The sequence below is a fragment of the Salipiger sp. D13 genome (genome assembly GCF_003703915.1).
In the GTDB taxonomy this organism is placed as follows: domain Bacteria; phylum Pseudomonadota; class Alphaproteobacteria; order Rhodobacterales; family Rhodobacteraceae; genus Salipiger; species Salipiger profundus.
Genome location: NZ_ML112593.1, coordinates 111,400 through 167,676, shown reverse-complemented (window position 1 = coordinate 167,676; position 56,277 = coordinate 111,400). Strand labels below are relative to the sequence as shown.

Sequence of the window (56,277 nt, the reverse complement as noted above, 5' to 3'; positions counted from 1 at the left end):
CCACGGCGATATGGGTGGAACTCACCGGCAGCCCCAGCCAGGACGCGGCGATCACGGTCACCGCCGCCGAGAGCGCGACGCAATAGGCGCGCATCGGGTTCAGCTTGGTGATCTGGCCGCCGACCATGCCGATCAGCTTCGGTCCGAACAGCACGAGCCCGACCGAGATTCCCAGCGCGCCGATGATCATCACCCAGAGCGGGATCGAGACCTCGCCCGCGACCCCGGCGGACTGCTGCGCGTAGACCACCGCCGCCAGAGGGCCGACCGCGTTGGCCACGTCGTTGGCGCCATGGGCGAAGGACAGCAGCCCCGCAGAAACCACGAGCGGCAGGCGGAAGAGGATCTTGAGCGAGCGGTTGCGGTTCTCGAGCCCCTCTGACTGGCGCCGAATGAACGGCGTGGAGACTGCCCAGAACAGCACGCCGGCCGCGGCGCCGATCAGCAGCGCCGTGCCGATGTCGATATCGACGATCTTCTTCAGGCCCTTGAGTGCGAGGTAGGCGGCAAAGGCCGCGGCCATGATCCCGATCAGCACCGGCACCCAACGGCGTGCGGCGGCGATCTTGTCCTCGACGTAGATGACGCGCCACTTGATGAAGGCGAGCATCCCGGCGGCGATGATGCCGCCCAGCAGGGGCGAGATCACCCAGCTTGCGGCGATGGCGCTCATGGTGGGCCAGCTCACCGTGCCGAGACCGGCGGCGGCGATGCCCGCGCCCATGACGCCGCCGACGACCGCATGGGTGGTCGAGACCGGCGCGCCGACCCAAGTGGCGATGTTCACCCAGATCGACGCGGCCAGCAGCGCCGCCATCATCGCCCGGATGAAGACCAGCGTATCCGACAGCCCGGCCGGGTCGACGATCCCCTTCGAGATGGTCGACACCACGTCGCCGCCCGCGAGCAGCGCGCCGAGGCTCTCGCAGATCGCGGCGATGGCGATGGCGCCGAGCATCGACAGCGCCCGCGCGCCCACCGCCGGGCCCATGTTGTTGGCCACGTCGTTGGCGCCGATGTTGAGAGCCATGTAGGCGCCGAAGGCCGCCGCCACCACCACCGCAAGACCCTGCGGCTCGCCGCCGGTAAAGATCGCCGCGGCCAGTGCCGCCAGCGTGACGAAGACGAGCGAGATCCCAACGCCGACGAGCGGCCGGGCGCTGTGCATGCTCGCCGCTTCCAGGCGCGACAGGCGGTTGAGGTCCTGGTCGAGCGTCTTCCACCTGCGGGTGGAGTTGTCGTCGGTCACTTGATCATTCCTTGCATTCGGCCTGGCATTCGACCCGGGGCGCCGGGGCTGAGACTGGCGCGCTCGGCGCGCGCCGCCGTCTCACCGGCGGCGGCTGTCCGGCAGGTCGGGGAGGTCGCGCAGCAGCGCCTTGAGATCGTCCTCGAGCACCGCGTCCGCGGCGTCGTCGGGGCTCATCCAGCGGCGTTCGCGCTCGTCGACCTCGGGAAACTGGTCGTAGAGCTTCTCGACCTCGATGGCATAGACGTCGACGTCGGTCGCCATCGGCAGTCCGCCGTCGAGCACCTTGTCGTAACGGTAGCGCCCGATGCGCCGGGGCGCGGCGCCGCGCGGCTTCACGCCGGCTTCCTCCCAGGCCTCCTCGAGCGCGGTGCCGCCCGCGTCGGTGCCCTGCATCGGCCAGCCCTTTGGCAGCACCCAGCGCTTCGTCTCGCGGGATGTGATCAGCAGGATCTCGAGCCCGGCCTCGCCGTGGCGATAGCACAGGGCCGCGACCTGGAACCGCGGCGGGCGCTTCAGGATGGGCGCGATATAGCTTTTCCAGATGCTGCGAAGCATGGAGGGTCACCGGTCGGGGTTTGGAGCAATCGGGGCCATGTAAAGAAATTGCGGTCGACTCTCAAGATTTTTCCGCGCGTTCGCCCCCGGGGCCGATCCCGGCCATTGCCCGGCGGCCACGGCTTCGGTATGGGCCGGGTATGCCCAGATACGCTCTTCTCGTGGAATATGACGGCGCGCCCTTCGCGGGCTGGCAGCGCCAGGCCGACCAGCCATCGGTTCAGGGCGCGATCGAGGCGGCGCTGTCTAAGCTCGAGAGGCGCGAGCACACCATCGCCGCCGCCGGGCGCACCGACGCCGGCGTTCACGCGCGGGGGCAGGTGGCGCAGTGCGACATGGAACGCGATTGGGATCCGTTCCGCCTGTCCGAGGCACTGAACTACCACCTGAAGCCCGCACCGGTGGCGATCCGCGCCTGCGCACGGGTGGACGACGAGTGGCACGCGCGCTTCTCCGCGGTCGAGCGGCGCTACCTCTTCCGGGTGCTGGAACGCCGCGCCCCGGCAACGCTCGAGAAGCGCCAGGTCTGGCGGGTGATGGCGCCGCTCGATCTCGAAGCGATGCGCGCCGGTGCGGCACATCTGGTCGGTCACCACGACTTCACCACCTTCCGCTCGACCATGTGCCAGGCGAAATCTCCGTTGAAGACGATGGACGAGATCCGCGTCGAACGGGTCGAGACCTGGGCGGGCCCCGAGTATCAGTTCCACCTGCGCGCACGCAGCTTCCTGCACAACCAGGTCCGCTCGATCGTCGGCACGCTCGAACGGGTGGGGGCAGGGGCCTGGGCACCCGATGACGTGAAGACCGCGCTCGAGGCGCGCGCGCGGTCCGCATGTGGACCGGTGTGCCCGCCGGACGGGCTCTACCTGGTGGGGGTGGGCTACCCGCGCGATCCCTTCGCCTGAGCGCCGCGCGGCAGAAACCGCTTTGCCTCTGCGTCAATCCCGGCTATCAGCGCTTCCATGACGTACGCGATCCGAATCCGACGAGCCTGAGCTCCCCCGATTCCGCGCCCCTGACCGGGGTCGCGCCGCCTTCGCACGTCCATCACCCCCTGAAAACTTGACTTGGCCCCATGCCCTTGGCACCTATCGGGCTTCCAACCACGAGGATATGGCTATGATCCCGTCCGTCCTGCCCACCTATACCCGCGCGCCCCTGCACTTCGTGAAGGGCGAAGGCACCTGGCTGGTGGAGGAAGACGGTCGCCGATTCCTCGACCTCGGCTCCGGCATCGCCGTGAACGCGCTGGGCCACGCCCATCCCGCGCTCGTCGCCGCGCTGACCGAGCAGGCGGGCAACCTCTGGCATGTCTCGAACCTCTACGAGATCCCGCAGCAGCAGGCGCTCGCCGACAAGCTGGTGGCCGCCACCTTTGCCGACACCGTCTTCTTCACCAACTCCGGCACCGAGAGCTGCGAGCTCGCGGTGAAGATGGCCCGCAAGTACTGGTACGACAAAGGCCAGCCCGAAAAGACCGACATCATCGCCTTCGAGGGCGCCTTCCACGGCCGCTCTTCCGCCGGCATCGCCGCCGCCGGCTCCGAGAAGATGATCAAGGGCTTCGGCCCGGTGCTGCCGGGCTTCAAGCACGTGCCCTGGGGCGACCACGACGCGCTGCACGCCGCCATCGACGAGGCCACCGGCGCCATCCTGATCGAGCCGGTGCAGGGCGAGGGCGGCATCCGCCCGCTGCCCGATCACTGCCTCAAGGGCCTGCGCGAGCTCTGCGACGAAAAGGGCATCCTGCTGATCCTCGACGAGGTGCAATGCGGCATGGGCCGCACCGGCCGCCTCTTCGCCCACGAGTGGGCGGGCATCTCCCCCGACATCATGATGGTCGCCAAGGGCATCGGCGGGGGCTTCCCGCTGGGCGCCGTGCTCGCCACCGAAGAAGCCGCCTCCGGCATGACCGCGGGCACCCATGGCTCCACCTACGGCGGCAACCCCCTCGGCTGCGCGGTGGGCTGCGCGGTGATGGACCACGTCGCCGACGAGGCTTTCCTCTCCGACGTGAACCGCAAGGCCGGCCTGCTGCGCCAGAAGCTCGAAAGCCTCGTCGCCGCGCACCCGGAGGTCTTCGAGGGGAACCGGGGCATGGGTCTCATGCTCGGCCTCAAGTGCAAGCTGCCGCCGGCCGACCTGGTCCGGGCCGGCTACGACGCGCTGGTCATCACCGTGCCGGCCGCCGACAACGTGCTGCGCCTGCTGCCCCCGCTCACCATCACCGAGGACGAGATCGGCGAGGCCGTCGCCCGCCTCGATACCGCAGCGGGCGCCGTGACGCCGTCTGCATCTTCTCCGGTTTGACAAATACCCTCGGGGTGAATGCGGCGCAGCCGCAGAGGGGCAGCGCCCCTCGCCCCGGCCAGCCAAAAAGACCAGTGCCATGAATCATTTCCTCGACATCCACAAGACCGACAAGGCCGACCTGCGGTCGATCATCGACACCGCGAAGGCGATCAAGACGGCCCGCAACGGCGCACCCAAGGCCGCCCCCGACACCGATCTTCCGCTCAAGGACCGCATGGTCGCGCTGATCTTCGAGAAGCCCTCGACCCGGACCCGCGTCTCCTTCGACGTCGGCGTGCGGCAGATGGGCGGCCAGACCATGGTGCTCTCGGGCTCCGACATGCAGCTCGGACATGGCGAGACCATCGCCGACACCGCCCGCGTGCTGTCGCGCTTCGTCGACATGATCATGATCCGCACCTTCGACGAGGCGGTGCTGACCGAGATGGCCGAATACGCCACCGTGCCGGTCATCAACGGCCTCACCGACCGCACCCACCCCTGCCAGATCATGGCCGATGTGTTGACGTTCGAGGAACACCGCGGGCCGATCGCCGGCAAGAAGGTCGTCTGGTGCGGCGACGGCAACAACGTCTGCGCCTCCTTCCTGCACGCGGCCGGGCAGTTCGGCTTCGACCTGACCTTCACCGGCCCGGTGCAGCTCGACCCCGAGATGGAGTTCGTCGGCCTCGCCCGCAACGCGGGCAGCACCATCACCATCGAGCGTGACCCCTTCAAGGCGGTCGAGGGCGCCGACCTGATCGTCGCCGATACGTGGGTGTCGATGCACGATGCCCAGTCCGCCAAGGAGCGGCGCCACAACATGCTGCGGCCCTACCAGGTCAACCGCGACCTGATGGCCGCCGCCGGCCCCGACGCGCTCTTCATGCACTGCCTGCCCGCGCACCGCGGCGAAGAGGTCACCTCCGAGGTCATGGACGGCCCGCAGTCGGTGATCTGGGACGAGGCCGAGAACCGGCTGCACGCCCAGAAAGCCATCATGCGCTGGTGCCTCGAAGGCTGATCCGACCCGCCCGCTGTCCTGCCTCCTCCGCGCGTCGCCGGGTCGCGCGCGCGAGGGGCTCGGCACAGGCGGGCAAGCGGGGCCGGGTGACGGCCCCCTCCGCGGCTTGCGCGATGGCGCCGCTCTCCTGTGCGTGAGGGCGCATTGTTCCGCGCGCCGCTTCACCTAGCTAGACCCGGTAGCACGACGAAGGAGAGGCAAATGGCAGACCCGAAGATCGGCGTCTACGGGCTGGGCACGATGGGCTCGGCGCTGGCGCTCAACATGGCCGATCACGGCATTCCCGTGGCCGTGTCGAACGTCACCGCGGATCTCATCGCGACATTTGAACGCCGGGCCACGCCCTTCGCGGAGCGCATCACCACGGCCCCGGACCTGCCGGCGCTGGTGGCAGCGCTGCCGAAGCCGCGGCTGCTGCTCGCGATGATCCCCTCGACCGGTCCGGTCGACGAGATGCTCGACACGGTGATACCGCTGCTCGAGCCGGGCGACACGGTGATCGACGCCGGGAACGCCGATTTCCACGCCACCCGCCGCCGGGCCGAGCGGCTGGCCGAGAGCGGCCTGCATTTCGTCGGCCTCGGCGTCTCCGGCGGCGAGGCAGGCGCGCGGCATGGCCCCTCGATGATGTTCGGCGGCTCCGCGCAGAGCTGGGCCGACCTCCAGCCGATCCTCGAGCCCATCGCCGCCCGCTTCGAGGGCACACCCTGCGTCGACCGCATGGGTCCCGACGGCGCCGGCCATTTCGTCAAGACAGTGCACAACGGCATCGAATACGCCGACATGCAGATGATCGCCGAGGTCTACGACCTGCTGCGCAACGGTCTCGAACATTCCGCCGAGGCGGTTGCCGACCGGCTCGAGGCCTGGAATGACGGCCCGCTCGGCAGCTACCTCTTCGAGATCACCGCGAAGATCCTGCGCTATGACGACCCGCTGGGCGAGGGCCCGATGGTCGACGCCATCCGCGACGCCGCCGGCCAGAAGGGCACCGGCCGCTGGACGGTGATCGAGGCGGTGCAACTCGGCCAGTCCGCGACGATGATCGAGGCGGCGGTGGCGGCCCGCTCCTGGTCCTCGGAAACCGGCCTGCGCGAGGCCGCCGGCAGCACCTTCGGCACCGCCCGTGACCGTCCCGCGATCGACGAGGGCGACCTCGAGGCGGCGCTGCTCGCCGCCCGCATCCTCGAGTACGCACAGGGCTTCCGCATCCTTGCCGCCGCCTCCGACCGCTACGGCTGGGGGCTCGACTATGCCGCCATCGCCCGCGTCTGGCGCGCCGGCTGCATCATCCGTGCGAAGCTGCTCGATGACATCTCCGAGGCCTTCACCGAGGGCACCCCACAGGGCCAACTCTTCCTCGCGCCGCGCTTCGCCGACATCTTCGCGACCGGCATTCCCGCGCTGCGCCGGGTCGTCGGTGCCGCCACGGCCGCGGGCTACCCGCTGCCGGTGCTGGGCGCCGCGCTCACCTTCTGGGACATGATGCGCCAGCCGCACGGCACCGCGAACCTGATCCAGGCGCAGCGCGACTTCTTCGGCAACCACGGCTACGACCGGCTCGACGGACAGGACAGTCACCACGGCCCCTGGTGGGACGACTGACGACTGACCGCGCCCCCGTCCTCGGAAATGCCAGAACCGTCTTAGGCCCCGCTCCCGCCTTCTTCTCTTTACAAATACCCTCGGGGGTGAGGCCGCAGGCCGAGGGGGCAGCGCCCCCTTACCGCCCGCGCGGCTTGGCGCGCAACGTCGGGTCGGCCTGGCGCGGATCCTCGGGCCAGGGGTGCCTGGGATACTGCGCCTTCATGTCCTTGCGCACGTCGGCGTAGGAGCCGTCCCAGAACCCCGGCAGGTCCATGGTGGTCTGCACCGGCCGTTGCGCCGGCGACAGCAGCGTGACCCGCAGCGGCGTCCGGCCCACCATCGGATGGTTGCGCTGGCCGAACATCTCCTGCAGCCGCAGCGCGATCTCCGGGTGCTCGCCGGAATAGTCGATCGGGATCTCGCGCCCGAGCGGCGTGGTGAAGCGCGCCGGCACCGCCGCGTCGAGTGCCTGCATCTGCCCCCAGTCGAGCCGGGCGCGCAGCGCCGGCAGCGGGTCGAAGCGCTTCCACTCCTCCGCCGTCTTCACGCCGCCGAGGAACGGCAGCAGCCAGTCCTCGAGCGTCTCCATCAGCGCGGGCTCCGACAGGTCGGGCAGGTCGAGCCCGGCTTCCCGCCCGAGCGCCACGCGGGCGCAGAAGCGGCGCGAGGCGTTCGGAAGCGCTAGCCCCAGTTCGCGCACGCCGTCGAGCATGGCGCGGGCGACGACCTCCTCCGGGGCGTCCTTCCAGATCCGGTCGTCGAGCGCGATGGCCCCGAAGCGTTCCTGCTGGCGCGCCACCACGCGGCGCTCGCGCTTCGACCAGGCGCAGCTGTCGTGCCAGCCGATCCGGTCGGCGTAGAGCGCGCGCAGTTCGCCCTCGGTGATCTGCGTCGCCTGCCGGATGCGGGCCTCGCGCGGGTTGCCGTCGGTGTCGGTGACGACGATCAGCCGCGCGCCGGCGAGCGGATCGCCCGCGTCCATCACCGCGCCCTTGCCGCCCGACAGCTGGAAGCGCGGCGCGTCGCCGTTGCGGTGCAGCCCCACGCGGTCGGGGTAGGCGAGCGCGGCCTGCGCGGCGGCACCGAGGACCTCGCCGTCGCCGGGCCCGGCCCGTTTCGCCAGCCGTTTCGCCTCGGTACGGATGCGTTCGAGCGCGCCGCGGTTCACCCCGTGCGGGCGCCTCTCGGCGAAGCGGCGCGGATCGGCGATGGCCTCGAGCCGCAGCGCGATGTCCGAGGGCGCGCCGGTCAGCGGGTCGCGGTCCGACAGCAGCGCCGCGAGCGGCGCCGCCTGTGGCCCCGCAAGGCTCAGCATGTGCGCCAGCCGCGGGTGCAGCGGCAGCTTCGCCAGCATCTTGCCATGCGGCGTGACGAGGTTGGCCTCGTCGAGCGCGCCGAGCATCCGCAACAGCGCCTGCGCCTCGGCGTAGGCACCGGGGTTGGGCGGGCTCGGGAACGGCAGGTCGTCGGGCGTGGCACCCCAGAGCGCCAGTTCCAGCGCCAGTCCCGAAAGGTCGGCGCTCTCGATCTCGGCCGGCGGATAGGCCTGCAGTGCGCCTTCCTCGCCCTTGGTCCAGAGCCGGTAGGCGGTGCCCTCGGCGACACGGCCCGCGCGGCCGGCGCGCTGGGTGGCCTCGGCGCGGGTGACGCGCTCGGTGACCAGCCGCGACATGCCGGAGCCGGGATCGAAGCGGGCGCGACGGGCGCGGCCGCCGTCGACCACCACGCGGATGTCCTCGATGGTGAGCGAGGTCTCGGCGATGGCGGTGGCGAGCACCAGCTTGCGTCCCTCTGGCTCGGGCCGGATCGCCGCGCGCTGCGCCGCGAACTCCATCGCGCCGAACAGCGGCCGGATCGTCACGTCGGCGGGCAGGCGCTTTCTCAGCAGCGCCTCGGTGCGGCGGATCTCGCCCTCGCCGGGCAGGAAGGCGAGGATGCCGCCCTTGGTCTCGCCTGCCGCCTTCGCGATCAGATCGGCCATCGATTCCTCGAAGCGCTGCCGCTTCGGCAGTGGCGCGTCGAGCCAGCGGGTCTCGACCGGGAAGGCGCGGCCCTCGGAGGTGATCACCGGCGCCTCCATCAGCTCGGCCACGGGGCCCGCGTCGAGGGTCGCCGACATCGCCAGCAGGATCAGGTCGTCGCGCAGCGCGCCGGCGATCTCGAGGCAGAGCGCGAGGCCGAGGTCGGCGTTGAGCGAGCGTTCGTGGAACTCGTCGAAGAGCACCGCGCCGACGCCCGAGAGCTCGGGATCGGACTGGATCATCCGGGTCAGGATGCCCTCGGTCACCACCTCGATGCGGGTGCGCTTCGAAACCTTCGCCTCGCCGCGGATGCGGTAGCCCACGGTCTCGCCCACGTTTTCGCCGAGGCTCTCGGCCATGCGTGCGGCGGCGGCGCGCGCGGCGAGGCGTCGCGGCTCCAGCATGACGATGCGGCCGCCGGTGAGGCCGGCGTCGAGCATGGCGAGCGGCACGCGGGTGGTCTTGCCGGCCCCGGGCGGGGCCTGCAGCACGGCGCGCCCACGGTTGCGAAGGGCCGAGATGAGCGCGGGCAGGGCGTCGTCGATGGGCAGGCAGATCATGCCGGGCGTTATGCGGGATGCGGGGCGTGGCGTCGAGAGGGGCGCTGCCCCTCTTGGCGCGCGGGGCGCGCCAATTCACCCCGAGGGTATTTGGAAAACCGGAGAAGGGCCGGGGCGAGGGGGTAGACATCCCGGGCTTGCGGGGGTCATTTCGGGGAGAAGCAGGACAAGGGGCAGGGCATGGACATCGACGATCTGGCGGAGCGTATCCTGAAGGGGGAACGCCGGGCGCTGGCGCGGGCGATCACGCTGGTGGAAAGCGGGCGGGCGGATCACCGGGCGGAGGCGCGGGCGCTGATCGAGCGGCTGCGCGGGCACGGGCGCGAGGCGCTGCGGATCGGGCTTTCGGGCACGCCGGGGGTCGGCAAGTCGACCTTCATCGAGAGCTTCGGCATGATGCTCATCGCGCAGGGGCTGAAGGTCGCGGTGCTGGCAGTGGACCCGTCCTCGGCGCGGTCGGGCGGCTCGATCCTCGGCGACAAGACGCGGATGGAGCAGCTGAGCCGCGAGCGTGACGCCTTCATCCGGCCGTCGCCGTCGCAGTCGCACCTCGGCGGCGTGGCGCGGCGCACGCGCGAGGCGATCGACCTCTGCGAGGCGGCGGGATTCGACGTGATCCTCATCGAGACGGTGGGCGTGGGTCAGTCCGAGACGGTGGTGGCCGAGATGTCGGACCTGTTCATGCTGCTGCTGGCGCCCGCCGGGGGCGACGAGTTGCAGGGGGTGAAGCGCGGGATCATGGAGACCGCCGACATCATCCTCGTCAACAAGGCCGACGGCGAGCTGAAGGCCACGGCGACGCGCACCTGCGCCGACTATGCCGGCGCGCTGCGGCTGCTGCGCAAGCGGCCGCAGGACCCCGAGGGCTTCCCCAAGGCGCTGACCGTCTCGGCGGTCGAGCAGAGCGGGCTGGAACATGCCTGGGAGGAGATGCAGGCGCTGACCGACTGGCGGCGCGAGACCGGCCATTTTGCCGGGCGGAGGGCCGAGCAGGCGCGCTACTGGTTCGAGGCGGAGGTGCGCGAGGGGCTGCTGGCGCGGCTCAGGCGCGAGCCGGTCAGGGGCGCGATGCAGGCGCTGGCGCGGCAGGTCGAGGCGGGCGAGATCAGCGCCGCCGTCGCCGCCGAGGAACTGCTCGAGACCTACCTGGGGGAGAGCCAGCCCGCATGAGGGCCGAGCGCGTCTTCGACGGCGCGCTGCTGCGGGCCGATCTGTTCAAGGGCGACCGACGACGGCTTTTCGTGAGCTTCCGGCAACGGGTCGGCGCGCCGGGCACCTTCGAGGATGCGCGGCCGGTGCGGGCCTATACCGCGAAGGGCTACGCGCATCTGCATATCCAGAGCCGCTGGAACGACTGGTTCGTCAACGCCGAGACCCCGGCGCTGGAGGCGGCGCTGCGGGCGCTTGCGCCGCGCTACCTTCGGGCGGTGGCGCTGGGGTTCTCGATGGGCGGCTACGGTGCGCTGCGATTCTCCGGCGTGCTGGGGCTCGCGCAGGTGATCGCGGTGGCGCCGCAGGTCTCGATCGCGCCCGAGGTGGTGCCCTGGGACCCGCGCTACCGGGTCGAGGCCGGCGGCTTCGATGCCGTGGCGGGGGATCTGCGCCTGCACGGCAACCGCGACCTGCGCGGCGTGGTGCTCTGCGATCCCTTCCTCGGCATGGACCTGCGGCACGCGGCTCTGGCGCAGGCGCAGGCGTTGTTTCCGCGCCTGCGGATCTGCCGGCTTGCGGGCGGGGGCCATCCTCCGACGCGGGTGCTGCGGCAGGGCGGGGCATTCCCAGCGCTGCAGGCGCAGCTCTTTCACGGCGGTGTCGACGCGGCGGCGCTGATCGGCACGCACCGGCTGGCGCGGCGCTGCTCGCCGAGCTATTTCGCGCACATGAGCCGGGTCGCGAAACGGCGCGGGAGGCCCGTGCTGGCGGCGCGGCTGGAGGCCCTCGGAGCGGCGGCGGAGCCGGTCGTGAACAAGGGGTGAAAGGCTGCTTGCGAAGGGCTTGACGCGCAGGGGGCTTGAGGCTAGAGAAGCCCGACCAGATTCCGGGCGCCCCTGGCGGCGCCCTTTCATATTGGCGGAAAGATCGGCAGACACTGCCTGACAGCCGGATTTTCGCCCCGAGACGATGAGGATGGACCCATGTCGCGCGTATGCGAACTGACCGGCAAAGGCCCGATGACGGGTCACAATGTGAGCCACGCCAACAACAAGACCAAGCGGCGCTTCCTGCCGAACCTGAACGATGTCACCCTGCAGTCCGAGACCCTCGGACGCGGCGTCAAGCTGCGCATCTCGGCCTCGGCCCTGCGCTCGGTGGACCATCGCGGCGGTCTTGACAAGTTCCTTGCCAAGGCAAAGGACACCGACCTCAGCACCAATGCGCTGAAGGTGAAGAAAGAGATCGCGAAGGCCCAGGCCGCCCAGGCCTGATTCGCCGACTCCACAGGATTATCCACAGGCCCGGTGCGCGATGCGCCGGGCCTGTTTCCTTTTGTCGCGTTACATTTGGGCGAGTCTTGCCTACAGATTGCGCGATGCAACGGAAAAGATATCCCTTCGCTGCTTATCTGCTTGCGCTGGCGGTCGCGCTGACCGGTTACCAGATGGCGGTGGCGCGGGCGCAGCCGGCGCCGGCGGGCGAAGTGGTGATCTGCTCCGGGCTCGGCCTGGTCACCGTTCTGGTGGACGAGACCGGGGCACCGGTCAGCCGGGCGCATGTCTGTCCCGATGGGCTGCTCACGCTTTTCACCTCGGTCGGAGGTGGCTGGGAGCCGCCGGTTCATGCCTCTGTCTGGCACGACGTCGCGCAGGGCGACGCGATCTGGCGCGCCGAAGGGCGCCGCGCGCCGGGGCCGCAGGCCCGCGACCCGCCGCCGGGTGTCTGAACTCCATCTTCAAGGAAACAGACAGACCCAGAGGACGAACAGCATGAAATCCCTGATTCTCGCAGGTGCCGCGGCGCTTGCCTTCTCCGCTCCCGCCCTTGCCGACATCGTGGTCAAGGACGCCTACGCCCGCAGCGCCATGGCCACCGCCAAGACCGGCGCCGCCTTCATGGTGATCGAGAACACCGGCGCCGGGGACGACCGGCTGGTCTCGGTCAGTTCGGACGCGGCGGCCAAGGTGGAGCTTCACACCCATATCGCCGACGACAACGGCGTGATGCGGATGACCGAAGTCGAGGAAGGCTTCGTGATTCCCGCGAATGGCAGCCACGCTCTGAAGCGCGGTGGCGATCACGTCATGTTCATGGGGCTGACCGCGCCGTTCGAGCAGGACAAGACCGTGACCGTCACGCTGACGTTCGAGGCCGCCGGCGAGAAGGTGGTCGAGATCCCCGTCGATCTCGAGCGCCAGCCGACGCACGGCATGAAGCACGGCAACTGAGCCTAGTCCAGATTGCATGAGCGGCGCGCACTGGGCTCCGGTGCGCGCCGGTTTCATGCCTTCGGGGCGTCAGCAATCTATGCGCAGGACGGTATGCCGCGCAGCAGCGCTGCCACCCACTCGGGCACGATCCGGCTGGCCGGGCCGACGCGGTGCTCCTGGAAGATCCGGCTGACATCGCTGTCGCTGAGGTTCAGCTCGACCGTGCGTGCGCCGGCGAAGGTGGCTTCCTCCACGAAGCCGGCGGCGGGGTAGACCTTGCCCGAGGTGCCGACGGCAGCGAAGAGATCGCAGGTCAGCAGGTGCTCCTCGATGCGGTCCATGTGATAGGGCATCTCTCCGAACCACACGACATCGGGCCGGCCAGCCCCGGCGCCGCAGGCGGGGCAGGGCTCGCCCACGACCATCTCGGGCGGCGCCGGCCAGCGGTGCCCGCAGGCATGGCAGAGCGCGCTGTCGAGGGCGCCGTGCATGTGGATGACCTCGGCGCCGGCCTTCTCGTGCAGCCCGTCGACGTTCTGCGTGACGATCACCACCTCGCCGGGCCAGTCGCGCTGGAGCCGCGCAAGCGCCTCGTGGGCAGGGTTCGGCGTCGCCTCGGCGGCCTGCGCGCGCCGGGCGTTATAGAAGCCGTGCACCAGCGCCGGATCATGCGCGAAGCCCTCGGGCGTGGCCACGTCCTGGATGCGGTGTTTCGCCCAGAGGCCGCCCTCGTCGCGGAACGTGCCCAGCCCGCTTTCCGCCGAGATGCCGGCGCCGGTCAGAATGACGATCTTGTCGGCCATGCCGCTTTTCCCCCTGTGTCGAACCGTTTAGGGTCGGGCGCGAAAGGAAGCGCCCATGGTCCAGAGTATTCTCTTCGTCTGTCTCGGCAACATCTGCCGGTCGCCCTCGGCCGAGGGCGTGCTGCGTGCCATGGCCGAGGCGCGCGGGCTCGCGCTCGAGATCGACAGCGCCGGAACCGACGCCTTCCACGTCGGCGAACAGCCCTATCCGCCGATGCAGCGCGTGGCGCGGACGCGGGGGTACGATCTCTCGGGGCAGCGGGCGCGGCGCTTCACCCCGGATGATTTCGACCGGTTCGACCTGATCCTTGCGATGGACGAGGCCAACTTCGCCCATCTTGAGCGGGCCCGTCCGGAGAATAGCCGCGCCGGGCTTGGTCTGTTCATGGATTACGCGCCCGGGGCCGGCACACACGAGGTGCCAGACCCCTATTACACGCGCGATTTCGAGGGCACGCTGGACCTGATCGAAGCCGCGGCCGAGGGGCTGCTGGCTCAGTTGGCGGAATAGATCGACCGCGCCACGAGCCATGTGACCGGCAGCGCGACGACCGCGCCCACGAAGGCGCCGGTCACGATGGGCACGAGCGTGTCGTAGCCGGTCACCAGCGCGACGACGACGAGGCTGCCTGCCAGGGTCGTGCCGATCAGCGAATAGAGAATGCCTGCGAGTCTGAGCATGTCGGGTCTCCGGATGTGGCGCGTTCAGGCGACATGTCATTCGAAACAGCAGTTGGTTTCCTTGATTCGCATCAACTGTCGAGGCGGGAATCCGGCACCTTGTGCGGGCGGGGAAGCTGCCGCTAACCTCGCGGAAGGTGTTTTCAGAACCAGAGGTATTTCCCCCATGCACAGAGTGTGGCTGCCCGGTGCGCTTCTCGCAGGCCTCGCCGCCTGCGCGCCGACGACGCAGGACGTGGACGGCGTCCGCGTGCTCTATGAAGCCAATTGCGCGGTGCGGCCCGGCAATTGCGGCTACGAGAACACGCCGGTCCGGGTGGTCGACAGGCCGGTGACGCTGCCGAAGCGGGCCTATACCTTCTTTCCGCTGGCCGAGCCGCTGCGCTTCGTGGATGCCAACCGCAGGGTCTGGCACGCGCCGGCGGGCACGCTCACCGACGGCGCCTCGATTCCGAAGATCTTCGTGTCGATCCTCGGTCGGCCTACCGCGCCGGAATACGTCGACGCCGCCGCCATGCACGATGCCTATTGCGGGGTCGGGAACGAAGGCGGCGCCTTCTACCACCAGGCGCGCTGGGAAGACGTGCACCGGATGTTCTTCGACGCGCTGGTGGTGTCGGGTACGCCCGAGCGCCGCGCCAAGGTGATGTTCGCGGCGGTGTGGCTCGGCGGGCCCCGCTGGAAGGTCTACTACACGCTGGACGCGCTGCCGGTGGCCACGAAGCAGCAGGCCATGGCGCAGGCGATGGCCTATATCGAGGCAAACGACCCGAGCCTGTCTCAGCTCGTCCGGTATCTCGAGAGACTGGAAAAGCGGATGATCCGGCAGCATCCGGACCTCTACCCGCATCTCAACCCGGGCGATGACGACCGGATGGGATACGAGGAAGAGCCCTACGAACCCTCTGAGCCAGAAGGGCCCTACGAGCCACCGGTTCAGGACGATGTCTTTGACGAGGGGGCCGGGGAGGGCACCGCGCTCTGAGCGCGGTGGCCGTCGCAGGGAGCGGTCCGGACTGCCGGGCGCCCCGCTGGACCAAGAGGGGCGGCGCCCGTCCTCGGGCGCCGCGTCCGGAGCGGCCGGTTCAGACCAGCCGCGAGCTTTCCTTGGCCGCGCGGACGAAGTCCTTGAAAAGCGGGTGCGGATCGAAGGGCTTCGACTTCAGCTCAGGGTGGAACTGCACGCCGATGAACCACGGGTGATCCGGCCATTCCACGATTTCCGGCAGGCGACCGTCGGGCGACATGCCCGAGAAGCACAAGCCACCCTTCTCGAGCGCCTCGCGATACTTGATGTCGACCTCGTAGCGGTGGCGGTGACGCTCGTCGATGGCGGTGGTGCCGTAGACCTGCGCGACCTTCGAGCCTTCCTTGAGGACGGCGTCATAGGCGCCGAGACGCATGGTGCCGCCCTTGTCGTCGGCAACCGAGCGGTTGACCTTCTCGTTGCCCTGCACCCACTCCTTGAGGTGGTAGACGACCGGCTCGAAGCGCTTCTCGCCCTTCTCGTGGTCGAATTCCTCGGAGCCGGCCTTGGACACGCCGGCCACGTTGCGGGCCGCCTCGATCACCGCCATCTGCATCCCGAGGCAGATCCCGAGATAGGGGATCTCGTGTTCGCGGGCGAACTTGGCCGCCTTTATCTTGCCCTCGGTGCCGCGCTCGCCGAAGCCGCCGGGAACGAGGATCGCGTCGTAGCCCTCGAGGTAGGGCGAGGGGTCTTCGCGTTCGAAGAGCTCGGCATCGACCCAGTTCAGCTTGACCTTGACCCGGTTGGCGATGCCGCCATGGGTCAACGCCTCGGCGATGGATTTGTAGGCATCCTCGAGCTGCGTGTACTTGCCGACGATGGCGACGTTTACCTCGCCCTCGGGGTTGTGGATGCGCTCGGAGACGTCATCCCATTTCGAGAGATTCGGCTGCGGGGCAGGGGTGATCTGGAAGGCGTCGAGCACCGCCTGGTCGAGCCCTTCGCGATGGTAGGCGAGCGGCGCGTCGTAGATCGACGGCAGATCCTGCGCGGCGATGACGCTCTCGGGGCGGACGTTGCAGAACAGCGCCAGCTTCTCGCGCTCCTTCTGCGGGATCGGCCCCTCGGAGCGGCAGACGAGGATGTCCGGCGCGATGCCGATCGAGCGCAGTTCCTTGACCGAGTGCTGCGTCGGCTTGGTCTTCAGCTCGCCCGACGCCTTGATCCACGGCAGCAGCGTCAGGTGCATGAAGATGCACTGGCCGCGCGGCTTGTCCTGACCGAACTGGCGGATCGCCTCGAAGAATGGCAGGCCCTCGATGTCGCCGACGGTGCCGCCGATCTCGCAGAGCATGAAGTCGACCTCGTCCTCGCCGACCGACAGCCAGTCCTTGATCTCGTTGGTGACGTGCGGAATGACCTGGATGGTCTTGCCGAGGTAGTCGCCGCGGCGCTCCTTCTCGAGCACGTTGGTGTAGATGCGCCCCGAAGAGACCGAGTCGGTCTTGCGGGCGGGCACGCCGGTGAAGCGCTCGTAGTGACCGAGGTCGAGGTCGGTCTCGGCGCCGTCATCGGTGACGAAGACCTCGCCGTGCTCGAACGGCGACATCGTGCCCGGATCGACGTTCAGGTAGGGATCGAGCTTGCGCAGCCGGACGGAAAAGCCGCGCGCCTGAAGAAGCGCGCCGAGCGCGGCCGACGCAAGGCCCTTGCCAAGCGAAGATACCACACCGCCGGTGATGAAGATGTAACGTGCCATGGTGGCGCGACCCCGTGATTTTTCTCAAGTTCAGGACACCCGCAGTCCTTCAGGACCGCAGCATCACGGGAGTCCATCTTATAGAGATTCGCGCATCACTGTCCAGACGACCGCAAGATGCTGTTGCGGTGCCGGGCGCGGCCCTCAATCTATGGTGGTTTGTCTGCTGCGCTTAGTCCGCGCGCGGAACCAGAGGAGCGTCGGGCGACGTGTTGCCGTCTTCCGCCGAGGGCGGGGGCAGCAGTGCGTCGGTGTCAATCCCGTCGGTGCCGGTCGCGGAACCGCCTGTCTCGGCCGCCGGAGCGTTGCCGGTCAGCCGGTCCATGACCGAAACGCCCGAGGCATCCTGCGCCGCGATGACGGTCAGCGTCAGCGAGGTGACGATGAACCCGATGGCAAGCGCCCAGGTGACCTTTCCGAGGGCCGTCGCGGCCGCGCGCTGGCTCATTGCGCCGCCGCCGCCGCCCATGCCGAGCCCGCCCCCTTCGGAGCGCTGCAGCAGCACCACGCCGATCAGCGAGAGCGCGAGGAGAAGATGCACGATGAGAATGACGTTCTGCATGGAAGGTCCCGAAGCCTGCGGTCTTGGCGCGCTATGTAGGGGAAGCAGCCGAGGGGCGCAACCCGCGACATGACCCCTGTGCGCGGCTGTCCGCATAACGTCGGGACGCTGCCGTGCAGCGTTAGCGCCTATCATTCAGAGGTTGTTTGATCGTTCGGTCAAAATGACCACAGGTAGTGCTTGCCGGATGAAAATGCCGCAGATAGGCTTTTTGCATGAGTCAGGACAAACCCCTTCTGGGCATCATGCTGATGCTCGGCTTCTGCATCGTTGCGCCGCTCGCCGATGCGGTTGCCAAGATCCTCGGGCCGCATGTGCCCCTCGCGGAGCTTGTCTTCGTCCGGTTCGCGATACAGGCGGCGGTTCTGATCCCGCTCATGGTTCTGACCGGGCGCGCCTGGCGGTTCCGCCGCAAGGTCATGGCGATCACCTTCCTGCGCACGCTGCTGCATATCCTCGGTATCGGAATGATGGTGTCCGCGCTGCGCTACCTGCCGCTCGCCGACGCGGTTGCGATCGCCTTCATCATGCCGTTCCTGATGCTTCTCCTGGGCCACTTCGCACTGGGAGAAGAGGTCGGCTGGCGCCGGCTCGCGGCCTGTGCGGTCGGCTTCGTCGGCACGCTGATGGTCGTGCAGCCCGCCTTCCGTGATGTGGGCTGGCCGGCGCTCCTGCCGCTCGGGGTCGCGGTGAATTTCTCGGTCTTCATGCTCACCACCCGCATCATCTCGCGCGAGATCGACGCGATCTCGCTTCAGGCGATTTCCGGCATCATGGCGGTTGTGGTGATCGGCCTGCTCCTGCTTGTGATCCCCGAGGGCCGCGTGCCCGACATCGCCTGGCGCTCGGTCGGGCTGGACCTCTGGGGGCTGCTGCTCGCCATCGGCCTGCTCGGCACGCTGGGTCACCTGCTGATGACCTGGTCCCTGCGCTACGCACCGGGGGCAACCCTCGCGCCGATGCAGTATCTCGAGATCCCCTTCGCCACGATCTTCGGGTTCCTGATCTTCGGAGACCTGCCGAACCCGCTTGCCACTCTCGGCATCAGCATCACGATGGCAGCCGGACTCTACATATTCATGCGCGAGCGGGCCACGCTTCGGGCGCAGAAAGAAGCCCCTGCGCCAGTGCCGGAAGTTGTTCCACCGGCAGAATGACCAGCATCAGGGGCGCGTCGAAGCTTAGCTCGAGGCATTCCGCGTTGGTCTCGTTCGAAGTGCCGACGCGCAGCCCGGGGGCGAAATCGAGCCCCGAAAGCGGCCAGCGCAGGCCGGTGCTGTCTCCGCGCACATCCCCCATCGGAAACAGCGAGACTCGCGTGCGCGGTGGCAGTGCGAGCCCCAGCCGCGGCGGCGCCAGCGCGATGATGTCGGACTGGCCGATCAGGATGCAGCGCTTCTCGGCTCGGCGGGCAAGCACCGTGAGGCCCGCAAGCTGGTGATCGATGCGCGGATCCAGAAAGCCCGTGCCGTAGATGAGCGGTGCCGCGATGTTCCTCAGGCACTTGTCGAAATCGGTGCTGTCCTGTTCGGGAATGTGGTGAATCCGCTCCGGCGGGATCTGCGCCCGCGCCTCGTCGGGCAGGGAGTCGAGGTCGCCGATGACCGCCTCGGGCGTTATGCCGTGCCGCAGCAGCGTGTCCGCACCGCTGTCTGCCGCGACATGCCGGCGGCAGTCGGCCAGCAGCGCATTCAGCACGTCTGGGTTGCTCGTGCCGCCGCCGACAAGAAGGATCGGCTCGGAGCTTTGGACAATTGATCGATTCATGGTGAATTAATGGCTTTTCGCGAAACAGGACACAATGTGGACACGAAATGATACGCTCCATTCCCAAGATTCGTTCGGCTTTCGTCTCGGATGTCATGGTAAATGCTTTGTTGCATAGCGAATGAAAGTGAGCAGCAATGGTGAGTTCGAGCAAGATTCTGACGGTCTCCTACGGCACCTTCTCCTGCACGGCGGAAGGCTTCGAGGATCCGCTCGGGGTGGTCAAGGACACCACCCATTTCTTTCGTGGCATCGTTCACGAGGACCGTTTCTTCGGTGCCGAGCCGCCGCAGTTCGACCCCGAACTCGCTGCCCAGCTCCTGCAGGCGCAACTCGCGTCCGAGCCAGGCGAGGGTGCGCTGACGCTGCAAAACCCCTATCGCGGGGGCGGCGCGTCGCCGGGTGCGCTGAGCGCCGCGCTTTCAGCCGGCCCGGTGACGGTGCGCAAGGCGCCGCAGGCCGAGCAGGCGCCGGTCGAGGAGGCAGAGATCGCAGCAGAGCGTGGCGACGAGCCCGCGAGTGTCGAGCCCGAAGCAAAGCCGACTGCGACTCCGCATCAGGAGACCATTGCCGGCGCACCGGAAGCGTCCGCCCCGGTCGAGACGCCGACGCCGCAGCCTTCCGAGGAACCCCGGGGCGCGGCAGATGCCGCCCCCGAGTCGATCGACGCCGACCTGATCGAGCCGGAAGAAGAGAGCCGCGGGCTCGCAGACAGCATCGCCGCGGCGCTTGCCGAGAGCGATGTCGTGCCGTCTGAGGGCGCGCCGGGCGCCGACAGTCTCGAAGCGGAGGCCGAGTATTTCGAGGATATCGAGGAAGTCGAGACGCCTCCGGCACGTCCGCGCCCCGCTGCGGCCTCGACCGATCCCGAGAGTGTCGCGGCCAAGCTGCGCCGTATCCGCGAGGTCGTCTCGGCCGGCAAGCCCGCAGCGCGCCGGCTCTCGCTGGAAGACGAGAACGGAGACGCGACCGCGCGGCAGGAGGACCTCGCTGTCGACAAGCTGCCGGAAGCCGAGTTCGATGAGGAGCCCGATGACGCTTCCGCCGCGCCGGCAGCGTCCGCCGCGCAGCGCCGGTCGCCGGCAGAAGCGCCTCTGCCCCCCGTTCGTCGCGCCCGTGCGCGTGTCGTTAAAGTGAAGCGGGCGCAATTCGACACTGCCGTGGCCAAGGGGGCGCTCGAAGAAGTGCAGGAGGCCGCAGAACCCGCGCGTCAGGATACGGTAAGCAGCCTCAGCCGCGAGGACGAAGACGATCTCGTCCGCGAACTTGCCGCCGTGAAAGCCGAGCTCGAGGCGGACTTTGGCAACGCATGGAACGATGAGGATACGCAGGATGTGCGCCCGTCGGCCGGTGTCGATGATGTCGACGAAGCGGTTTCTTCGGTTGTGGCCGAAGACGAGGGGGGCGACTGGGATTTCGGCGACGAGTGGGGCGAGGAGGACGATGCCTTCGGCGCGCCCGAGCGCTCGGAGGACGAGGTCGATGACGAGCGTGCGCTGCTCGATGACGACGCCTGGGGCGACGAGGACGAGGATACTTCGGAACCGGTCGTGCGGTTCCTCGACGAGACCGAAGGCGAGGGAGATCAGCTGTCGGAGGAGGCTGCGGAAGAAATCCAGCGCGCTGCGGCCGAAAGCGCCCGCAAGGCCGTTAAAATGTCGAGCCCTGCGCGAGCCATGCTCACGGAGAAGAGCGTACGCGACAACGACGCGTCGCGCATTCTCGACGAAACCAACACCCAGCTCGAGGAGCCCGAGGGCAACCGGCGGCGCAGCGCCATCGCGCATCTGCGCGCCGCCGTGGCCGCAACCCGGGCCGACAAGCTGCTGGGCCGCAAGGCCGACAGCGAGGAGGTCATCGAGCCCTACCGCGAGGATCTTGCCAACGCGGTGCGCCCGCGTCGCCCGCGGGCGCCCGAGAGCCACACCGAACGCCCCGTCGAGCCCGGCCGCCAGGCGCCGCTCAAGCTCGTGGCCGAACAGCGTGTCGATGCGTCCATGGCGCCGGCCCGCCCGCGCCGGGTCCGCCTGAGCGATTTCGAGGATGAGATCGGTTCCGGCGAAGAGGTCGGGGATTTCGCCGAATACGCGCAGAGCGTCGGTGCCAGTGACCTGCCCGAGCTGCTCGAGGCGGCGGCGGCCTACATGTCCTTCGTCGAGGGGCGCGAGCAGTTCTCGCGGCCGCAGCTCATGACCAAGGTGCGGCAGGCGGAGGCCAGCGAATCCAGCCGCGAGGACCGGCTGCGCTCGTTCGGCCAGCTCCTGCGCGAGGGCAAGATCGAGAAGACCCGCGGTGGGCGCTTCACCGCCTCGGAGCGGATCAGCTTCAAGCCCGACGCCCGCGCGGCCGGCTGACACGGGTTTCGATCCGACGAGATGGACGGCGGGTGCGTGAGCGCCCGCCGTTTCGCTTGTTTGGGTCGTGGGGCAGGGGGCGCTGCCCCCTCTGCGGCTGCGCCGCATTCACTCCCGAGGGTATTTGGAAAGAGAAGAAGGGACCGGCGTCAGCCGCGGCGGTCGATCTTGGTGCTCAGGTGGATGAGGCTTTCCGAGCTGCGCACGCCCCGGGCCTCGGCGATGCGGTCGAGGGTGGCGTCGAGTTCCTCGGTCGAGGCGGCGCAGACGATGACCATGAGATCGACCCGCCCCGAGGCGGTGTGCACGGTCTCGACCGCGGGCAGCTGGCGGAGGCGAGAGAGCACTTCGGCCTGCGCGCGCGGCTCGATGCAGACGAGCACCGTGGCGCGGATCGCCTCCTTCAGCGCGGCGCCACGGCGGATGGTGAAGCCGGCGATGGCGCCCCGGGCGACGAGCCGCTCGATCCGGGCCTGCACGGTGGTGCGGGCGAGGCCGAGACGGCGCGCGAGATCGGAGACGGGCATGCGCGCATCGGCGGAGAGCAGCGCTACGAGCGCCCGGTCGGTTTCGTCGATTTTGGTCATGGTCTCGTCAAATTGCCCTCTCTTGCGTGCAGTTTGCCAAATCCGCCGGACGAAATCGAGCGTTTCCGCATGCACACTGGACAGAAACAGCGTGAACAGGAAGGACATGTCATGGGGATCGAGCAGACCCTCTTGCCCACACCCGAGCGATGGCTGGCGCGGAGCTGTCCTGACGACCCGGTCTTCTTCTTCTGTCCGGTCCGGCTGCAGCAGGTCGCCCGGCGGTTTCGCGAGGGGTTTCCCGGTCTGGTGACCTACGCGGTGAAGGCGAACCCGGCGCCGGAGGTGCTCGACGGGCTGGTCGCGGCGGGCGTGCGCGCCTTCGACGTGGCCTCGCCGGCGGAGATGGCGCTTGTCCGCCGACACTGTCCGGATGCGGTGCTGCATTATCACAACCCGGTGCGCTCGGAAGCCGAGATCGAGGCTGGGATCGAGCAGGGCTGCGTCTCGTGGTCGGTCGACCGGATGCGCGAGCTCGACAAGCTGGCGCGGCTGCCGCGCGGCACCGAGGTCGCGGTGCGGCTGAAGCTGCCGGTGACGGGCGCGGCCTATGATTTCGGCGCCAAGTTCGGCGCCGAGCCCGGGCTCGCGGTGGCCCTGTTGCGGCGGGTGGCGGAGATGGGGTTCACGCCCTCTCTGACCTTTCACCCGGGAACGCAGTGCCGGACCGCGGCCCCTTGGGCGCGTTATATCCACACGGCCGCGGAGATCGCCCGCGAGGCTGGCGTCGCGCTCTGTCGGCTGAATGTCGGGGGCGGCTTTCCCTCGGACCGTGGCGAGGGGCGACCGGAGCTCGAGACCATCTTCGACACCATCTCCGGGGCGGCCCGTGCGGCCTTTGAGAGCCCGCCGCAGCTGGTCTGCGAGCCGGGGCGGGGGCTCTGTGCCGAGGCGCTGATGCTGGCGCTTCGGGTGAAGACGGTCGAGGAGGAGGCGGTCTTCGTCAACGATGGCATCTACGGTGGCATGGCGGAATGGCGTGACCTCGGGCCGATGGGGCGGTTGCGGGTGGTGCGGCCGGACGGGCTGCCGCGCGGCGGGGCTCTGCGTGCGCGCATCGTCTTCGGTCCGACCTGTGACAGCCTCGACCGGCTGCCCGAGCCGGTGGTGCTGCCGGAGGCGATCCGAGAGGATGACTATATCGTCTTCGAGGGAATGGGGGCCTATTCCCGTGCGCTCGTGACAGGCTTCAACGGCTACGGTGCGCGCAGGATCGTGCGGATGACGGCAGGCTGCTGAGATTTCCGCCTCGCGGCGCTGGACATGGGCCGGGGCCTGCTTACAGTCGCGCGAAACGGACAAGCGACGCGCGAGGGATCCCCGATGGAGAAGTTCGGCAAGAGCCAGTCATTCAAGCGCAGCGAGGACGTGCGCTTTCTCACCGGCCACGGGCGCTACGTCGACGACATCGCGCCGGATGGAGCCCTGCACGCGATCCTGCTGCGCTCGCCCGTGGCACATGCGACGATCACCACGCTTGACGTGTCCGAGGCGCGCGAGGCGCCGGGTGTGCATCTCGTGCTGACGGTGGACGACCTGCTGGCGGCGGGGATGGACGTGCGCATGGATGGCGCGGTGCTGACCAACCGCGACGGCTCGAAGGCGGCCGATCCCGAGCGGCCGATGCTCGCGCGGGGCAAGCTGCGCCACGTGGGCGAGCCCGTGGCACTGGTGGTGGCCGAGACCATCGACCAGGCCCGCGACGCGGCCGAGCTGATCGAGCTCGACTACGACGAACTGCCGGCGCATGTCGAGCTGGCGCCGGGGGGCGAGACGATCCATCCCGAGGCGCCGGACAACCGGGCCTTCGACTGGGGCATGGGCGACGAGGCCGCCACCGCCGCGGCGTTCGAGGCGGCGGCGCGAACCGTGCGGCTTGAGGTCGGTGACAACAGGGTCATCGTCAACGCCATGGAGGGGCGCGGCTGCTACGCCGAGTGGGACGGTGCCCGCATCCACGTGGCCTTCAACGGGCAGGGCGTGTGGGACATGAAGTCCGAGCTGGCGCATGCCATGGGGCTGGACGAGGGCGCGGTGCGCATCACCAACCCCGACGTGGGCGGCGGCTTCGGGATGAAGGCGGCCTCCTATCCGGAATATTTCTGCGTCGCGCAGGCGGCCCGCGTGCTGGGCCGCCCGGTGCGCTGGATGTCGGAGCGTACCGAGGGCATGCTGTCGGACCACGCGGGGCGCGATCTCGTGACCATGGCCGAGCTTGCCTTCGACGCCGACAACCGGATCACCGGGTATCGCATCCACACGATCTGCAACCTCGGGGCCTACAACTCGGGGTTCGGTCAGCCGATCCAGACCCAGCTCTTCTCGAAGGTGCTGACCGGCACCTACGACATCCCCGCCGCCTGCATGCGGGTCGAGGGGATCTACACCAACACCACGCAGGTCGACGCCTACCGCGGCGCCGGCCGCCCCGAGGCGATCTACGTGCTCGAGCGGGTGATGGACCGGGCGGCGCGCGAGCTGGGGCTCGACCCGAGCGAGCTGCGCAGGATCAACTTCATCAAGGACTTCCCCTACACGACGCCCACGGGCGAGACTTACGACGTGGGCGATTTTCCCCGCGTGCTCGACCATGCCATCGCCGACGCGGATGTCGCGGGCTTTGCCGCCCGCCGCGCCGAGAGCGAGGCACAGGGAAAGCTGCGGGGGCTCGGGCTCTGCTTCTACATCGAGTCGATCCTCGGCGACCCCGCCGAGGACGTGAAGGTCGCCTTCACCGAGGATGGCGGCGCGACGATCTACGTCGGCACCCAGTCGAACGGCCAGGGCCACGAGACCGTGTTCGCGAAGTTCCTCAGCGACCAGACCGGCATCCCCTTCGAGAAGATCGGTTTCGTGCAGGGCGACAGCGACCTGATCGCGCGCGGTGGCGGCACCGGCGGCTCGCGCTCGGTGACCACGCAGGCGAACGTGACGCTGGCCTGCGTGAACCAGATGGTCGAGGGCTTCTCGACGTTTCTCGCCGAGGAGATGGGTGTCGATGCGGGGGCGGTGGCCTTCGACGACGAACGCTTCCGGGCCGAGGGATCGAACCTCACACCGACCATGCTCGAGGTGGCGGACATGGCCCGCGCGAAGGGACGCGAGGACCTGCTGACCTGGGCCGCCCGCGATCGGATCGAGGCGCGCTCCTACCCCAACGGCGCGCATTTCGCCGAGGTCGAGATCGACCGGGAGACCGGCGTCGCAGAGGTGGTGAAATACACCGTGGTCGACGATTTCGGCAACCTGATCAACCCGATGCTGGCCGAGGGGCAGGTGCACGGCGGCGTGGCTCAAGGACTTGGTCAGGCCCTCTGCGAGCGGGTCGTCTTCGACGAGGACGGGCAGTTGCTCTCCGCGACCTTCATGGACTACGCGATGCCGCGCGCCGACGATGTGCCGTTCATCCGTTTCGATGTCGAGCCTGTGCCTTCGACGGGCAACCCGATGGGGATGAAGGGTTGTGGCGAGGCGGGCACGGTGGGCGCGCTGGCCGCCGTCTCGAACGCGGTGCAGGATGCGCTCTGGCCGTTGGGCGTGAAGCAGGTCGACATGCCGTTCACGCCGATGCGGCTCTGGAACCTGATGCAGGGCGCGCCGATGGCTGCCGAGTAAGGGTCGCCGGATGCAGGGCAGACTTTTTGGAAACGTCAAGTTTTTTGGTCACGCTTCGTTGAACGGACTTCCATTTGTGGCTTTCGCGCCCATATCGAGTGCAGGATCGCGGAGCCGGAACCTCCGCGACGCCTTCACTGTCCCTCGTTCCGCACTGGCGCCCAAGGCTTTCCTTGGGCGCTTTTTCTTTGTCGAGGCGCAGGCTAGGGTGCCCGCATGAGCTATTCCGACGCTTTCCTGAAAGAGATTCTCGCGCGCACCAAGGTGGTCGCGGTGGTGGGGGTATCGCTCAACCCGATCCGACCGAGCTATTACGTGGCGCGCTACCTGAGCCTCAAGGGCTATCGCGTCATCGGCGTGAACCCCGGTCACGTGGGCGCGACGCTCTTCGGTGAAGAGGTGAGGGGCGCCATCGAGGACCTGCCGGCCGAGGTGGACATGGTCGACATCTTCCGTCGGCCCGAGGCCGTGCCGCCCATCGTCGCGGCGGCGCTTGACCACCTGCCGAACCTGCGGACCGTCTGGATGCAGATCGGCGTCGAGCACGCGGAGGCCGCCGCGGCGGCCGAGGCGCGTGGCATCGAGGTGGTGATGAACCGCTGCCCGAAGATCGAGTACCAGCGCCTGCACGGCGAACTGCGCATGGGTGGCTTCAACACCGGCGTCATCTCGTCGAAACTCTGACGCCGGTCGACGCTCGTTGCCGGAGGCAACATCGCCCCGCCCACCGTCCCGCAGGCCGACGCAAGGGTCTTCTCCGGTTTTCAAATACCCTCGGGGGAGTCGCGCGTAGCGCGGCGGGGGCCGAGCCCCCAGGCAACGTCAGCCGCCCCGCGATGCCTTCTCGGCCAGGCCGGACCGCCCCTGCCGACGGGCGAGCTCCTCCATCACATCCGCCAACGGAAGATCGCGCGCCTTCAGCATCACCAGAAAGTGGAATAGAACGTCCGCCGCTTCGCCGGTGAGCTTCTCGCGGTCGCCCTTCACTGCCTCGATGATTGCCTCGATCGCTTCCTCGCCGAATTTCTCGGCGCATTTCTCGGGGCCCTTGGCCAGGAGCTTGGCCGTCCAGCTTTCGTCGGGCGAGGCTTCGGCGCGGGCGGCGACGATGGCTTCGAGGTCTTCGAGCGTCATCAGAACCTCACGGGAATGCCCGCGTCGGCCATGTGCTGCTTGGCCTCCGCGATGGTGTATGTGCCGAAGTGGAAGATCGACGCCGCGAGCACCGCCGAGGCGTGGCCCTCGGTCACGCCCTCGACGAGGTGATCGAGCGTGCCGACCCCGCCCGATGCGATGACCGGCACATCCACCGCGTCGGAGATCGCGCGGGTCAGGGGGATGTTGAAGCCCTGTTTCGTGCCGTCCCGGTCCATCGAGGTCAGTAGGATTTCCCCGGCGCCCTTCGCGGTGACGGTGCGCGCGAAGTCCAACGCGTCGATGCCGGTGGGTCGACGGCCGCCGTGGGTGAAGATCTCCCACTTGCCGGGGGCGACGGTCTTGGCGTCGATCGCCACGACGATGCATTGCGAGCCGAAGTGATCGGCGGCCTCGGCCACCACGTCGGGGTTGGCGACGGCGGCGGAGTTGAAGCTGACCTTGTCGGCGCCGGCGAGCAGCAGGGCACGGACATCGGCGACGGTGCGCACGCCACCGCCCACGGTGAGCGGGATGAAGCATTGCTCGGCGGTGCGGGTGACCACGTCGAACATGGTGCCGCGGTTCTCGTGGGTGGCGTGGATGTCGAGGAAGGTGATCTCGTCGGCGCCCGCGGCGTCATAGGCACGGGCGGCATCGACGGGATCGCCCGCATCGCGCAGGTCGACGAAATTGACGCCCTTGACCACGCGGCCGTCGGCGACATCGAGACAGGGAATGATGCGGGTCTTCAGCATGGGCGCCTTATGCCGTGGATCGCACGCGGTGGGAAGGGGGGATCGGGGGCTCTGCCCCCGTCCCGGACGGGGTCCGGGACTCCCCCGAGGGTATTTGTGAAACCGGAGAAGAGCAGGGGCTCGTCGCGGGGCGGCAAAGGCTGTATGCGAACGGAATGGACACGACATTCGAGATCTTCCTGGCCTGCGCGCCGGGGCTGGAGGCGGCGCTTGCCGGCGAGGCGAAGGCGGCGGGTTTCGGCCCCTTGCGGCCGGAGGCGGGGGGCGTTGCTTTCGACGGGGACTGGGTAGACGTGTGGCGGGCGAACCTGACCTTGCGCGGCGCGGCACGGGTGCTGGCGCGGATCGGCGGGTTTCCGGCTGTGCATCTTGCGCAGCTCGACAAGCGGGCGCGGAAGTTTCCCTGGGGCGAGGTGCTGCGTGCCGATGTTCCGGTCAAGGTCGAGGCGGTGAGCCGTCGGTCTAAGATCTACCACGGCGGTGCCGCGAAGCAGCGGGTGGAGCGTGCGATTTCCGAGACCTTGGGCGCGCCGATCGGCGACGAGGGCGTGCGGCTGCTCGTGCGGATCGAGGAGAACATGGTGACCTTCTCGGTCGATACCTCGGGCGAGCCGTTGCATCGGCGCGGGCACAAGGAGGCGGTCGGCAAGGCGCCGATGCGCGAGACGCTGGCAGCGCTGTTCCTGCGGGAGTGCGGATACCGGGGCGAAGAGCCGGTGATCGATCCGATGTGCGGATCGGGCACTTTCGTCCTCGAGGCGGCCGAGATCGCGACCGGGCGGCTTCCGGGGCGCAGCCGGCCTTTCGATTTCGAGCGGCTCGCGGGGTTCGATACTGCGGCCTGGCAGGCGATGAAGGCCGAGGCCCCCGACCGACCGACCGGGCTGCGGTTCCGCGGGTTCGACCGCGATGCCGGCGCCGTCCGCATGGCCGGCGCCAACGCCGAGCGGGCAGGTGTCGCCGACGTCACCGATTTTGCCTGCCAGCCTCTGAGCGCGCTCGAGCGGCCTGAGGGTCCGGCGGGGCTGGTGATGGTGAACCCGCCCTACGGGGCGCGGATCGGCAAGCCCGGGCCGCTGCATGCCTTGCACCGGAGCCTTGGCGAGGTGCTGATGCAGCGCTTCGGGGGCTGGCGCGTGGGAATCGTGACCTCGGAGCCGGGGCTCGCGCGGGCCACCGGGTTGCCGTTCCTGCCGCCGGGGCCGCCGGTGGCGCACGGGCCTCTCAAGATCCGGCTCTACCGCACCGAGCCTCTCTGACGTCTCGGCCCCTTATCCGGGGCGCGGATCGTGCTATATTGATGAGCATGAGACGCATTGCCGCCCTGTTCCTGACCCTGTCCCTGACCGCCGCGCCACTTGCCGCGCAGGAGGCTGAGTCCGACGACAATGGCGGACTCATGAAGCGTGGCGCCGAGATGTTCATGCAGGGGCTGATGGACGAGCTCGATCCCGCGCTCCGCGAGCTCGAGGGGATGGCACGGGACATGGAGCCGGCGCTGCGCAGCTTCCGCGACGAGATGGGTCCGGCCTTGGTGCAGCTGATGGAGAAGGTCGAGGACTGGTCGAAATACGACCCGCCCGAAATGCTGCCCAATGGCGACATCATCCTGCGGCGCAAGGCCCCGCTTGCGCCCGAACCCGAGGACGATCCGCCGCTGCGGGATGTTCCGCGCGGCGAGGGGCCCGAGATCGAGCTCTGAGCGCGGCGCCGAGCCTCACTCCCCGGCGATATCGACCTCGACCGTGTCGGCGGACAGCGCCCGCGCGAGCGAGTTGAACCGCGACTCGGCGACCTCGCCGTAGAGAGACGCCGCCTCGGGCGCGAGATGCAGCACCAGTTTCCGTGTTTCGGCGTCCCAGTCGAGACTGGCGCCGCCTTCCTGGCTGGCGTCCGACATCCACAGCATCGAGCCGAAGCGCATCGCCTTGCCGAGCACCTCGGCCTTGCGCTGTTCGTTCTCGTCGATGAGGGCGTAGAAATCCTCGAAGCCGGTGCCATCGCGCTTGTTCTTGTAGCGATGCAGCAGGGCGAGGCCGAGAAACACCCGCTCGGCGTGGTCGAGCCCGCCGAGATTGGCGCGGGTGACGTTGTCGAAACAGGTCTGCGCGCGGTAATCGGGGTGGGCGCGCCAGCTGACGTCGTGCAGCAGGCAGGCCGCCTTGACGATGCGCAGGCGGGCCGCGTCGGCATCGGCGAAGAGCGGAAGGATGAACCGGTAGAGCTTCTTGCCGAAGCCGGGCAGGCGCGCGTCCTTGGCTTCGGAGAAGCGGCAGGATTCCACCAGCGGATCGCGGTCGCGCAGCTTCTGCGGCATCTGTTCATAGAGCAGGCCTTCGCGGATGCCGTAGGACGAGATCGCGATCTCGGCCGGGCCGAAGCTGTCGATCAGCTCGGCGAGAACCTCGCCGGCGAAGGGCACGAGGCTCATCCGCGCATTCGAGATCGAACACTTGGAACGCAGCGCTTCCAAGTCCGATTTCTCGATGAACTTCAGTGTCTCGGCCACGCTTTCGCAGGTCATGCGGTATTCGTGCAGGACGTGCAGCGGGTAGTTGCGCCGCTCCATGTCGATGCGGGCGATGGCGCGCCACGAGCCGCCGACCAGGAACAGCCGGGCGCCACGCATCTCGATCTTTTCACCGAGCCGCTTCATCGCCTTGCGTATGTGCTTCTCGCGCGCCTTCTTGCCGCCTTCGAGGTCCTTGAACCTGAGCGGGCCGAGCGGTGAGGTCACGCGGCGGCCGATCTGACCGCCGGAAAGCTCGGCCAGTTCCATCGACGAACCGCCGATGTCGCAAATCAGACCGTCGGCGCCGGGCCAGCCCAGCAGCACGCCCTGTGCGGAAAGGCGGGCCTCTTCCTCGCCGTCGATGACCCAGATCTTGAGGCCGGTCTTCTGCTCGATCTCGGCACGGAAGGCGGGGCCGTCCTCGGCCTCGCGCATGGCGGCGGTGGCGACGACAGTGAGCGGCGGCAGATCCATGCCGCGCGCCAGTGTCTGGAACCGGGCAAGCGCCGACAGGGCGCGCTCTTTGCCCTCGGGGTTCAGGCGGCCGGTCTCGGGCATGCCGGCGCCGAGGCCGCACATGATCTTCTCGTTGTAGAAATACGCCGGGCTGCGGGCCGCGCCGTCGAAGACCACAAGTCGGACCGAGTTCGATCCGATGTCCACGACACCGACGCGTGACAGGCGCCGCGCCTGCGGATCCTCGAAGATCGGGCGCCCGAAAGGCCCCCAGTCGCCCTGGGCGGAGTCGGTCTGTCCGTCCATCTGCTTCCCCGGCTGTTCTGTCTTCCTCCCCTATCACGCGAATGCGACCGGACGGAAGAGCTTCGGGAGAGCAACGCCCGGAGCCCGGTGGTGTTCCGAACGGGGCGCCCCTGTCAGCGGAAGAGGCCGAGAAGCGATTGCGGTGCACTGTTGGCGATCGACAGCGCCTGCGTGGCGAGCTGCTGCTGCACCTGAAGCGCCTGCAGCCGGGCCGAGCTTTCCTCGAGGTCGGCATCGACGAGCGTGCCGATGCCCGCCCTCATCGAATCGCTGAGGCGGTCGTTGAAGGCCGCCTGAGTCTGCAGCCGGTTCTGATCCGAGCCGAATCCCGCCGCCGCGTCGGTCGCGATGGTCAGCAGCGATTCGATCCGGCCTAGCGCGTCGACCGCGCCGGTGCCGGTGCTGACGTCGAGATCATCCAGCAGCGCGAGCCCGCCGCCGATGGTGTTGCCCGCGTCCGCCCCGAGGGTGTTGAGGCTGACCGTTATGGAATCGCTGCCGTCGGTCACCGATGACGTGAGGGCGAGGCCGCTTCCCGAGGCGGTCATCGACAGCGTGCCGGCGTCGATGCCGTTGCGCGCGGCATAGCTGTCGTAGCGCCGGGCGAGGGCGGTGAGCACGCTGTGCGCGGTATCGCCGTCGCGCGCCACGTAGGCGATCTCGGACCCGGCCATCTCGGCCTGCGTTTCCGAGGCGCCGGCGGTGGTGCGCAGTGTGTCCTGATCGAAGCTCGAATTGTCGGCATCAGTACCGTAGAGCGACAGGGAAAAGGCCATGCCTGCCTCGATGGTGATACTGCTGGCGTCGAGCGTCACGCTGCGGGTCGCATCCAGCGTGGCGGTGGCGGCGTCGGCGCTGTAGGTGCCGCCGCTGGCGGAGATGGAATGTGTGCCGGTGCCGAGGTCGCGTTTCGAGATCGCGATATCGACCCCGGTCACACCGTTTTCCCCCCGCTGCAGGAAGCCGAGCACGGCGGCGCTGCCGGTGCCGGCATCGGTCCCGGTGTTCTTCAGGAGGTTCATGCCATTGAACTGCGCGGTCTCGACCACCGCGCCGATCTGGTCGCGCAGCGCGGCAATGCCGGACTGGATCTTGGCGCGATCGACGTTCTCACCCTGCGCGCTGACGACCCGGCCCTTCATGTCGGTGAGCAGGTCGGTGATCGTCTCGGCGCCGCGCCGCGCGACGGAGAGCGTGGCATCGCCGAGCGCGAGACTGTCGGAAATCCTGCGGTAGCCGACGACGTCGGCCTCCATCGTCTTGGAGATGGCCCAGACGGCGGCGTTGTCCCCGGCGCTAGCGACACGGCGGCCGGTCGCGATCTCCCTCTGGGTGTCGGCGATACTGCCGTTGATGCCTTGGAGCGTCGCCAGCGCGATGCGGGCGCTGTCGTTGGTCAGGATGCTGGACATGGTCGGGCCTTTGCGGGGGCTGTCGGAACGATCCGCCATTCTCGCGGAGCGGCCCCGGATCGGGGACGCGAGGTCCGGTCATTCAGCCGGAAACGGAGCCGCTTTGGCGCATTGCTCCGTGCCACTTGCCCCCAAGCGCATCGCCCACCATGCGGGGCAGATCTTAACCGGCGCCTTTGATCGCAAGGCACCGGAGCGGCAATTTCATGGCTTTTTCATGGCCCCGGGCGGAGGGCGCGCGGCGCTGAGGCTCAGTCGCCGTGCGTCAGCCGCGGCACATCGCCGGCGCCCGCCGAGCCACGGCCCGAAAGCGAGGGGTTCTCCATGAAGAACCGATGGCAATTGAAGGGCGCTTCGCCCTCTGGCACCGGGTGGCGCGTGAACTTCCCCGACGGCTCCATGACCCAGCTCTGCGTCGTGTCGGCGAGGTTCGCCGCCATGATCTGGCTGACGATCTGCGCCTTGACGGTGGCGTTCTCGATCTCGACCCCGGTTTCGACCCGGCGGTTGAGGTTGCGCCCCATCCAGTCCGCCGAAGAGATGAACACCCGCGCCTTGTCGTGCGGCAGGCCGTGGCCGTTGCCGAAGCAAACGATCCGCGAATGCTCGAGGAAGCGTCCGACGATGGATTTCACCCGGATGGTCTCGGACAGGCCCTTGATGCCCGGCTTCAGCCCGCAGATGCCCCGGATCACGCAGTCGATCTCGACGCCCGCCTGACTGGCGGCATAGAGCGCGTCGATCATGTTGGGTTCGATCAGCGAGTTCATCTTGAGCCAGATGCGCCCGGGGCGCCCGGCACGGGCGTGCTCGGCCTCGGCCTCGATCAGCTCGATCATCTTCGGCTTGAGCGAATGCGGCGAGATCACGAGGTTCTCGAGCCCCACCGGCTCGGCGTAGCCCGACAGGTAGTTGAAGATCTTCGCCGCATCGCGCCCGAGGGCGGGGTTGCAGGTGAAGAACGACAGGTCGGTGTAGATCTTGGCGGTGATCGGGTGGTAGTTGCCGGTCCCCCAGTGGGTGTAGGTCACCAGCTTGTCGCCCTCGCGGCGCACCACCTGACTGATCTTGGCGTGGGTCTTCCAGTCGAGGAAGCCGTAGACCACATGCGCGCCCGAGCGTTCCAGCCGGCGCGACTGGCGGATGTTGGCGGCCTCGTCGAAGCGGGCCTTGAGCTCGACCAGCGCGGTTACCGACTTGCCGTCCTCGGCCGCCTCGCAGAGCGCGGCCACGATGGGCGAGTTCTTCGAGGTCCGGTAGAGCGTCTGCTTGATCGCCACCACGTTCGGGTCGAGCGCCGCCTGATTGAGGAAGCGCACCACCATGTCGAATGTCTCGTAGGGGTGGTGCAGGAGCATGTCCTTCTGGGCGATGGCCGCGAACATGTCGCCGTCATGGTCCTGCACCCGCTCGGGCACACGCGGGGTGAAGGTCGGCCAGAGCAGGTCGGGCCGGCTGTCGAGCACCAGCTCCTTGAGGTCGGCGATGCCGATCATGCCGTCGAGCTCGATGACCTCGTCGTCCTGCACGTGCAACTCGTCCTGCAGGATGCGGCGCAGGTCGCCGGGTGCGCCGGAACTGATGGTAAGCCGCACCACCTCGCCGCGGCGGCGCCGCTTCAGCGCCACCTCGAACTCGCGCACGAGATCCTCGGCCTCTTCCTCGACCTCGAGGTCGCTGTCGCGCAGCACGCGGAAGCCGAAGTGATCCTTGACCCGGTAGCCGGGGAACATGCTCTCGATGTGCAGCAGCAGCACGTCCTCGAGGTAGATGAACCGGTTCTGGCCCTCGGCCGAGGGCAGGGCGATGAAGCGGTCGATCTGATGCGGGATCGGCAGCAGCGCGTTGCGGGTGCGCCGGTCGCGCTTGCGCTCGAGCGACATCGCAAGGCAGTAGCCCATGTTGGCGATGAAGGGGAACGGGTGCGCCGGGTCGATGGCCAGCGGCGACAGCACCGGGAAGATCTGCGTGAGGAACGCGGTTTCAAGATGCGCGCGGTCGGCCTCGGTCAGCTCGTCGCGCAGCACGATGTCGATGCCGGCGGCGGCGAGCTGCTCCTCGAGCTGGTGCAGCACCTTCTGCTGGTGCGCCATGAGCGCGCGTGCGTCCTCGTTGATCTTCACGAGCTGCTCGGCCGGGGTCAGCCCGTCGGCGGCCGGGTTGGTGTTGCCCGCGTGGGCAAGCTCGCGCAGGCCGGCAACGCGCACGGTGTAGAACTCGTCGAGGTTGGTGGCCGAGATCGACAGGAAGCGCAGCCGCTCCAGCAGCGGCACGTTGGGGTTCTCGGCCTCTTCCAGTACGCGCCAGTTGAAGCCGAGCCAGCTCAGCTCGCGGTTGAAGAAGCGGTCCGGACCGGCGGGATCGAGATCGGGCAGGTCGGCCGGGGCCGGCAGCGGAGCTTTGAGGAAATCGGCAATCGTCATGGGGGGCTTATGCAACGCGGCTTGCAACATCTTCGTGACAGGGATCCCGTCACTCTGCCCTCTTTTTCGGCGCCGCTTCAAGCCTTGCGAGCACATCGCGCGCGAGCGCACGGGTGATCCCGCGCGGTCGTCCCATGGCGTTGGCATCGAGCGCGTCGACCAGGTCCCGCGCCATGGCGAAACTGCGCGACATGTGCCGCACGAGGTAGGGGATCACGTCGGGCGTCGGCACCACCTGCCGGTCGGCCAGAAGCTTGGCGAGCACGGCGGCCAGCAGCGTGTCGTCGGGATCGGGCAGGGTGGCGGTCTGCGTGCCCTCCATCCGGCTTTTCAGGTCGGCGACGACCAGCGGCCAGTGGCGGGGCGCGCTGCGGGCGGTGACCAGCAGCGGCTGCCGCTCGGCCAGCGCGAGGTTGTGGAGGTGGAACAGCGCCTCTTCCGTCTCGCGGTCTCCGGCGGATCGGTCGGCGTCCTCGACGCAGATCGGCCCGCGAGCGAGCGCTGGGATGTCGGCCCCGGGCAGGTCGGCCGCGGGCACGATGGCGGCACCGGTCTCGGCGGCCCAGACGTGCGCCAGATGCGTCTTGCCGGCGCCGGCGGGCCCCACGAGGATCATCTTCCCGTTCGGCCACGACTGCCAGTCGTCGAGCAGCGCCACGGCCAGCCCGTTCGAGCGGCTGACGAAGTAATCCTCACGCCCCAGCGCGGCGCGGACCGGCAGGGGCAGGGGAAGCTGCTTCGGCCGGATCATCGTTCGCCCTCTTCCGTCGTCCCCCGGTAGAGGCGGCTGTCGGTATACTGGTCGATGAGGAAGCGCGCGACGACCCCGAGGGCGGCGGCGAGCGGCACGGCGACCAGCATCCCGATGAAGCCGAAGAGCGATCCGAAGACCGACAGCGCGAAGATCAGCCACACCGGGTGCAGCCCGACCGAGTTGCCGACCAGCTTGGGCGTGAGGAAGTTGCCCTCGAGAAACTGGCCGAAGAAGAAGATGCCCGCCACGGCGGCGATCCAGATCCAGTCGCCCCAGAACTGGAACAGCGCCAGCCCGATGGCCAGCGCGCCGCCGACGATCGCGCCGACGTAGGGGATGAAGGTCAGCATCCCGGCGATGACGCCCACCACGAGGCCGAAGTTCAGCCCTACCGCCCAGAGCGCTACCGCGTAGTAGACCCCGAGGATCAGGCAGACCGACCCCATGCCCCGGATGAAGCCCGCGAGCGTCGCGTCGATGTCGCGGAACAGGCGGCGGATCACCGGCGCATGGTCGCGCGGCAGGAGCTTGTCGACGCGGGCGACCATCCGGTCCCAGTCGAGCAGCATGTAGACCGCGACGACAGGCACGATGACGAAGAGCATCAGGATGTTGATGAGCGACGCGGCCGAGGTCAGCGCGGTGTTGAGCAGCGCCGCGCCGCGTTCCTTGATGGTGTCGCCCACGGCAGCCAAGGTCTCGCGCATCGGGTTGCCCTCGACCATGACCGAGGGAAACTTCTCGACCAGGAAGGCCTGCAGGTTGCGGAAGAGCTGCGGCGCGACATCCACCAGCTGGTTGGTCTGCCGCACGAGCGCCGGCACCACAGCGAGCGCGAGGATGACGAAGATCAGCACCGCGGCCACGGTGATCGTGCCGGTGGCCATGGCGCGGCTCATGCCGGCGCGTTCCAGCCGGTCGGCGACGGGATCGAGGAAATAGGCCACCGCGCCGCCAAGGACGAAGGGCAGCAGCACGTCGCCCAGGAACCACAGCAGCACGATGAACACCGCCGCGGCGATGCCCCAGTAGCTGACCTGTGTGCGCACCGGCAGAGCCATGACCGCCTTTCGAAGAGAACCCGTCCCTACATCGCGTCTCGCCGCCCCGGTTGCAAGCCGCAGGGCGCGCCGGGTCGCGGAAATCCGGCGTTCTGGCGCGGCGTTTACACGGGTCATGCCGGGTTCGTCCGCCAATGGCAGCCGCAAGGCCGGCAGGAAGTCTCCGACATGTCTTTGGACATGGCGCGCGGGCAGCCTGCGGGTATCCTCCAACCCCGGGGGCTTTCAGGGATGCGGGACAGGGCTGCCCGCAGCGCCCGGGATCGTGTCGCGCGGGTCTTTCCGGCCTGCTCTGACCGGGCCCGCCCGCCCTTGCGGTGCTGCCGCTCGCGCCTGCGTCCTTCGAACCGTCAGGGGCCGCGTGCTTCCTCTCTTGCTCTCGCGCCGCCCTTCGCTTACCCCGTCCCGGACCGAATTCTTCTTCCGGGAGGCCCCGCCACATGCGTCTGAGCCGCTATTTCCTGCCCGTCCTCAAGGAGACGCCCGCCGAGGCGCAGATCGTCTCGCACCGCTACATGCTGCGTGCCGGCATGATCAAGCAGGCGAGCGCGGGCATCTATTCCTGGCTGCCGCTGGGCTACAGGGTGCTGCGCAAGATCGAGGACATCATCCACGACGAACAGCAGCGCGCTGGCCATATCCCGCTGCTCATGCCGACGCTGCAGTCGGCGGATCTCTGGCGCGAGTCGGGCCGTTACGAGGCCTACGGCGAGGAGATGCTGCGCATCACCGACCGCCACGACCGCGACATGCTCTACACGCCCACCGCCGAGGAGCTGATCACCGACATCTTCCGCGCCAACGTCTCGTCCTACAAGGACCTGCCGCTGACGCTCTACCAGATCCAGTGGAAGTTCCGCGACGAGATCCGCCCGCGCTTCGGCGTGATGCGGGGCCGCGAGTTCTACATGAAGGACGGCTACAACTTCGACCTCACCAAGGAAGACGCGCTGCACGCCTACAACCGCCACCTCGTGTCCTACCTGCGCACCTACGAGCGCATGGGCCTTCAGGCGATCCCGATGCGCGCGGATTCCGGCCCGATCGGCGGCGACGACACCCATGAATTCCTCGTGCTGGCCGAGACCGGCGAGTCCGAGGTGTTCTACGACTCCGAGATCACCGACCTGAAGTTCGGCGACCGCGAGATCGACTACGACAGCCACGAGCAGTGCCGCGCCGTGCTCGAGGAGTTCACCTCGCGTTATGCCCGCACCGACGAGACCCACGACGAGGCCCTGTTCAACCAGGTCCCGGAAGAGCGCCGCCGCACCGCGCGCGGCATCGAGGTGGGGCAGATCTTCTACTTCGGCACCAAGTACTCCGAGCCGATGGGCGCCACCGTATCGGATGGCGAGGGCAACCAGGTGCCGGTGCACATGGGCTCGCACGGCATCGGCGTGTCGCGGCTGCTCGGCGCGATCATCGAGGCCAGTCACGACGACAAGGGCATCATCTGGCCCGAGGGCGTGACCCCGTTCCATTGCGGCATCGTCAACCTCAAGAGCGGCGACGAGGCGGCGGATGCGGCCTGCGACAAGATCTACGCGGCGCTCAGGGCGCTGGGCCTCGACCCGCTCTACGACGACACCAACGACCGGGCCGGGGCGAAATTCGCCACCATGGACCTGATCGGCCTGCCGTGGCGGATCACCGTCGGTCCGCGCGGGCTCAAGAACGGCGTTGTCGAGCTGACTTCGCGCCGCACCGGCGAGAGCGAGGAGCTGCCGCCCGAGGAGGCGGTTGCCAAGGTCGCGAAGATCTACGGCGTCGCGCAGGGCTGACACCGCCCGGCATTCGGCATGAACGATCGGCCCGTCGCGAGGACAATCGCGGCGGGCCTTCTCGTGCTTGCGGGCAAGGGGCCTCGACGCTTGATCGCAGCCCGTGCGGGGCGCTACGCTTGCGCTCGAGCAGAAAAGAAGAGGGCGACCATGATCCTCAGGACGATGGCCCTTGCCGCGGGCCTCACAGGTGCGGCCACCCTGTCCCAGTTCCCGGAGTTCTCGCAGCAGTATACGCAGCGTCTCGGTGGCGCAGTGGACGAGCTGACCCGCGTCGTCGCGGAGTTCGACCGTGATGCCGAGACGGTGGGCCTCGGTCGGGACGAGGCGCTGCGCCAGCTCGCGACCGGCGGAGACTTCGGGGCGGCCCGCGCCGAGAGCCTGCGTGCGACCGTGGCGCGGCAGGCGAGGCTCTCCTCGGACCTCGCGGCCATCGAGGACGCGGGTCCCTTCATGCGCGCGCGTCTCGCGGCGCATCTCGCCGATCCCGACATCGCCGCGCGGGCCTGGGAGAATTTCCGGCCCGGCCTGCCGATGACCTTCGAAGGTGCGGTCTTTGCCGGCGCGGGATTCGGCGCGGGCTGGCTGCTACTGGCAGCGCTGGTCTCGGTGCTCCGCTGGCCGCTGCGCCGCCGCAGGCACCGCGCTCCGATAATGGCGCGGGCCGGTAGGATCGAGCCAGGCGCCCCGCGGCGCGCGAACGGATGAAGTCCCGAACCGGACCGCCGTAGGGTGGGTTTTCAACCCGTCGTTACAACCGAACCCTCGCGAGGCGGCTACGCGAACCGGCGTAGGGTGGGTCTGAGACCCACCACCGCGTCAGACCGCCGCCTTCACCTCGTCGACGATGCCGTCGACGACCTGCGCAAGCAACGCCTCATCCTCGCATTCGGCCATGACGCGGATCAGCGGCTCGGTGCCCGACTTGCGGATCAGCAGGCGCCCCTGACCGTTCAGCTGTGCCTCGGCCTCGGCGATGGCGCCCTTGACGCTGTCGGCCTCGAGCGGCGCCTTGCCGGCGGTGAAGCGTACGTTCTTTAGCAGCTGCGGCACCGGCTCGAAGCTGCGCGTCAGCCGCGAGGCGGGCTCGCCGGTGCGCACCATCTCGGCGAGGAACTGCAGCCCCGCCATCAGCCCGTCGCCCGTGGTGGCATGGTCGGTCATCACGATGTGGCCCGACTGCTCGCCGCCAAGGTTCCAGCCGTGCGCGCGCATCGCCTCGACGACGTAGCGGTCGCCGACCTTGGTGCGTTGCAGATTGAGGCCGCGCCCCTCGAGGAACCGCTCGAGACCGAGGTTCGACATCACCGTCGCGACCAGCGTGCCATCGCGCAGCCGGTCCTCGGCGGCCCAGCGGGCGGCCATCAGCGCCATCAGCTGGTCGCCGTCGGCCACCGTGCCGGTCTCGTCGATGAGGATGATGCGGTCGGCGTCGCCGTCGAGGCAGATGCCCACGTCGGCACCATGCGCGACCACCGCCTCGGCTGCGGCCATCGGCTTGGTCGAGCCGCAGTTCTCGTTGATGTTCAGGCCGTTGGGCGCGGTGCCCACGGGGATCACGTCGGCGCCGAGCTCCCAGAGGACCTCGGGCGCGGTGCGGTAGGCGGCACCGTTGGCGCAGTCGATGACCACCTTCATCCCGTCGAGCCGCATTCCGTGGGGCAGGGTGGATTTCACCCGCTCCTGGTAGCGGAAGCGGCCGTCGTCGATGCGCTTGGCCCGGCCGATCTCGCCTGCGGGGGCAGGGGTCACACCTGAGGCGACCAGCGCCTCGATCTCGCTCTCGACCTCGTCCGAGAGCTTGAAGCCGTCGGGGCCGAAGAACTTGATGCCGTTGTCGTCGGCGGGGTTGTGGCTGGCCGAGATCATGATGCCGAGATCGGCCCGCATCGAGGGCGTCAGCAGACCCACCGCCGGTGTCGGCACCGGACCCAGGAGCAGCACGTTCATTCCCGTCGAGGTCAGCCCCGCGGTCAGCGCGTTCTCGAACATGTAGCCGGACAGCCGGGTGTCCTTGCCGATCACCACGCGGTGCACACCGCCGTGTTCACGGCGGAAATAGCGCCCGGCGGCGGCGCCGATGCTCAGCGCCATCTCGGCGGTCATCGGGTGGGCGTTGGCGGTTCCGCGCACCCCGTCGGTGCCGAATAGCTCACGCGTCATGGTTGTCTCCCTGTTCGACGGCGTTCCAGAGTGCCAGCGCCTGCCGCGTGGCGGCGACGTCGTGCACCCGGATGATCTGTGCGCCCTGCGCGATGCCTGCGAGCGCCACGGCAATCGAGCCGGGGGCGCGGTCGCGCGGCTCGGGCGCCTCGCCGATGCGGCCGATGAACCCCTTGCGCGAAACCCCGAGCAGGATCGGGCACCCCAGTCCGTGGAACAGCGACAGCCCGTGCAGCAGCGCGAGGTTGTGGGCCTGCGTCTTGCCGAAACCGATGCCGGGATCGACGATGATCTTGTCGCGCGGCAGCCCGCGTTCCTCGAGCATCGCGGCCTGGGTCTCGAGGAAGTCGTAGACGTCGAGCAGGACGTTCTCGTAATGCGGGTCGTCCTGCATGGTCTGCGGATCGCCCTGGCTGTGCATGATGCAGACCGGCAGCCCGTTCTCGGCGCAGAAGTCGGCAAGCACGGGATCGTGGGTCAGCCCAGAGACGTCGTTGACCACCGCAGCCCCGGCGCGACAGGCGGCGCGGGCCACCTGCATCTTGCGGGTGTCGATCGAGATCGGTACGCCGGCCAGCGCCCGCACGACCGGCTCGGTGCGCGCGATTTCCTCGCCGGGCGAGATCGTCTCGGACCCGGGGCGCGTGCTTTCGCCACCGATGTCGAGAAGGTCCGCGCCCTGGGCCATCAGCCGGCGTCCGCGCAGCGCGGCTTCGGCGCTCGAGTGGTCCATCCCGCCATCCGAGAAGCTGTCGGGCGTCACGTTGAGGATGGCCATGATCCGCGGCTCGTCGAGCGGCATGCCGAGCAGTGGCGCGCGGCGCGCCGAAAGCCGGGCGGCCACGTCCTCGGGCAGGTCCGAGGCGGGCAGGCGGGCCACGCTGCCGTCGCGGCGGTGCCGCGCGACATGGGTGAACCAGCGCGGGCCGCCGGCCAGTGGCAGGGCGTCATCGGGGCGGGGGAGGTCGGACCGCACCAGCGGTCGGAAATAGTCACGCATGGGAGCCGTTTTGCCCACGGTGGCCGGAATTGGCAAGCGGCCGCACGCTCAGCTGTTGCGGAGTGTTACAGCGCGGGCGGGCACAGGTGATCCCTCGGGCGTGGTTTCGCCGATCACCACCAGTTCGCAGGCCTCCATCAGCCCGGCGAACCATGCGGCGAGCGCGACGGAGTCGCGCGGCTGGCGCTCGGGGCCCTGGATCGCATCGAGCACGATCTTCGACGGTGCCCAGACACAGATCTGGCCGTTCTTCATCGCCCAGTCGAGCTCGGTCCGGGTCGACACCACCTTGCAGCGCGGATCGCGGGCGGCGAGAAGCCAGCCGTTCTGCTCGATCGCAAGCAGGTCGACCCGGCGCTGCGCCATGGGATGTTCGGCCTGCGGGCGGGCGAGGTCGGGCAGGCCGACGCAGAGGATCAGCGGCGCGCTCTCGGCCGAGAAGCGGTCGATCCAGCCGGTCAGCGCGTCCGAGGCGATGGCATCGTTCGACAGGTAGACCATGCGCGGATGCGGCCGGGTCTGCGCGACCTCGTGCAGGTGCTGGCCGAAGTCGCGCCGGGTGCGCACGATCTCGACCCCGAGCGCGCCGGGGCCGCGGTCGAGCTTCTCGATGCGGACGAAGGCGCGCATCGCCTGCGGCTCGAGCAGGATGCGCTCGGCAATGCGCTCGGCGAGCGTTTCCAGCAGGTTGACGCGTTCGGCGGCAAGCTCGGTGGTGATCGCCTCGGTCACCCGGTCGTAGCTGAGGATGCGGTCGACGTCGTCGTCGAGCGGCCCCCCGGCCGGCGTGACCTCGACCACAACGTCGAAGCGCACGCGCTGGGTGTGGCCGCGCTCGGCCTGAAAGGCGCCAATCTCGACCTCGCGGATGTGTTCGCGCAGCGAGATGCGGTCGCGCGGCGCGTCGCCCTCGGTGGAGATGGCCCGTTCGGACGGATGGGCGAATGCTAGTCGGATCTCATCGGCCATGGCGGCCCCTCGCGGCTGGTTCTGGCGCTTTGCCGGAGCCGTCCCGCCTTGCGAGACGTCGAGGACGCCGGGGCCTGTTGCCCTCCGCAAGCCGGGCCGGTGCCGGCCCTGGCGTCACCCTATAGCGCAGGGTGCGGAGCGGCGCGAGGGCCGGAAGCGGCGGTTTGCACCGCCGCCGCGGCATCGCGGTGTCAGTTGCTGCTGACGCGGTAGCCGGCGCGGTAGAACCGGTGAACACCGATGTTGGCGGTCCGGGTGAACGCGCTCGCCCACGATGGCGACACGGCGGTCGTGTGGTAGTAGGTCGCGCCGTTGGTCAGCTCGCGCGGGGCGCCGGAGAGCATCGCCTTGGCGACCTTGGCGACCTCGGCGTAGGCGCCGGGCTCGTTGATGTGCTCGGGCAGGCCGTCGCAGGTGTAGGTGAACTGGCAGGCGTATTTCCGGCCGGTGCCCTGGTTCACCACGCCGCAGACCGAATCCGGAAAGCGCGGGCTGTCGACGCGGTTGAGGATCACCTCGGCCACCGCGAACTGGCCTTTCAGGCTCTCGCCGCGGGCCTCGAAGTAGAGCGCCTCGGTGAGGCACTGCCATTGTGCGCCGCCGCTGGCTTTCGGCTGTTCCGAGACCCAGGCCTTGTCGTAGCTGACGGTGCCGCCGGTCGAGACCGGCATGATGAGACCGTCGAGATGGGCCTGCTGGGCGGAACGAAGTCCGCGCTGTTCGAGTTTTACGAGGTGACGAATGCTGTCCTGCGAGATTTCAGCAGTGACGGGTCCGGCCGCGACGAGCGCAGCCAGCGCGAGCATGGCAGCTTTGATCATGATTCCCTCTTTACCTTTACGTCCCAGATGGCGGTTCCCCAAAACCGCTCAAAATCGAGGCGGAGTTAGTAAAATTGTTCCAATCCGTCCAGCGCGGAGGGATCGCACCCGGCGGATTCCAGCCCAAAGGCCTTGTTAACTTGGCATATATTGGCTGATTTTTGGTGTCTTCTACCCGATCTTGTCCCTGATCGCGAGCTGCGCTGCGGCAAGTCGCGCGACCGGAACCCGGAAGGGGGAGCAGCTGACGTAGTCGATACCCGCGTCACGGCAGAAGGCAATCGAATCAGGGTCGCCGCCGTGTTCGCCGCAAATGGACAGCATCACGCCACCGTTTCCCTCTCGCCCGCGGGCCACGCCGATGCGGATCAGCTCTCCGACGCCATCGGAATCGAGCCGGTGGAACGGGTCCTCGGCAAAGACACCCTGCTGCACGTAGTCCGACATGAAACGGCCTGCGTCGTCGCGCGACAGGCCATAGGTCATCTGCGTGAGGTCGTTGGTGCCGAAGGACAGGAAATGCGCGTGCTGGGCGATCTCGTCGGCGCGCAGGCAGGCCCGGGGGGTCTCGACCATCACGCCAAGCGAATAGTCGAACTCGCGCCCGCGCTCGTTGCGGACCGCCGCCGCGACCGCGTCGATGCGGGTGCGCACCAGCTCGACCTCGCGGCAGGCCGAGACCAGTGGCAGCATGATCTCGGGCACAACAGGGGCGCCATCGCGCGAGGCCTCGAGCGTTGCCTCGAAGATGGCGCGGGCCTGCATGTCGTAGATCTCGGGCACGGCGATGCCGAGCCGGACGCCGCGCATGCCCAGCATCGGGTTGTATTCGCCCATGCTCTCGACCCGGCGGGTCACGTCGGAAACCGGCAGGTCGAGCGCCTCGGCCAGGTCGCGTAGCCCGGCACGATCCGACGGCAGGAACTCGTGCAGCGGCGGATCGAACAGGCGGATGCACACCGGCATCCCCTCCATGATCCGGAAAAGCTCGGTGAAATCGGCGCGCTGCATCGGCAGCAGGCGGGCCAGCGCGGCCTTCCGATCCTCGGGGCTGTCGGCGAAGATCATCTCGCGCATGGGCGTGATGCGGTCGGCCTCGAAGAACATGTGCTCGGTCCGGCAGAGCCCGATCCCCTGCGCCGCGAAGTTGCGCGCGGTGGCGGCATCGGCGGGAGTGTCGGCGTTGGCGCGCACGCCGATGTCGCGTTCCTCGTCGGCCCAGGACATGAAGGTCTGGAAGGCGTCGTCGAGCGCCGCCTCGATCATCTTGGGCGCACCGGCGAGCACCTGACCCGAGGTGCCGTCGACGGTGATGATGTCCCCCTCGCCGAATTCGCGGCCATCTTCGGCAACGAGGCGCTTGCTGTTGTGCCGGAAGCCCATCCGCGCGGCGCCCACCACGCAGGGCAGGCCGAGCCCGCGGCCGATGACCGCGGCGTGGCTGGTCATGCCGCCGCGCTCGGTGAGCACGGCCACAGCGGCATGCATGCCCCGCACGTCCTCGGGCGAAGTCTCGCGGCGAACGAGGATGCAGTTCTCGCCGCGCGCGGCGCTGGCCTGCGCCTCGGACGAGGAGAACACGATGCGTCCGGTCGCGGCACCGGGCGAGGCGGCCACTCCCCCGCCGATGCGGTCGCGCTCGGCCTCGGGGTCGAGTTGCCGGTGCAGCAGCTCGGTCAGACCGCGCGGCTCGACCCGCATCAGGGCCTCCTGCCGCGAGATGATCCCGTCTTCGGCGAGACGCAGGGCGATGCGCAGCGCCGCGCGCGGGCTGCGCTTGACGCGGACGCCATCGAGGATGTGGACCTGCCCGTTCTCGATGGTGAATTCGATCTGCATCTCGGCGCGCAGCTTCTCGCGCATCAGGGCCGCGTATTCCTTGAGCTTCCGGAATGCATCGGGTGCCTGCTCTTCAAGCGAAGGTCCGCGCGGATCGCGTTCGAGAAACAGCGACGACCGCTCGCATTTCAGCGCTTCGCGGCCCTGGCTCTGGCTGAGGTAGCGCCCGGTGATCTGCGGCAGCCCGGTTTCGGAGTTCACCAGCTGCAGCACGCCCGAGCCGCATTCGCCGTCGCCCACGCCAAGCGCCATCTCCTGCACGATGAGACCCAGCCCGGCGTCCATCGGCGCCCCCTTGGCCTGCCGCAGCAGGCGGGCGGTCGTGCCTTCCCACGCGCGGGCCATCGAGCGCAGCACCTCGGCCAGCTGCACGGCAGGATCCTGCGGGAAGGGCTCTTCGGCCTCTTCCTCGTAGCAGCGCAGCACCTCGCTGAGGCCCTCCTGGCCCGGGGCGTCGATCTCTTCGAAGACGTCGGGATCGAGCCGCGCCACGTGGATCGCGTAGGCCGTCACGAACCGCTTGTAGAGCGCCGAGGCCGCGGTTGGGCCGATGCTGTCGGAAAACTCTACGAAGAGCGCGTCGTTCATGCCGATGTTGAGCACCGAGCCGGGGCCGCCCCAATCCGGGTCTTCCGACGACGGCCGCACGCAGAGCAGCGCGCCCGCGGGATACTCGTCGAGAATCGCCCGGATGTCGGGCATCGCGCCCTTCGCGATGCGGTGCACCGTATCGAAGCTCAGGGCGACGGTACGCGGAACCGGAAGGTCGAGCCGCACCAGCCGTTGCAGGCACTTCGCCCGGCCCCCGTGCGTCGGTGTCGCGATCGGCGCAGTGGGGGTGATGAGCGTGACCTCGGGGTCCTGATCCTGTCGGTGCGTGTCAGGCACGGCGATTCCTGTCGTTTCTGCAATGCAGCATAGCCTGTCGAACGGCTATCGCACTATCACCTTTTTCGGCGACCGCGAGGTTAAGGCCATATCGGGCATTTGTCATGCCGCCGTGCATGGGCGGCCCCCGGGCGGCCGCTGACGCGGTCGCCGCCCGGGTGGCTCAGCCCTCGAGCCGGGTCAGGTCCGCGACCTGAAGGCAGATTTTCCGGATCCGCGACAGAAGGTTCAGCCGGTTGCGGCGCACCACGTCGTTGTCTGCGTTGACCTGAACCGCCTCGAAGAAGGCGTCGATCGGTGCGCGCAGCCCGGCCATCGCCGCCATCGCGGTGGCGAAATCCTCGTCTGCCATCGCCGGCGTGATCTTCGCTTCGGCCGCGTCGAGCGCCGCGAAAAGCGCCTTTTCCTCGTCGGTCTCGGCGAACTTCGGGTCGGCGCCGAAGCTGTATTCGACCCCGTCCTTCTCCTCGGCCTGCGCGAGGATGTTGTTCGCGCGCTTGAAGCCCTGCACGAGGTTCACGCCGTCGTCGGTGCTAACCACGTCGCCGAGCGCCTCGGCGCGGGCCACCAGCAGCCGGATGTCGTCAGAGCCGGGCATCGCGAGACAGGCGTCGATCACGTCGTGGCGGATGCCCTCTTCGCGCAGGTGCACCTTGAGCCGGTCGTGGAAGAACGCCAGCAGATCGGTTGAAAGGTCCGGCACCAGCCCCGCCACCGTACGGAAGACCGAACCCTCCTGCGCCGCGTCCTTGTCGGCGAGCCTGTCGAGCAGCGCGTGCAGCGCGGCGCCGAAGACGCCGTGATCGGCGATCTCGTCGACCAGCGCGTCGATGGCCTCGAGATCGGCCTCGCTCGCGTCATGGTTCACGTGGCGCTTGTGGCGCAGCAGCTGCGCGTCGATGTAGCGGTCGAGCGGCAGCCGCAGCTTGTTCGCCAGCACCAGCCGGATCACGCCGAGCGCCGCGCGCCGCAGCGCGAAGGGGTCCTTCGAGCCGGTGGGCTTCTCGTCGATCGCCCAGAAGCCGGTCAGCGTGTCGAGCTTGTCGGCCAGCGCCACGGCGACCGAGACCGGCGCTTCGGGCACCTGGTCCGACGGGCCGAGCGGCGAGTAATGCTCCTCGCAGGCGGCGGCGACCGCGTCGGGCAGGCCGGCGGCCTCGGCGTAGTAGCGCCCCATGAGGCCCTGCAGTTCGGGGAACTCGTAGACCATTTCCGAGCTCAGGTCGGCCTTGGCGACCCGCGCGGCCTGTTCGGCCTGCACCGGGTCGGCGCCCACGGCGGAGGCGATCTCGCGCGCCAGCGCGGCGATGCGCTCGATCCGGTCGCGCTGGCTGCCCAGCCGGTTGTGGAAGGTCACGTTGCCGAGCCGCTCGGTCCAGGCCTCGAGCCCCTCCTGCTTCGCGACGCGCAGGTCGTTCTCCCAGAAGAACTTGGCGTCCGACAGCCGCGCCGACAGCACCTTGTCGTTGCCGGCAAGGATGGTGGCACCGTCGTCGGTGGTCTCGATGTTCGCCACGGTCACGAAGCTCTCGATCCGCCCCGAAGCCGGGTTCCGGACCGAGAAGAACTTCTGATGTTCCTTCATCGAGGTCTGCAGCACCTCGGGCGGCAGGCCGAGGAAATCCTCGCCGATGCGGCCCATCAGCACCACCGGCCACTCGACGAGCCCGGCAACCTCGGCCAGCAGGCCGCGGTCCTCGACCACCTCGAGCCCGTTTGCGAAGGCGCGGTTGGTCGCGTCATGCCAGATGGTCTCGGCGCGCTCCTCGGCCGACAGGACGACCTTGGCGCGCTTGAGCTTGGTCTCGTAGTCCTCGAACGAGCTCACCTCGAACGGCGCGCCGCCCATGAAGCGGTGGCCCTCGGTGACGTTGCCGGCGGTGATGCCGTCGATGTCCAGCGGCACGACCTCTGCGCCGGCCTCGTCCGACAGCAGGCACAGGATCCGATGCAGCGGCCGGACCCAGCGCAGCGTGCCCGCGCCCCAGCGCATCGACTTCGGCCAGGGGAAGTTGCGGATCGTCTTCTCGAGCACCTCGGCCACGATCTCGGCAGCCGGGCGGCCCGGCTTCTCGATGATCGCGTAGAGCACCGTGCCCTTCTTGTCCTCGCGCTCCTCGCATTGCTCACGGGTGACACCCGCGCCGCGCAGGAAGCCGGCGATGGCCTTCTCGGGGGCGTCGACCTTTGGCCCGCGACGTTCCTCGCGGGTGGCGGGCGAGGCGGCCAGCAGGCCCTGCACGGTCAGCGTCAGCCGGCGCGGGGTCGAGAAGGCGGCGGCGCCGCTGTAGGTCAGACCGCTTTCCACCAGCCCGTCGGTCACGAGCTTTTTCAGATCCTCGGCCGCGCGCGTCTGCATGCGGGCAGGAATTTCCTCGGACAGGAGTTCGATCAGAAGGTCGGGCATCGTCTCACCAAAGCATCAGCCCGGGCGACACGCCCGGGCGGTTGTTTGGGGGTGGATAGACCTACAAGGAAGCGAGGTCCAGCCGTTTGCCCGCAACGGGCCGGGACGGGCTCAGGCGGTCGCCTGTTCGAGCTTGCCCTCGGCCTTCAGCTTGGCGCGGCGCGCCAGCGTCATCACGTCGTCACCGGCACGGCGGGGCACGATGCGGTAGGCGGCCTCGATGAAGTTCTCGACGGCGAAGCCGATCAGGCCGAGCGCCACGACCCCGAGCAGCACACGCCCGTAGGCAACCGAGCGGATCTTGTCGAGCGCGGTGCCCACGCCACCGGCCTCGCCAGGGTTATGGGTGAAGCCGGCATAGATGATCGTCGCGCCGATGATGCCGATCACCACACCCTCGGCGACTAGGCCGAACTTCATCACCGGGTCGAGCTTGCGCGCGAGCGGTGTCACCCGGATGTCCTTCTTGTAGTCTTCCGAGATGCCCTTCTTGGCGTAGTAGATGCCGGCACCCACGGTCGCGATGCCAACGGCCATCACGAGGTACGGCCCCCAGGGCATCGACATGAGCTTCTGGGTCATGCTCTGTGTGCCGCTCTCGCCGCCACCGCCGCCGTTCATCGCTGTGGTCGCGACCGACACGCCGATGGCGCCGTGAATGAGGCCGGTGATGACCTGGCCCGCGCGGGCCACGATTCCCTTGGCCTCGCTGCCGTAGCACTCGAGATCCATCCACGCGTCAATCAGCCGCCAGACCATGTAGGCGATGAGGCCGATGGCGATCGCCCAGAGCAGCGCCACGCCCCAAGGCACGCTGGTCAGCTGGGCAAGGGCGTCGGTCGTGCCCTCGGCGCTGCCTCCGCGCCAGGCGGCGAACAGCGCGAGGCCGCCCACGACGGTATAGACGGCACCCCGTGCGGCGTATCCGGCGCGCATGACGGGAACGACCCAGGCGGGGGCTCGATTGTCGGACATTGGCATTTCTCCTCGGTTGGAGAGACAGCGCGCGAGAGGCCCTTCCGGTTCCATCACCTCGCGCCGCAAGAGGCCAATTGGCGGCGCATTCAGGAATAATTCCGGACGACCACAGGGGCAGGGCGCGACCGCCGCCGCTTCTTCTGGCCAGAAATATCCCGGGGGAGTCGCCGCAGGCGACGGGGGCAGCGCCCCCTCCGGCGGGCCGTTTCCGCCCGCGCAAGGGTCAGTCGCGGGGCGGACAGTCCTCGCCGAGCGGTGTGCCGTCATAGGCCTTGTCGCCGCAGTCGTTGATCTCTTCCCAGATGTAGCCGCGTCCGTTCTCCGTCACCGCGACGACCCGGTCGATGCCGTATTCGACGTTGCGCTCCGCGGTGTAGACATGCGCCTCGCCGGTCTCGATCATCAGCCCGATCTCTTCCGCATCGAAGCAGCCGAACCAGAAGGGCGCGTTGCGCGGCTCGGCGCCCTCGTAGCGCTCGAAGCGCGGGTCGAGTGTCTCCGGCGTTTCGGGTGTGGTAAAGCATGCACGGAAGCGGATCGGCGAGCTCGACGCGTCGATTCCCTCGAAATCGCCGTAGGGAATGTGCTCGGGCGTGCCGCCGCCGACCGGGGTGAGAAAGACCTCTCCCGCGTCGTCGGCGACCCGCTCGTAGTAGTGGAAGACCTGGAAATAGTAGACGCCGGCGCCGAACAGCAGGGCTGCGACGACGATGGCGATGGCAAGGATCTTGCCGCTCATGCGCTGGTCCTCCGGTGGTGGCTCGGGCCTCGGCTCAGGCGGCGTAGCCGCCCGCCTCGGTCATCACGAAGGCGTCGGCGCAGCGCTTCGCGAGCGCCCGCACGCGGCCGATGTAGGCCTGCCGTTCGGTCACCGAGATCACGCCCCGCGCGTCGAGCAGGTTGAACAGGTGGCTGGCCTTGATGCACTGGTCGTAGGCCGGGTGCGCCATGACGATGCGCTTGCCGGTCTTCGGATCGACGTGGTCCGAGGACAGGATCCGCTCGCATTCTTCCTCGGCTTCCTCGAAATGCTTCAGCAGCATGTCGGTGTCGGCCACGTCGAAGTTCCAGCGCGAGTATTCCTCCTCGGTCTGGCGGAACACGTCACCGTAGAGCAGCGGCTGCGGCGAGGACGGGTCGTTGAACGGCATCTCCATGACGTGGTCAATGCCCAGCACGTACATCGCGAGCCGTTCCAGCCCGTAGGTCAGCTCGCCCGACACGGGCGTGCAGTCGTGGCCGCCGACCTGCTGGAAATAGGTGAACTGCGACACTTCCATGCCGTCGCACCAGACCTCCCAGCCAAGACCCCAGGCGCCCAGCGTCGGGCTTTCCCAGTCGTCCTCGACGAAGCGGACGTCGTGCATGCTCATGTCGATGCCGATGGCCTCCAGTGAGCCCAGGTAGAGCTTCTGGAGATCCGGCGGCGAGGGTTTGATGAGCACCTGGAACTGGTAGTAGTGCTGCAGCCGGTTCGGGTTCTCGCCGTAGCGCCCGTCGGTCGGGCGGCGCGAGGGCTGCACGTAGGCCGCCGCCCAGGGCTTCGAGCCGAGCGCGCGCAGCGTCGTGGCCGGGTGGAAGGTGCCGGCGCCGACCTCCATGTCGTAGGGCTGCAGGATGGCGCAGCCCTTGGACGCCCAGTAGCTTTGCAGTCGCAGGATGATCTCCTGGAAGCTGCGCGGTTTGTTACTGGTGTCGATCATCGGAAAATGCCCTAGCTCTGTCCTGTTCGTATCCTGTCGGGATGCCGGGCCTTGATTATGCGTCACAGCCCCGACGGTCAATCTCGGGGCTGACCATATTTTGAGGTGACGGCCAGACGGGGTCTGGTACACAGTTCGACAGTCAAAAGAAGCCAAGGCCTGAGGGGCAGCCACGAGTATGTTGAAATCATTTCTGATGGCGAGCGCGACCGCTCTCGTGATCACGGGCCACGCATTCGCCCAGTCGAATACACAGGAACTTGTCTATATCCAGATCGAGGCCCAGCCGAGCCTGAACCAGGCCGAGCAGTCGCTTCGCGGATACGCGCGCCAGCTCGACAACGTCAACGGCTTCTCGCTGGGCGGTGGCTGGTACGGCATCGCGCTCGGTCCCTATCAGCCGGACTCGGCGCAGGCGCTGCTGCGCAGCCTGCGTGGCAACGGGCTGATCCCGCGGGATAGCTATCTTGCCGCCTCGACCGAGTACAACGACCAGTTCTGGCCGGTGGGTGCCGCGCTGAACGATCCGCAGGCTGCCCCCGGGCCCGAGGCGGAAGAGCCGGAAGAGGGGATCAGCACCGAGGAACTCGCGCAGGCGCTCGACAATGCGCCGGACACCTCGGGCCCGCAGGACGCGCCCGCGCCGGAAGCCGAGCCCGAGCCGCAGCCCGAACCCGTGGTCGACGAGACCCCGCGTCAGGCGCGCGCGAGCGAGGCGCAGCTTACCCGCTCCGAGCGCGAGCAACTGCAGATCGCCCTGCGCTGGGCCGGGGTCTACGACGCGGGCATCGACGCCGCCTTCGGGCGTGGCACGCGCAGCGCCATGGCGGAATGGCAGGGCCAGAACGGCTACGAGCGCACCGGCGTGCTGACCACGATGCAGCGGCAGGACCTGCTCGACCAGTACAATGCCGTGCTCGAGGGCATGGACATGACGCTGGTCACCGACGACCGCGCGGGCATCCGCATCGAGATGCCGCTCGGTGCCGTGGCCTTCGACCGCTACGAGGCGCCCTTTGCCCTCTACGAGCCGACCGGCGATCTCGATGCGCGCGTGCTGCTCATCAGCCAGCCGGGTGACCGCGCCGCGCTCAACGGGCTCTACGAGATCATGCAGACGCTCGAGATCGTGCCGCTCGACGGCCCGCGCGAACGGCGCGGCAACGGCTTTTCGCTCACCGGGCGCAACAGCAGCATCGTGAGCCACACCGAGGTCACGCTGCGCGATGGCCATATCAAGGGCTGGACGCTGATCTGGCCCGCCGGAGACGAAGAGCGGCGCGAGCGCGTGATGAACGCCATGCGGGCGTCGTTCTCGACCACCGACGCGGTGCTCGACCCGACGCAGATCACCGACGAGGGCCAGGCAGTCGACCTCGTCTCCGGGCTCGAGATCCGCAAGCCGACGGCGACCGTCTCCGGCTTCTTCGTCGACGGGCGCGGCGCCGTGGTCACTGCGGCGAATGCGGTGCAGTCCTGCGGGCGCGTCACCCTCGACGACACCTACGAGGCGTCGGTGGCGGCCGCCTCCGACGCGGACCTCGGCGCGGCGCTGCTGCGCCCATCCGAGGCGCTGGCGCCCCGGGCCGTTGGTGCCTTCCGCGCCGACACGCCCCGCCTGAAGTCCGAGGTGGCGGTGGCCGGCTACCCCTTCGGCGGCGTGCTGAGCGCGCCCACGCTGACCTTCGGCTCGCTCGAGGACCTGCAGGGGCTCGAAGGCGAGGCCGAGCTCGAGCGCCTTGCGCTGTCGGCGCGGCCGGGCGACGCCGGCGGTCCGGTGCTCGACAATGGCGGTGCCGTCCTCGGGATGCTGTTGCCGCAGAGGCAGGGCAACCAGGCTCTGCCCGACGACGTCGCCTTCGCGGCTGATGCCAGTGCGCTGCAGGCGTTCCTGCGCGACAGCGGCGTCTCGGCGAGCGAGACGCGGGGCGAGCGGGCGATGGATCCGGAGGATCTGACTTCGCTGGCCGCCGACATGACCGTCAAGGTCAGCTGCTGGGAGTGATCCCGGTCGTGATCCGGCAAGGCGGGCAGGGCGTGCGCCTTGCCCGCCGCCCCCGTGCCGGAACAGCCGTCCAGCCTGATTGCGTGCGCCTGCCCAGAAAGCGTCCGCGTCCTTGTCCGGCCACGGGCGCCCGCGACGCGCCCCTGATGCGCTGCATCGGGCGCACCCCACTTGATCCCCGGAGCGACGGCGCGTCTTAATTCCCTGGAAACCGCTTCAAGGGAGACGCCCATGCTCGGCCATCTCACGCTCATCTTTCTCTGCCAGCTTGTCGGAGAGCTGGTCGTCGGCGCGCTGGTGCTGCCCGTGCCGGGGCCGGTGCTCGGCATGGTGCTGCTGTTCGCCATCCTGATGCTCCGTGGCCATGTGCCCGAGGGGCTGGGGCAGGCCGCCGGAGGCCTGCAAAAGGCGATGTCGCTGCTGTTCGTGCCCGCGGGCGCCGGGGTTATGCTGCATTTCCACCTGCTCGCCGACGCGGCGCTGCCGCTGGGGCTCGGCCTGCTGGTGAGCACCGTCGTCACCATCGCGGTCACCGGCCTGCTGATGGCGTGGCTCGGTCGTGGCGCGGAGCAAGCGGATGGATAACCTCCAGAGCCTCCAGGACACCTGGGTCTACCTCAGCGCCTCGCCGCTCTTCCACCTGACGCTGACGCTCGTGGCGTTCCAGGCGGCGTCCTGGCTGTTCGAGAAGGGTGGGCGCAACCCGCTGCTGAACCCGGTTCTGGGGGCGGTGATCCTCGTGGTGCTCGTGCTGCTGGCGACGGGCACCGACTACGCCACCTATTTCGAGGGCGCGCAGTTCGTGCACTTCCTGCTGGGGCCTGCGACGGTCTCGCTTGCGGTGCCGCTCTACCGGCAATGGCACATGGTGCGGCGCTCGGGGCCGGCCATCGCGGTCAGCCTTCTCTGCGGCTCGCTCACCGCGATCCTGTCGGCAGTGGGGGTGACGTGGCTCATGGGCGGCAGCGCCGAGGTGTTGGCCTCGATCGCGCCGAAATCGGTCACCGCGCCGGTGGCCATGGCCATCGCCCGCGAGATCGGTGGCGTGCCGTCGCTGACGGCGGTGCTGGTGATCGTGACCGGCATCCTCGGGGCGATGATCGGACCGTGGGTGCTGACCGCCGTGCGCGTTCGGGCATGGAGTGCGCGCGGCCTTGCCATCGGTACCGCGAGCCACGGCATCGGCACCGCGCGGGCCCTGCAGGTGAACGAGACGGCGGGTGCCCTCGCCGGGCTCGCCATGGGGCTCAACGCGCTGGCGACGGCGATCCTGCTGCCGCTGATCTGGGGGCTGCTGTTCTGACGTCGTGGCAGGAATTGAACGGCTGACGCGAACGTGAAAGGCGGACGGCGGCGTTGGCCTGTCCGGCACCCATCGCGGGATTAGGTCGCGCCATGGTGCAACCTGGAGGATGGCGCGCATGGGGCTTTTCGGAATCGTTCTGTCGCTGGGACTGCTGATGTTCCTGGCATACCGGGGGATCAACGTGCTGATCCTCGCGCCGCTGCTGTCGGCGCTGGCGGTCATCATGTCCGGCGGGCTGCCGGTGCTGGCCACCTACACGCAGGTGTTCATGGACAGCCTCGGCGGCTACATCATCACCTACTTCCCGCTGTTTCTGCTGGGCGCGATCTTCGGCAAGGTGATGGCCGACGGCGGCGCCGCGCGCACCATCGCCGAGCGCATCGTGGCATGGGTCGGCCCCGGGCAGGCAATCCTTGCGGTGGTGCTGGCCTGCGGCGTGCTGACCTACGGCGGGGTTTCGCTTTTCGTGGTGGCCTTCGCGATCTACCCGATCGCCAACGCGCTGTTCCGCCGCGCCGACGTGCCCAAGCGGCTGCTTCCCGCGGCCATCGCGCTGGGCTCTTTCACCTTCACGATGACGGCTTTCCCCGGCACGCCGGCGATCCAGAACGCCATTCCGATCCCGTTCTTCGGCACCAACGTCTTCGCCGCGCCGCTGCTCGGGACGCTCGCGGGCGTCATCATGCTGGGCGGAGGCACCCTGTGGCTGAACCGGCGCCGCGCGGCTGCACAGGGGCGGGGCGAGGGCTACGGCCAGCACGAGGAAACCGGCGCCGACAGCACCCTGCCGGCGGATGCGAAGCTGCCGAACTTCGCCATCGCCATCGCGCCGGTCATCGCGGTGATCGGGCTCAACGCGCTCTTCACCTACGTGATCTTCCCGGCAATGTCCGCCGACTACCTGTCGCTGCCGGAATACGGCGAGACCGACCTGTCCTCGGTCGCGGGCATCTGGGCCATCATCGTGTCGCTGACGCTGTCGATCCTGCTGGCGCTGGCGCTCAACTGGCGGCGCTTCGCGGATGTGCTCGACACGGTGAACACCGGCACCATGGGCTCGCTGCTGCCGGTGTTCAACACCGCCTCCGAGGTCGGCTACGGTGCGGTCATCGCCTCGCTGCCGGCCTTCACGATCATCCGTGACGCGGTGCTGGGCCTGTTTCCCGACAACCCGGTCGCCTCGCTCGCGGTGGCGGTCAACGCGCTCGCGGGCATCACCGGCTCGGCCTCGGGCGGCATGTCCATCGCGCTCGACGCGCTGGGCGACCAGTTCGCGCAGATGGGGCAGGAGCAGGGCGTGGCCATGGGGCTGATGCACCGGGTGACGGCGCTGAGCTCGGGTGGCTTCGACGCGCTGCCGCACAACGGCGCGGTGATCACGCTGCTGGCGATCACCGGCATGACCCACGAGAAGAGCTACTCCGACATCTTCATGGTCGCCGTCGCGATCCCCGTGCTGGCGACGGTCACGGTGATCGTGCTCGGCTCGCTGGGCCTCTGACGCGCTGACCCCGCACCCCGCCGGACTGCATGATATTTCATCATCCGGCGGGGCGAGTCAGCGGAAATGCTGCGCTGCGGCGCGATTTCCCCTGGCCGAACGACGGCAGCGCCTCAAGTTGAAGTGGGGGGAGGACCTTGTTGCAGAGGATACTCTCCATGTGCCTGACCGCCGAAGCCCTGTTTCTCTTCCTTTCGATCCTGCCGCCCTCGATCGTCGAGCACGCGGACGAGCGCATCACCGTCGCGGCCGAGACGCGCGACGCCGTCTGGCTCGCCCGCGATGACGAATGGTGCACCGTCGCGCCGCAGGTGGACGCGGCGATCCGGCAGAAGCGCGG

General features: G+C 68.7%; 50 protein-coding genes (2 of these 50 cut by a window edge). 25 read left to right on the top strand and 25 right to left on the bottom strand.

The window, feature by feature from the left end; genetic code table 11:
• Together D6860_RS09290 and D6860_RS09285 are read right to left on the bottom strand one after the other, a co-directional pair.
• On the bottom strand, positions 1–1,249 hold the 5' portion of the coding sequence (locus D6860_RS09290) for an inorganic phosphate transporter (RefSeq protein WP_076623670.1). Its footprint begins 233 nt before the window's first position; 1,249 of the gene's 1,482 nt are visible here — the first part of the coding sequence; the start codon lies at positions 1,247–1,249; its stop codon lies off the left edge, out of view.
• A gap of 81 nt (positions 1,250–1,330) precedes the next feature.
• On the bottom strand, positions 1,331–1,807 hold the full coding sequence (locus D6860_RS09285) for an NUDIX hydrolase (protein WP_076623671.1): 477 nt from the start codon (positions 1,805–1,807) through the stop codon (positions 1,331–1,333).
• Positions 1,808–1,947: 140 nt separating this feature from the next.
• Between D6860_RS09285 and truA the strand changes: the two genes are divergently transcribed.
• The 4 genes from truA to gndA all read left to right on the top strand — a co-directional run bounded on the left by truA (position 1,948) and on the right by gndA (position 6,731).
• On the top strand, positions 1,948–2,715 hold the full coding sequence (gene truA / locus D6860_RS09280; protein WP_076623672.1) for a tRNA pseudouridine(38-40) synthase TruA: 768 nt from the start codon (positions 1,948–1,950) through the stop codon (positions 2,713–2,715).
• A gap of 214 nt (positions 2,716–2,929) precedes the next feature.
• Positions 2,930–4,120 (top strand): aspartate aminotransferase family protein, encoded by a 1,191-nt coding sequence (locus tag D6860_RS09275; protein WP_076623673.1) that lies wholly within the window; start codon positions 2,930–2,932, stop codon positions 4,118–4,120.
• A gap of 79 nt (positions 4,121–4,199) precedes the next feature.
• Complete coding sequence (argF, locus tag D6860_RS09270) at positions 4,200–5,126, top strand: ornithine carbamoyltransferase (protein ID WP_076623674.1); 927 nt, start codon at positions 4,200–4,202, stop codon at positions 5,124–5,126.
• Positions 5,127–5,327: 201 nt separating this feature from the next.
• Positions 5,328–6,731: an NADP-dependent phosphogluconate dehydrogenase gene (gene gndA / locus D6860_RS09265; protein WP_076623675.1), complete on the top strand. Its 1,404-nt coding sequence runs from the start codon at positions 5,328–5,330 to the stop codon at positions 6,729–6,731.
• Between the two features lie 118 nt (positions 6,732–6,849).
• Here the strand turns inward: gndA and hrpB are convergent, their stop codons facing one another.
• On the bottom strand, positions 6,850–9,294 hold the full coding sequence (gene hrpB / locus D6860_RS09260) for an ATP-dependent helicase HrpB (RefSeq protein WP_076623676.1): 2,445 nt from the start codon (positions 9,292–9,294) through the stop codon (positions 6,850–6,852).
• A 180-nt stretch (positions 9,295–9,474) separates the two neighbouring features.
• On the opposite strand from hrpB, the gene meaB reads away from it, so the two are divergent.
• The 5 genes from meaB to D6860_RS09235 all read left to right on the top strand — a co-directional run bounded on the left by meaB (position 9,475) and on the right by D6860_RS09235 (position 12,677).
• Positions 9,475–10,464, top strand: coding sequence for a methylmalonyl Co-A mutase-associated GTPase MeaB (gene meaB / locus D6860_RS09255; protein WP_076623677.1), 990 nt, complete (start codon positions 9,475–9,477; stop codon positions 10,462–10,464).
• A complete protein-coding gene (locus tag D6860_RS09250; protein ID WP_076623678.1) occupies positions 10,461–11,270 on the top strand; it encodes an alpha/beta hydrolase in 810 nt (269 codons plus the stop codon). Before meaB ends, D6860_RS09250 begins: the two co-directional genes overlap by 4 nt.
• 159 nt (positions 11,271–11,429) lie before the next feature.
• Positions 11,430–11,720: a 50S ribosomal protein L28 gene (gene rpmB, locus D6860_RS09245; protein ID WP_076623679.1), complete on the top strand. Its 291-nt coding sequence runs from the start codon at positions 11,430–11,432 to the stop codon at positions 11,718–11,720.
• A gap of 104 nt (positions 11,721–11,824) precedes the next feature.
• Positions 11,825–12,175, top strand: coding sequence for a hypothetical protein (locus D6860_RS09240; protein WP_229743306.1), 351 nt, complete (start codon positions 11,825–11,827; stop codon positions 12,173–12,175).
• A 43-nt stretch (positions 12,176–12,218) separates the two neighbouring features.
• On the top strand, positions 12,219–12,677 hold the full coding sequence (locus D6860_RS09235) for a copper chaperone PCu(A)C (RefSeq protein ID WP_076623680.1): 459 nt from the start codon (positions 12,219–12,221) through the stop codon (positions 12,675–12,677).
• 77 nt (positions 12,678–12,754) lie between these two features.
• Here the strand turns inward: D6860_RS09235 and D6860_RS09230 are convergent, their stop codons facing one another.
• Positions 12,755–13,462: an NAD-dependent deacylase gene (locus D6860_RS09230; RefSeq protein ID WP_076623681.1), complete on the bottom strand. Its 708-nt coding sequence runs from the start codon at positions 13,460–13,462 to the stop codon at positions 12,755–12,757.
• A gap of 55 nt (positions 13,463–13,517) precedes the next feature.
• On the opposite strand from D6860_RS09230, the gene D6860_RS09225 reads away from it, so the two are divergent.
• Positions 13,518–13,973, top strand: coding sequence for a low molecular weight protein-tyrosine-phosphatase (locus D6860_RS09225; RefSeq protein ID WP_076623682.1), 456 nt, complete (start codon positions 13,518–13,520; stop codon positions 13,971–13,973).
• Here the strand turns inward: D6860_RS09225 and D6860_RS09220 are convergent.
• Complete coding sequence (locus tag D6860_RS09220; protein WP_076623683.1) at positions 13,958–14,143, bottom strand: CTP synthetase; 186 nt, start codon at positions 14,141–14,143, stop codon at positions 13,958–13,960. The two genes, D6860_RS09225 and D6860_RS09220, sit on opposite strands and share 16 nt — an antisense overlap.
• Before the next feature lie 166 nt (positions 14,144–14,309).
• Here D6860_RS09220 and D6860_RS09215 point away from each other — a divergent pair, with 166 nt between their 5' ends.
• Positions 14,310–15,128 (top strand): DUF1353 domain-containing protein, encoded by an 819-nt coding sequence (locus D6860_RS09215; RefSeq protein WP_076623684.1) that lies wholly within the window; start codon positions 14,310–14,312, stop codon positions 15,126–15,128.
• 100 nt (positions 15,129–15,228) lie between these two features.
• On the opposite strand, the gene D6860_RS09210 is transcribed toward D6860_RS09215, so the two are convergent.
• Complete coding sequence (locus D6860_RS09210) at positions 15,229–16,872, bottom strand: CTP synthase (protein WP_076623685.1); 1,644 nt, start codon at positions 16,870–16,872, stop codon at positions 15,229–15,231.
• Between the two features lie 172 nt (positions 16,873–17,044).
• Positions 17,045–17,434, bottom strand: a complete 390-nt coding sequence (secG, locus tag D6860_RS09205; RefSeq protein WP_076623686.1) for a preprotein translocase subunit SecG — start codon at positions 17,432–17,434, stop codon at positions 17,045–17,047.
• Positions 17,435–17,649: 215 nt separating this feature from the next.
• Here secG and D6860_RS09200 point away from each other — a divergent pair, with 215 nt between their 5' ends.
• On the top strand, positions 17,650–18,591 hold the full coding sequence (locus tag D6860_RS09200; RefSeq protein WP_076623687.1) for a DMT family transporter: 942 nt from the start codon (positions 17,650–17,652) through the stop codon (positions 18,589–18,591).
• On the opposite strand, the gene D6860_RS09195 is transcribed toward D6860_RS09200, so the two are convergent.
• Entirely contained in the window at positions 18,512–19,201 is a 690-nt protein-coding gene (locus tag D6860_RS09195; protein ID WP_076623688.1) for a thiamine diphosphokinase, read from the bottom strand. The two genes, D6860_RS09200 and D6860_RS09195, sit on opposite strands and share 80 nt — an antisense overlap.
• 137 nt (positions 19,202–19,338) lie before the next feature.
• On the opposite strand from D6860_RS09195, the gene D6860_RS09190 reads away from it, so the two are divergent.
• A complete protein-coding gene (locus tag D6860_RS09190; RefSeq protein WP_017467291.1) occupies positions 19,339–21,555 on the top strand; it encodes a hypothetical protein in 2,217 nt (738 codons plus the stop codon).
• 149 nt (positions 21,556–21,704) lie between these two features.
• Here the strand turns inward: D6860_RS09190 and D6860_RS09185 are convergent, their stop codons facing one another.
• Positions 21,705–22,142, bottom strand: a complete 438-nt coding sequence (locus D6860_RS09185) for an Lrp/AsnC family transcriptional regulator (protein WP_076625372.1) — start codon at positions 22,140–22,142, stop codon at positions 21,705–21,707.
• Positions 22,143–22,253: 111 nt separating this feature from the next.
• On the opposite strand from D6860_RS09185, the gene D6860_RS09180 reads away from it, so the two are divergent.
• The 3 genes from D6860_RS09180 to D6860_RS09170 all read left to right on the top strand — a co-directional run bounded on the left by D6860_RS09180 (position 22,254) and on the right by D6860_RS09170 (position 26,441).
• Positions 22,254–23,381: a type III PLP-dependent enzyme gene (locus D6860_RS09180; RefSeq protein ID WP_076623689.1), complete on the top strand. Its 1,128-nt coding sequence runs from the start codon at positions 22,254–22,256 to the stop codon at positions 23,379–23,381.
• An 84-nt stretch (positions 23,382–23,465) separates the two neighbouring features.
• Positions 23,466–25,757: a xanthine dehydrogenase family protein molybdopterin-binding subunit gene (locus D6860_RS09175; protein ID WP_093412070.1), complete on the top strand. Its 2,292-nt coding sequence runs from the start codon at positions 23,466–23,468 to the stop codon at positions 25,755–25,757.
• A gap of 216 nt (positions 25,758–25,973) precedes the next feature.
• A complete protein-coding gene (locus D6860_RS09170; RefSeq protein ID WP_017469517.1) occupies positions 25,974–26,441 on the top strand; it encodes a CoA-binding protein in 468 nt (155 codons plus the stop codon).
• Between the two features lie 138 nt (positions 26,442–26,579).
• Here D6860_RS09170 and D6860_RS09165 read toward each other — a convergent pair whose 3' ends face one another.
• Positions 26,580–26,891, bottom strand: a complete 312-nt coding sequence (locus D6860_RS09165; protein WP_076623691.1) for a phosphoribosyl-ATP diphosphatase — start codon at positions 26,889–26,891, stop codon at positions 26,580–26,582.
• Positions 26,891–27,649, bottom strand: coding sequence for an imidazole glycerol phosphate synthase subunit HisF (hisF, locus tag D6860_RS09160; RefSeq protein ID WP_076623692.1), 759 nt, complete (start codon positions 27,647–27,649; stop codon positions 26,891–26,893). Before hisF ends, D6860_RS09165 begins: the two co-directional genes overlap by 1 nt.
• Positions 27,650–27,804: 155 nt before the next feature.
• On the opposite strand from hisF, the gene D6860_RS09155 reads away from it, so the two are divergent.
• Complete coding sequence (locus tag D6860_RS09155) at positions 27,805–28,908, top strand: THUMP domain-containing class I SAM-dependent RNA methyltransferase (RefSeq protein WP_017467347.1); 1,104 nt, start codon at positions 27,805–27,807, stop codon at positions 28,906–28,908.
• Positions 28,909–28,955: 47 nt separating this feature from the next.
• Positions 28,956–29,351: a hypothetical protein gene (locus D6860_RS09150; protein ID WP_076625373.1), complete on the top strand. Its 396-nt coding sequence runs from the start codon at positions 28,956–28,958 to the stop codon at positions 29,349–29,351.
• A gap of 15 nt (positions 29,352–29,366) precedes the next feature.
• Here the strand turns inward: D6860_RS09150 and ppx are convergent, their stop codons facing one another.
• From ppx to D6860_RS09125, 5 genes are all read right to left on the bottom strand, one after another.
• Entirely contained in the window at positions 29,367–30,923 is a 1,557-nt protein-coding gene (gene ppx, locus D6860_RS09145; protein ID WP_076623693.1) for an exopolyphosphatase, read from the bottom strand.
• Between the two features lie 113 nt (positions 30,924–31,036).
• Entirely contained in the window at positions 31,037–32,335 is a 1,299-nt protein-coding gene (locus D6860_RS25920; RefSeq protein WP_076623694.1) for a flagellin, read from the bottom strand.
• Positions 32,336–32,586: 251 nt separating this feature from the next.
• On the bottom strand, positions 32,587–34,758 hold the full coding sequence (locus D6860_RS09135; protein WP_076623695.1) for an RNA degradosome polyphosphate kinase: 2,172 nt from the start codon (positions 34,756–34,758) through the stop codon (positions 32,587–32,589).
• Between the two features lie 49 nt (positions 34,759–34,807).
• On the bottom strand, positions 34,808–35,509 hold the full coding sequence (locus D6860_RS09130) for a P-loop NTPase family protein (RefSeq protein WP_076623696.1): 702 nt from the start codon (positions 35,507–35,509) through the stop codon (positions 34,808–34,810).
• Entirely contained in the window at positions 35,506–36,573 is a 1,068-nt protein-coding gene (locus D6860_RS09125) for an AI-2E family transporter (protein ID WP_076623697.1), read from the bottom strand. Before D6860_RS09125 ends, D6860_RS09130 begins: the two co-directional genes overlap by 4 nt.
• 440 nt (positions 36,574–37,013) lie before the next feature.
• On the opposite strand from D6860_RS09125, the gene proS reads away from it, so the two are divergent.
• Entirely contained in the window at positions 37,014–38,357 is a 1,344-nt protein-coding gene (gene proS / locus D6860_RS09120; protein WP_076623698.1) for a proline--tRNA ligase, read from the top strand.
• A gap of 150 nt (positions 38,358–38,507) precedes the next feature.
• On the top strand, positions 38,508–39,065 hold the full coding sequence (locus D6860_RS09115; protein WP_076623699.1) for a DUF2937 family protein: 558 nt from the start codon (positions 38,508–38,510) through the stop codon (positions 39,063–39,065).
• A 111-nt stretch (positions 39,066–39,176) separates the two neighbouring features.
• On the opposite strand, the gene glmM is transcribed toward D6860_RS09115, so the two are convergent.
• The 9 genes from glmM to D6860_RS09070 all read right to left on the bottom strand — a co-directional run bounded on the left by glmM (position 39,177) and on the right by D6860_RS09070 (position 51,125).
• Complete coding sequence (glmM, locus tag D6860_RS09110; protein WP_076623700.1) at positions 39,177–40,520, bottom strand: phosphoglucosamine mutase; 1,344 nt, start codon at positions 40,518–40,520, stop codon at positions 39,177–39,179.
• A complete protein-coding gene (gene folP, locus D6860_RS09105; RefSeq protein WP_076623701.1) occupies positions 40,510–41,520 on the bottom strand; it encodes a dihydropteroate synthase in 1,011 nt (336 codons plus the stop codon). The genes glmM and folP overlap by 11 nt, the downstream gene beginning before the upstream one ends.
• Positions 41,521–41,568: 48 nt before the next feature.
• Positions 41,569–42,489, bottom strand: a complete 921-nt coding sequence (locus D6860_RS09100) for a dihydroneopterin aldolase (protein WP_076623702.1) — start codon at positions 42,487–42,489, stop codon at positions 41,569–41,571.
• Positions 42,490–42,680: 191 nt separating this feature from the next.
• A complete protein-coding gene (locus D6860_RS09095; protein ID WP_017468238.1) occupies positions 42,681–43,310 on the bottom strand; it encodes a cell wall hydrolase in 630 nt (209 codons plus the stop codon).
• Positions 43,311–43,481: 171 nt separating this feature from the next.
• Positions 43,482–46,037, bottom strand: coding sequence for a putative PEP-binding protein (locus D6860_RS09090; RefSeq protein ID WP_076623703.1), 2,556 nt, complete (start codon positions 46,035–46,037; stop codon positions 43,482–43,484).
• 163 nt (positions 46,038–46,200) lie between these two features.
• A complete protein-coding gene (gene glyS, locus D6860_RS09085) occupies positions 46,201–48,444 on the bottom strand; it encodes a glycine--tRNA ligase subunit beta (protein WP_076623704.1) in 2,244 nt (747 codons plus the stop codon).
• Between the two features lie 111 nt (positions 48,445–48,555).
• Positions 48,556–49,419, bottom strand: coding sequence for a DUF1206 domain-containing protein (locus D6860_RS09080; RefSeq protein ID WP_076623705.1), 864 nt, complete (start codon positions 49,417–49,419; stop codon positions 48,556–48,558).
• A 226-nt stretch (positions 49,420–49,645) separates the two neighbouring features.
• On the bottom strand, positions 49,646–50,161 hold the full coding sequence (locus tag D6860_RS09075) for a DUF6446 family protein (protein ID WP_076623706.1): 516 nt from the start codon (positions 50,159–50,161) through the stop codon (positions 49,646–49,648).
• Between the two features lie 34 nt (positions 50,162–50,195).
• Complete coding sequence (locus D6860_RS09070) at positions 50,196–51,125, bottom strand: glycine--tRNA ligase subunit alpha (protein ID WP_076623707.1); 930 nt, start codon at positions 51,123–51,125, stop codon at positions 50,196–50,198.
• Between the two features lie 196 nt (positions 51,126–51,321).
• Here D6860_RS09070 and D6860_RS09065 point away from each other — a divergent pair, with 196 nt between their 5' ends.
• From D6860_RS09065 to D6860_RS09045, 5 genes are all read left to right on the top strand, one after another.
• On the top strand, positions 51,322–53,130 hold the full coding sequence (locus tag D6860_RS09065) for a serine protease (RefSeq protein ID WP_229743307.1): 1,809 nt from the start codon (positions 51,322–51,324) through the stop codon (positions 53,128–53,130).
• 231 nt (positions 53,131–53,361) lie between these two features.
• Positions 53,362–53,715 carry a CidA/LrgA family protein gene (locus D6860_RS09060; RefSeq protein ID WP_017467914.1) on the top strand — a complete coding sequence of 118 codons (354 nt, stop codon included), beginning with the start codon at positions 53,362–53,364 and terminating at the stop codon, positions 53,713–53,715.
• On the top strand, positions 53,708–54,433 hold the full coding sequence (locus D6860_RS09055) for an LrgB family protein (protein WP_017467915.1): 726 nt from the start codon (positions 53,708–53,710) through the stop codon (positions 54,431–54,433). The genes D6860_RS09060 and D6860_RS09055 overlap by 8 nt, the downstream gene beginning before the upstream one ends.
• A 118-nt stretch (positions 54,434–54,551) precedes the next feature.
• The gene (locus tag D6860_RS09050; protein WP_076623709.1) at positions 54,552–55,937 is read left to right on the top strand and encodes a GntP family permease; all 1,386 of its coding nucleotides are present in this window, start codon (positions 54,552–54,554) and stop codon (positions 55,935–55,937) included.
• Positions 55,938–56,095: 158 nt separating this feature from the next.
• Positions 56,096–56,277 carry the 5' portion of a hypothetical protein gene (locus D6860_RS09045; RefSeq protein WP_017468429.1) on the top strand. Its footprint extends 13 nt past the window's final position, so the window shows 182 of its 195 coding nt (coding positions 1–182); it begins with the start codon at positions 56,096–56,098; its stop codon lies beyond the right edge, outside the window.

What these genes read in the sequence shown, in the direction of transcription:
- D6860_RS09225 (WP_076623682.1), top strand. Translation starts at nt 13,518, where the DNA reads ATGGTCCAGAGTATTCTCTTCGTCTGTCTCGGCAACATCTGCCGGTCG.
- D6860_RS09150 (WP_076625373.1), top strand. Translation starts at nt 28,956, where the DNA reads ATGAGACGCATTGCCGCCCTGTTCCTGACCCTGTCCCTGACCGCCGCG.
- D6860_RS09165 (WP_076623691.1), bottom strand. Translation starts at nt 26,891, where the DNA reads ATGACGCTCGAAGACCTCGAAGCCATCGTCGCCGCCCGCGCCGAAGCC.
- D6860_RS25920 (WP_076623694.1), bottom strand. Translation starts at nt 32,335, where the DNA reads ATGTCCAGCATCCTGACCAACGACAGCGCCCGCATCGCGCTGGCGACG.
- glmM (WP_076623700.1), bottom strand. Translation starts at nt 40,520, where the DNA reads ATGACGCGTGAGCTATTCGGCACCGACGGGGTGCGCGGAACCGCCAAC.
- D6860_RS09055 (WP_017467915.1), top strand. Translation starts at nt 53,708, where the DNA reads ATGGATAACCTCCAGAGCCTCCAGGACACCTGGGTCTACCTCAGCGCC.
- D6860_RS09130 (WP_076623696.1), bottom strand. Translation starts at nt 35,509, where the DNA reads ATGATCCGGCCGAAGCAGCTTCCCCTGCCCCTGCCGGTCCGCGCCGCG.
- D6860_RS09155 (WP_017467347.1), top strand. Translation starts at nt 27,805, where the DNA reads ATGGACACGACATTCGAGATCTTCCTGGCCTGCGCGCCGGGGCTGGAG.
- D6860_RS09235 (WP_076623680.1), top strand. Translation starts at nt 12,219, where the DNA reads ATGAAATCCCTGATTCTCGCAGGTGCCGCGGCGCTTGCCTTCTCCGCT.
- D6860_RS09195 (WP_076623688.1), bottom strand. Translation starts at nt 19,201, where the DNA reads ATGAATCGATCAATTGTCCAAAGCTCCGAGCCGATCCTTCTTGTCGGC.
- D6860_RS09285 (WP_076623671.1), bottom strand. Translation starts at nt 1,807, where the DNA reads ATGCTTCGCAGCATCTGGAAAAGCTATATCGCGCCCATCCTGAAGCGC.
- D6860_RS09185 (WP_076625372.1), bottom strand. Translation starts at nt 22,142, where the DNA reads ATGACCAAAATCGACGAAACCGACCGGGCGCTCGTAGCGCTGCTCTCC.
- D6860_RS09075 (WP_076623706.1), bottom strand. Translation starts at nt 50,161, where the DNA reads ATGAGCGGCAAGATCCTTGCCATCGCCATCGTCGTCGCAGCCCTGCTG.
- hisF (WP_076623692.1), bottom strand. Translation starts at nt 27,649, where the DNA reads ATGCTGAAGACCCGCATCATTCCCTGTCTCGATGTCGCCGACGGCCGC.
- D6860_RS09170 (WP_017469517.1), top strand. Translation starts at nt 25,974, where the DNA reads ATGAGCTATTCCGACGCTTTCCTGAAAGAGATTCTCGCGCGCACCAAG.
- D6860_RS09200 (WP_076623687.1), top strand. Translation starts at nt 17,650, where the DNA reads ATGAGTCAGGACAAACCCCTTCTGGGCATCATGCTGATGCTCGGCTTC.
- D6860_RS09135 (WP_076623695.1), bottom strand. Translation starts at nt 34,758, where the DNA reads ATGACGATTGCCGATTTCCTCAAAGCTCCGCTGCCGGCCCCGGCCGAC.
- folP (WP_076623701.1), bottom strand. Translation starts at nt 41,520, where the DNA reads ATGCGTGACTATTTCCGACCGCTGGTGCGGTCCGACCTCCCCCGCCCC.
- D6860_RS09250 (WP_076623678.1), top strand. Translation starts at nt 10,461, where the DNA reads ATGAGGGCCGAGCGCGTCTTCGACGGCGCGCTGCTGCGGGCCGATCTG.
- meaB (WP_076623677.1), top strand. Translation starts at nt 9,475, where the DNA reads ATGGACATCGACGATCTGGCGGAGCGTATCCTGAAGGGGGAACGCCGG.
- D6860_RS09230 (WP_076623681.1), bottom strand. Translation starts at nt 13,462, where the DNA reads ATGGCCGACAAGATCGTCATTCTGACCGGCGCCGGCATCTCGGCGGAA.
- D6860_RS09115 (WP_076623699.1), top strand. Translation starts at nt 38,508, where the DNA reads ATGATCCTCAGGACGATGGCCCTTGCCGCGGGCCTCACAGGTGCGGCC.
- D6860_RS09190 (WP_017467291.1), top strand. Translation starts at nt 19,339, where the DNA reads ATGGTGAGTTCGAGCAAGATTCTGACGGTCTCCTACGGCACCTTCTCC.
- D6860_RS09210 (WP_076623685.1), bottom strand. Translation starts at nt 16,872, where the DNA reads ATGGCACGTTACATCTTCATCACCGGCGGTGTGGTATCTTCGCTTGGC.
- secG (WP_076623686.1), bottom strand. Translation starts at nt 17,434, where the DNA reads ATGCAGAACGTCATTCTCATCGTGCATCTTCTCCTCGCGCTCTCGCTG.
- D6860_RS09125 (WP_076623697.1), bottom strand. Translation starts at nt 36,573, where the DNA reads ATGGCTCTGCCGGTGCGCACACAGGTCAGCTACTGGGGCATCGCCGCG.
- D6860_RS09060 (WP_017467914.1), top strand. Translation starts at nt 53,362, where the DNA reads ATGCTCGGCCATCTCACGCTCATCTTTCTCTGCCAGCTTGTCGGAGAG.
- glyS (WP_076623704.1), bottom strand. Translation starts at nt 48,444, where the DNA reads ATGCCCGACCTTCTGATCGAACTCCTGTCCGAGGAAATTCCTGCCCGC.
- D6860_RS09070 (WP_076623707.1), bottom strand. Translation starts at nt 51,125, where the DNA reads ATGATCGACACCAGTAACAAACCGCGCAGCTTCCAGGAGATCATCCTG.
- D6860_RS09240 (WP_229743306.1), top strand. Translation starts at nt 11,825, where the DNA reads ATGCAACGGAAAAGATATCCCTTCGCTGCTTATCTGCTTGCGCTGGCG.
- D6860_RS09180 (WP_076623689.1), top strand. Translation starts at nt 22,254, where the DNA reads ATGGGGATCGAGCAGACCCTCTTGCCCACACCCGAGCGATGGCTGGCG.
- D6860_RS09050 (WP_076623709.1), top strand. Translation starts at nt 54,552, where the DNA reads ATGGGGCTTTTCGGAATCGTTCTGTCGCTGGGACTGCTGATGTTCCTG.
- argF (WP_076623674.1), top strand. Translation starts at nt 4,200, where the DNA reads ATGAATCATTTCCTCGACATCCACAAGACCGACAAGGCCGACCTGCGG.
- ppx (WP_076623693.1), bottom strand. Translation starts at nt 30,923, where the DNA reads ATGGACGGACAGACCGACTCCGCCCAGGGCGACTGGGGGCCTTTCGGG.
- rpmB (WP_076623679.1), top strand. Translation starts at nt 11,430, where the DNA reads ATGTCGCGCGTATGCGAACTGACCGGCAAAGGCCCGATGACGGGTCAC.
- D6860_RS09220 (WP_076623683.1), bottom strand. Translation starts at nt 14,143, where the DNA reads ATGCTCAGACTCGCAGGCATTCTCTATTCGCTGATCGGCACGACCCTG.
- D6860_RS09080 (WP_076623705.1), bottom strand. Translation starts at nt 49,419, where the DNA reads ATGTCCGACAATCGAGCCCCCGCCTGGGTCGTTCCCGTCATGCGCGCC.
- D6860_RS09095 (WP_017468238.1), bottom strand. Translation starts at nt 43,310, where the DNA reads ATGATCAAAGCTGCCATGCTCGCGCTGGCTGCGCTCGTCGCGGCCGGA.
- D6860_RS09175 (WP_093412070.1), top strand. Translation starts at nt 23,466, where the DNA reads ATGGAGAAGTTCGGCAAGAGCCAGTCATTCAAGCGCAGCGAGGACGTG.
- truA (WP_076623672.1), top strand. Translation starts at nt 1,948, where the DNA reads ATGCCCAGATACGCTCTTCTCGTGGAATATGACGGCGCGCCCTTCGCG.
- D6860_RS09065 (WP_229743307.1), top strand. Translation starts at nt 51,322, where the DNA reads ATGGCGAGCGCGACCGCTCTCGTGATCACGGGCCACGCATTCGCCCAG.
- hrpB (WP_076623676.1), bottom strand. Translation starts at nt 9,294, where the DNA reads ATGATCTGCCTGCCCATCGACGACGCCCTGCCCGCGCTCATCTCGGCC.
- D6860_RS09100 (WP_076623702.1), bottom strand. Translation starts at nt 42,489, where the DNA reads ATGGCCGATGAGATCCGACTAGCATTCGCCCATCCGTCCGAACGGGCC.
- D6860_RS09215 (WP_076623684.1), top strand. Translation starts at nt 14,310, where the DNA reads ATGCACAGAGTGTGGCTGCCCGGTGCGCTTCTCGCAGGCCTCGCCGCC.
- D6860_RS09275 (WP_076623673.1), top strand. Translation starts at nt 2,930, where the DNA reads ATGATCCCGTCCGTCCTGCCCACCTATACCCGCGCGCCCCTGCACTTC.
- proS (WP_076623698.1), top strand. Translation starts at nt 37,014, where the DNA reads ATGCGTCTGAGCCGCTATTTCCTGCCCGTCCTCAAGGAGACGCCCGCC.
- gndA (WP_076623675.1), top strand. Translation starts at nt 5,328, where the DNA reads ATGGCAGACCCGAAGATCGGCGTCTACGGGCTGGGCACGATGGGCTCG.